Origin of the sequence: Paraburkholderia nodosa DSM 21604 (assembly GCF_000519185.1) — a bacterium.
Taxonomy (GTDB): Bacteria; Pseudomonadota; Gammaproteobacteria; order Burkholderiales; family Burkholderiaceae; genus Paraburkholderia; species Paraburkholderia nodosa.
Genome location: NZ_JAFA01000045.1, coordinates 1 through 57,671, shown reverse-complemented (window position 1 = coordinate 57,671; position 57,671 = coordinate 1). Strand labels below are relative to the sequence as shown.

Genomic DNA, 57,671 nt, shown 5'->3' with positions numbered 1-57,671 from the left:
GCGTCGAACAGCGCTTGCGGGTCGTCGGTCGCGAGAGAGCGGCCGTTGACGAAGATGAACCCGTCTTGCATGAGTTGGCGCTTGATTTCGCCTGACACGAACGCGCGCATGGCGAGCCCGGACGGGAACAGTTCTTTGCCCAACGGTGAATCACAGAAGGCGTCGTCGCCCATGTAAACGTCAGTGATGCGCTTGGAGGTGGTGTTCTCTGCGTCCATGCTTGCTCCCGTATGGTTAACCCAATACCGGCACGGGGTTCCAGCCCGCCCGATGTGGTTATGTTGCGGTCGCGCTTGTGGCACGGCTTTACAGGTGTGAACTATTTTTTGTAACTTTACGCACTCCGCAGCAGTTCTAAATACATGTGGCTACACGTGCGCACAGCTCGCAGCGCGGGGGGTGCAGGTGGGCTCACGCGGTCGAAAAAAAGCCCCGACTACGCGGGGCTTCGTGTGGTGGTGTGCGCTGTCATCCGACATTCGCCATGACGCGGTTGATGGTGGCGCGTTTGCTGTCGATGCAGAGGTGGGCGTAGCGCTTGACCATGCTCATGTCCTTGTGGCCCAGCGTGTCGGCAATGTCGAGCAGGGACGCGCCGTTCTGCGCCAGCATGGACGCGCAGCTATGCCGCAGGTCGTGAAACCGGAAGTTCTCTATGCGGGCGTCAACCAGCGCCGCAGCCCATGCGGAGTTCGTGGTGAAGGGCACATCGGGGCGGCCCACGCGGGCAAAGAGCAGGGCGTCCGGGTGCGCCGGTTTGCCGAGGCTGCGAATCTCGCTCACGACGGCGGGCGTGAGCACGAGCACGCGCGGCTCATCGTTCTTGCTCGTGGCGAGGTAGGCGGTGCCCGCGTCAAGGTCGATGTCGCGGTAACGCAGCCGCATGAGTTCGCCGTGCCGCGCACCGCAGGTGAGGCCCATCAACGCCAGCAAATACAACCGGTCCCACGTGCTCACGCGGCACACCGCCAGCAACCGCTCGCGCTCGGCGTCGGAGAGGAAGCGGGTGCGGGCATTGTCAAAGCTGGGCAGCGCCACGTCGCGCGCCGGGTTGGTCCAGCCCTTGGGCATCATGCGGCGGTCGCGGCCAAACGTCAGCACCGCGCTCACCACCGCCTTCGCCTTCGCAACGGTGGCAGGGGCGGGCACGTCGAGTTCCTTGTACCGGGGCTCCCCGGTTTCCTTGTCGTAGCCCATGAAGCGGCGCACGGGTGTTGATGCCCAGTGGTCCAGCGCATCGGCCACCGCGTCCGCGTCAATCTCGTGCGCAAGCCAACCGTCAAAGTACTGGCACCAGCGGGCGACGCCCTGCCCACGTGACGGATCGCGCCCCGCATAGGTGGCAAGGTAGGCGTCGGCGAGTTCGGAAAATGAAATAGCCCGACGCGCGGCCGTATTTGGCCGGATCGGGCTGACATTGTAGGCGGTCGTTCTGGACAACGACGCCGATTTCGGTGTGCTGGCAGGCATCTCAGGCTCCATGTAAAGCAACGCATTCGTCGCTAGTGCATGGCGGGCTGGAAGCCGTACCGGTATTGGGTTTGGTGCCGGAAAGAGGAATCGAACCCCCGACCTTCGCATTACGAATGCGCTGCTCTACCGTCTGAGCTATTCCGGCGCACATCAGAGAAGCAAGATTATAGGAAGTTGCGGCAAACTATGCAAGCCCCTTCCTCATCTTTTTCATTTTTTGGCTTCATGATGGTAGCGCGTGACGCGCTCGACCTCGTTCTTCGAGCCGAGGAACACGGCGACGCGCTCGTGCAGGCCCTTCGGCTGGATATCGAGAATGCGCTCTTCGCCGTTGGTCGCCATGCCCCCCGCCTGTTCGACGATGAACGACATCGGGTTCGCTTCGTACATCAGGCGCAGCTTGCCCGGCTTCGACGGGTCGCGCTTGTCGGCTGGGTACATGAAGATGCCGCCGCGGTTCAGAATGCGGTGCACGTCCGCGACCATCGAGGCGATCCAGCGCATGTTGAAGTTCTCGCCACGCGCGCCGTCCTTGCCGGCGTTCAGCTCGCCGATGTACTGCTGCACCGGCTCATACCAGTGGCGTGCGTTCGACGCATTGATCGCGTATTCGCGCGTGTCTTCCGGAATGCGCATGTTGCTTTGCGTGAGCACCCATGAGCCCAGTTCGCGATCGAGCGTGAAGCAGTTCACGCCGTGGCCGGTCGTGAGCACGAGCACCGTTTGCGGGCCGTACACGGCGTAGCCTGCCGCGACCTGCTTCGTGCCGGGCTGCAGGAACGATTCCTCGGTTGCCTGCTGGCCGTCCGGGCAGCGCAGCACCGAGAAGATCGTGCCGATCGACACGTTCACGTCGATGTTCGACGAGCCGTCGAGCGGATCGAACACGAGCAGGTATTCGCCCTTCGGATAGTTGGCCGGGATCGGGAAGAACGTTTCCATTTCCTCCGAGGCCATCGCGGCGAGGTTGCCGCCCCATTCGTTGGCGTCGAGCAGGATTTCGTTCGAGAGGATGTCGAGGTTCTTCTGCACTTCGCCCTGGACGTTCTCGCTGCCGGCCGTGCCGAGCGCGTCACCGAGCGCGCCCTTGCTGACGTTGAAGCTGATCGCCTTGCACGCGCGCGCGACGACTTCAATCAGAAGACGCAGGTCGGCAGGCAGGTTGCGGTGCTGGCGCTGCTGCTCGATCAGGTACTTGGTGAGGGTGGTGCGACGTTGCAAAGCCATTGCAGTACTCCGGATACGCTTGGGAATAGCGCAATTCTACCCGCTCGACTGTGACTGCCCGCCGCACAGCCGCGCAAAATAAAGCGCCGGGGCGCGGCCGGGCTTGCTGGAGCGGCTTTTCGCGCGGTGACGGGTCGCTTCGCGCCGCCAAAAATAATCGTGAAAAAAATGCGCAAAAAAACCGGCGCGCAGGCCGGTTCGTGGATCGCCGCGCGGCGCTGCTCAGGCGCCGCGCGCTGTGTGCCGATTCGTGCCGTTTCGTCTGATCAAGCCAGCGCTTTTTCGACGATCTCGCGTACGTCGCGCGATTTGGCTTCAGCCGCGACGCGCTCCAGCGCCGTGCGCATCGCGTCACGCAGCGCGGGCGTGAAGCGGCGCCACAGTTCGAGATTGCGGGCGAGGCGCGCCGCGACCTGCGGATTGAGCGCATCGAGCGCGATCACCTGGTCGGCCCAGAATGCGTAGCCCGAGCCATCGGCGGCGTGGAACTGCGCGGGGTTCGCGGCGCAGAAGCTGAAGATCAGCGAGCGTGCGCGGTTCGGGTTCTTGATGTTGAACGCCGGGTGGACCATGAGCGCGCGCACCGTCTCGATGGTCGGGTGTTGTGCCGTGCCCCGCTGCGTGGCTTGCAGCGCGAACCACTTGTCGATCACGAGCGGCTCCTTCTCGAAGCGAACGTAGAAGTCTTCGAGCGCGCGGCGCGCGACGTCGCCTCCCGTGGCCGCCTGCACGTTCAACAGCGCGGACAGCGCCGCCGAACGGTCGGTCATGTTGTTCGCCGCGTCGTATTGCGCCGTGGCGAGTCGCACTGCTTGCGCGCCATCGTCGAGTTCCGAGAGATACGAGAGCGCGAGGTTCTTCAACCCGCGGTGTCCAGCGGCCTCGGGTGTCGGCTCGTACACGCCCGGCGTGACATTGCGCTCATAGGCCGCGAGCCATTCGCCTTGCAGCGCCGTTGCCAGTTGCTTGCGCACGAACTGGCGCGCGGCATGCACGGCGGCCGGATCGGATTCGGCCATCTGCTCGGCGAGATATGTTTCCGAAGGCAGCATGAGCGCAAGCTCGCGGAACGAAGGCGAGAGCGATTCGTCGGTCAGCACGCGGCGGAATGCATCGACGAGCGCGTCGTTGATTTCGAGCGGGTGGCCCACGGCGGCGCGCCCGGCAAGCGCAAGCAGTTCGCGCGTGGCGAGGCGTTGGCCCGCTTCCCAGCGGTTGAACGCATCGCTGTCGTGCGCGAGCAGGAACGCGAGTTCGTCGTTGCCGTAGTCGTAGTCGACGATGACCGGTGCCGAGAAGTTGCGCAGCAGCGAGGGCAGGGGCTTGGCCATCACATCGGCGAACGTGAAGGTTTGCTGCGTGTCGGTCAGCTCCAGCACGCGCGTCGTGCCGTGCGCGGCGGCTTCGCCCTCGAGGCGCAGCGGCAGGTCCGCGCCGTCAGGGCCGATCAGGCCGATCGCAAACGGAATGTGCAGCGGGCCCTTTTGCGTTTCGCGCGCGGCGGGCGAGCCGTTGGCGTAGCCCTGCGTGAGCGTCACGCTGTAGCAGCGCGTGCCTTCGTCGTAGCTCGTGCTCACGCTCACGCGCGGCGTGCCCGCCTGGCTGTACCAGCGCTCGAACTGCGCGAGGTCGCGGCCATTCGCGTCGGCCATGGCGTGGCGGAAGTCGTCGCAGGTCACGGCCTGGCCGTCGTGGCGCTGGAAGTACAGGTCCATGCCTTTACGGAAGCCGTCGCGTCCGAGCAGCGTTTGATACATCCGCACGACTTCCGCGCCTTTTTCGTAGACGGTCATCGTGTAGAAGTTGTTGATCTCGACGTAGCTCTCGGGGCGCACGGGATGCGCCATCGGGCCTGCGTCTTCGGCGAACTGCATCTGGCGCAGCACGCGCACGTCTTCGATGCGTTTGGTCGCGCGCGCCGCTTCGTTCTCGTCGCCGCCCGACATCGCGGCCGAGAACTCCTGGTCGCGGAACACCGTGAGGCCTTCCTTCAGGCTCAGCTGGAACCAGTCGCGGCAGGTCACGCGGTTGCCGGTCCAGTTGTGGAAGTACTCGTGACCGACCACGGCCTCGATGTTGGCGAAGTCGACATCGGTGGCCGTTTCCGGATTCGCGAGCACGTACTTCGTATTGAAGATGTTGAGCCCCTTATTCTCCATCGCGCCCATGTTGAAGTCGCTCACGGCGACGATCATGAAGCGGTCCAGATCGAGTTCGAGGCCAAAGCGCTGTTCGTCCCAGTGGATCGAGTGGATGAGCGAGTCCATGGCGTGGCGCGTCTTGTCGAGATCGTGCGGCTCGACCCAGACCTGCAGCAGCTTTTCCTTGCCCGAACCGCTCTGGATGCGCTCCTCCAGCGCCACGAGCTTGCCCGCGACGAGCGCGAACAGATAGCTCGGCTTGCGGAACGGGTCTTCCCATTTCGCATAGTGACGGCCATCGGGCAACTCGCCTTCGGCGATCAGATTGCCGTTCGAGAGCAGCACCGGGTAGGCGATCCTGTCTGCGCGCAGCGTGACCGTGAAGGTCGCCATCACGTCGGGTCGGTCGAGGAACCAGGTGATGCGGCGGAAACCTTCGGCCTCGCACTGCGTGAAGAAGTTGCCGCTCGACACGTACAGGCCCGAGAGCGTGGTGTTGGCGGCGGGCGCGCACGCGCCGGTGAGCGTGAGCTCGAAGGCTTCGGGCACGTTCTCGATCGTGAGCCCGTGTTCGTGCGCGCGCACATTCGCGTAAGGCTTGCCGTCGATCGCCGCGCCGATGAATTCGAGCTGCTCGCCCATGAGTTCGAGATGCGCGCTGGGTTGCGCGTCGGGATTGCGACGCACGCGCAAGGTGCTCTTGACGATCGTGCGCTCGGGCACGAGGTCGAATTCGAGGTCGACGGTATCGATCAGAAACGCGGGCGGCGCGTAGTCTTCGCGGCGGATCACGGTGGGCGTGGCGGTATCGGACATGGTCTGGATGGGGGTGTGTCGGATCGGTGTGGATCGCTCGGTGTGGATCGGATTGGCCGGCCGCGGCGGCGGGTGCGCCCGACGGGCGCTGCCTGCCGTCGCGGGAGCGCGGCGGATCGCCCCATTGTACAAAGGCTCGGGCCGCTTTGTCCGTCGGGGCCCGGCCTCCGAACTTTCGCGCTGCGCCACGAGTCAGTATGATCAGGCCCTGCCGCGCGGCTGGCTGAGCGCAAAACAAGACACGACCGGCGTGGAATCCACACGTAACGGACACGGAATAAGCGCGGCGCAAAGATCGTATCGGAGAGAGCGGCCCCCACGACTGCACTTTTCCAACTGAAGCAACACTGCTACGAGAAGACCATGATGCACGACAGATGGACCCGCCGCGCCCTCCTGATGCTGGCGGCGCTCGCCCTCACGCTCTCCGGCTGCACGACTTACGTGACGAGCCAGGTGACCGCCTTCTCCGCATGGGACGGCGGCAGCGACGCCACGCGCACCTTTGCGTTCAAACGCAGCCCCGAGCAAAGCCAGAGCATCGAGCAGAGCACCTACGAGCAGTTCGTGGCCAACGGGCTCGCCATGCATGCGTTCCGTCTCGTGGCCGAGCCGCAGGCGCGCTATCTGGTGGGCCTCGCCTACGGCAGCCGCACCGACACGGTGACGGTCGCGCAGCCCGTGTTCTACAACCCCTGGCCGGGCCCGTACTGGGGGCCGTGGAATCCGTGGGGCGCGTGGGGACCGTATCAGCCCGCCTACGTGAACCAGAGCTATCCGGTGTATTCGCATGCGCTCGGCATTCGCATCACGGAAAAGGCTAGCGGCAAGGAGGTCTATAACGTGCAGGCGCGCACCTCGGGCGACGATCCCTCGCTCGTGCGCGTGATGCCTTTTCTCGTGCAGAGCGCGCTGGGGAATTTCCCGCTGGCCAACGGCACGGTCGCGGAGGTCAAGATCCCGGTCGGCAAGAACGGCGGCGCGCCGAATGAGGCACCTGCGGCCCCGGCGGGCGCGGGGCAGGGCGGTGCGGCCGCGACGGGCAGCGCGCCGGCGAAATAGGCAAGCATCGTCGTACTCGCCCACCATGCGACGCGCCGGGCCTTATGTCCGGCGCGTTTTTTTATGTCGTTTCCGACGTCAAGTCAGAACCCCACGCCCAGAATCGCGAGCACGCCGAGTACGACGAACAGCGCCGCCGCAACGGCATGCACGAGTCTCGTCGGCAGCTTGTGGGCGAAACGGTCGCCGAGCAGGATCGCGGGCACGTTGGCGATCATCATGCCGAGCGTCGTGCCCGCCACCACGCCGAAGAAGTCATGAAAACGCGCGGCGAGCGCCACGGTCGCGATCTGCGTTTTGTCGCCCATTTCCGCGAGAAAGAAGGCCACCACCGTGGCGCCGAACACGCCGAGCTGCGAGCGGTTCACGTTCGCCTCGCCTTCCTCGAGCTTGTCCGGTACGAGGATCCAGAGCCCCATGGCGACGAACGAGGCGGCGAGCGCCCAGCGCATGACGCCCGGCGTGACGAGCGCGCCGAGCCACGTGCCGAGCGCGCCGGCGCCCGAGTGATTGACGAGCGTGGCGACGAGCACGCCGAAGATGATCGGCAGCGGTCTGCGGTAGCGCGCCGCGAGCACGAGCGAGAGCAACTGCGTCTTGTCGCCGATTTCGGCGAGCGCGACCGCGCCGGTCGAGACCAGAAAGGCTTGGTTCACGTTGCGATGAGGCGGTGCGACTCCCCAATGAGGCGCATAGTATGGCGCTTTTCCCCGCAACCCGCGCGGGGCGGGGCTTTCAGCGGCGTGCGCCGTCGCGGCTGTGCACGCGTTTGCCTGCCGCGTAGGTCTCGAACACGGCGCGGTCGTCGCCAAGCAGGGCGAGCGCGAACAGCAACTCCTCCAGCGCTTCGGCGCGCGCCGTGCGCCGCGCGAGCAGCGGCGTGGCCTGCGCATCGAGCACGACGAAGTCCGCTTCGCTGCCGGGCGCGAGCGTACCGATCTTGTCGGCGAGATCGAGCGCCTGCGCCGCGCCCGCTGTCGCGAGCCAGAACATGCGCGTCGCCGTGAGGTGGTGGCCGCCCATGCGCGCGACCTTGTGCGCCTCGTTCATGGTTTGCAGCATGGAGAACGAGGTGCCGCCGCCCACGTCGGTGGCGAGCGTCACGGGCATCGACGATTCGCCCGCCTTGTCGAAGTCGAACAGGCCGCTGCCGAGGAACAGGTTCGAGGTCGGGCAGTGTGCGGCGACGGTGCCCGTATGCGCCATGCGGCGGCGGTCTTCGTCGTCGAGCCAGATGCAGTGGCCGTACACCGCCCGCTTGCGCAGGAGTCCGTAGTGGTCGTACACGTCGAGGTAGCTGCGATGGCCAGGGAACAGTTCCTTGACCCACTTCACCTCGTCCGGGTTCTCGGCCACGTGGCTCTGGATGAAGATGTCGCCATGCGCCTTCGCGAGCGCGCCGCACGCTTCGAGCTGCGCCTCGGTCGAAGTGGGCGCGAAGCGCGGCGTGAGCGCGTACATCTGGCGCCCGCGGTTGTGCCAGCGCCCGATCAGCTCGGCGCTGTCGTCGTAGCCCGTTTGCGGCGTGTCGCGCAGGAACTCGGGGCAATGGCGGTCCATCAGCACCTTGCCCGCGACCATGCGCAGGTTCTTCGCTTCGCTCGCGGTAAAGAGCGCGTCGGCGGACTGCTTGTGCACGGTGCAGTACACGAGCGCCGTGGTCGTGCCGCAGGCGAGCAGCTCGTCGACGAAAAAGCGCGCCGTGTCCTGCGCCACCGCTTCGTTTTCGAAGCCGCGCTCGGTCGGGAAGGTGTACGTGTTCAGCCATGGCAGCAGACCCGGCGCGGGCGAGGCGATCATGTCCGTCTGCGGATAGTGGATGTGCGTGTCGATGAAGCCTGGCACGATCAGCTTGTCGCGCAGATTGTGGACCGTCGCGCTTTCATTGACGCGCGACTTGAGCGCGGACCACGCGCCCGAGGCGACCACGTGGCCGTCTTCGACGATCACGACGCCGTCTTCGTCAAAGACAGCGGCGTCGGACGATTGCGCAGGGTCGCCGGTGAACGTCAACAGTTTTGCGCGGTAAGCCGATTGAGTCATGGGAACTTCGTCTCCGATAATTTCAGGTATTCGTCCGATGCATGCCCCGCATGACGCATGCCGCTCCTGAAAACGCAGCATAAGCGGGCCCACGGTTCGGCGCTCGCGCGCTGGACCGGATTCGTGTGACAGCCCGGGCTGGGGCTTGCTGTGCGGACGAGTCCGCGTTTTAGTTTGCGCCTGAGTCCACGCTTTAAGCCGTGGCGCGACTCCAGTTCGCGTCGAGCTTCGCGATCAGCGCGGCACGCTCTTCGGGCGTCACGAACGAAGCCTCGAAGCCGTTGCGCAGGATCGTGTACACCTCGTCGTCGTCGAGCTTGAGCGCTTCGATGATGGCGCGGTAGTTCTCGTTGACGTAGCCGCCGAAGTAGGCGGGATCGTCGGAATTGACGGTTACGGCGACGCCCTTGTCGAGCAGGGCCTTGAGCGTGTGCTGCGTCATGTCGTCGAACACGCACAGCTTGGTGTTCGAGAGCGGGCACACCGTGAGCGCCACGCGCGTGTCGGCCAGACGCGTGACGAGCGCCGCGTCTTCGATGCTGCGCACGCCGTGATCGACGCGGTCGACCTTGAGCAGGTCGAGCGCCTCGTAGACGTAGGAGGGCGGGCCTTCCTCGCCCGCGTGCGCGACGAGCTTCAGCCCCATCGCCCGCGCTTGCTCGAACACGCGCTCGAATTTCGATGGCGGATGGCCGCGCTCGGACGAGTCGAGGCCCACGCCGATCAGGCGTGCATAGCGCTCGAACAGCGGGCGCGCGGCTTCAAAGGTGGCGAGCGCATCGGCTTCGCTCAGGTGGCGCAGGAAGCACAGGATCAGCTTGCTCGTGAGGCCCCGTTTTTCGGCGTCGGCGAGCGCACGGTCGATGCCCGCGACCACCGTTTCGATCGGGACGCCGCGTTCGGTGTGCGTTTGCGGATCGAAGAAAATTTCGGTGTGCACGACGTTGTCGGCGAGCGCGCGCTCGCAGTACGCCATCGTCATGTCGTAGAAGTCCTGCTCCGAGAGCAGCACGCTCGCGCCCGCGTAATAGATGTCGAGGAACGACTGCAGGTCGGTGAACGCGTAAGCGGCGCGCAGCGCGTCGATCGAGTCGTAGGCGAGCTTCACGTTGTTGCGCTGCGCGAGCGCGAAGATCAGCTCGGGTTCGAGCGAGCCTTCGATATGGATGTGCAGCTCGGCCTTCGGCGCATTGGCGGCCTTGTCGACGAGCGCCTTTGCGTTGGCGGCGGTGTTGGCGGTGGTCGTGATCGTCATGTTCGGTTCGATTCGCTTATGGGTTCTTCAGTGTTTGACATCACGCGGAATGGGTGGCGGGGGCATGCGCCGCACTCGCCAGCTTCGCCGCTTCGATCGCCTGCAGCAATTGCGCGGCGGCCGAGACGGCGATGACTTCGGGCGACTTGTCGACGATACCGTCCACGCCGAGCGGGCAGTTCATGCGCGCGATCTGCAGGGGATCGATGCCGCGCGCGGCGAGCCGGTGCTCGAACTGCTTGCGCTTCGTGTGCGAGCCGATCATGCCGAAGAACACGAAGTCGCCGCGGCGCAGGATGCGCTCGGCGAGATCGAGGTCGCGCGAATGGTCGTGCGTCATCACGATGAAGCTCGTGCCGGGCGGGGCCGTGTCGACGGCCTCGTCGGGCGCGTCGTTGGCGTCGATCGCGACGTTGGGCGCGTTCAGCAGTGCGAACGCCTCGGGCGTCGGAAACGCCGCGTCGCGCTCGTCGACCCACAGCACGCGGCAGGGCAGCGTGCCGAGCACGCGCACGAGCGCCGCGCCCACGTGGCCCGCGCCGAACAGCACGACGGGAAAATCGTTCGGCGCGATGGTTTCGGTGAGGAGCAGCGCGCCGCCCGTTTCCCAAAGCAGGCAGTCGGGCGCTTCCACGCCCGGTTCCGGCTCGGAAAGCATGGCCGGATCGGCTACGGTGCCTTCGCCCTCGGGGCTCCCGTTCCGCGAGGAGCGAAATGATACGCTACGCACGGTCGATGCGCCTGCCGCGAGACGGCGCGCGAGCGTGGCGAGCCAGCCGAGGTCGGCCACGTCGAGGCGCTCGAACGCGAGCACCACGGCGCCGCCGCAGCACTGGCCGAGGCTCGGCCCGAGCGCGAGGCGCTCGAGACGCCGCGCATGCGGCGTGCGCATGCCGTCGCGCAGCACCTGGCGCGCGATTTCGATGGCCTTCCATTCGAGGTGGCCGCCGCCGATGGTGTGGCGGGCCGCTTCGCGCGTGACGATCATCTTCGTGCCGGCCTCGCGCGGCGCCGATCCCTCGACGCGCGCAACGGTGACCAGCACGGCGGCGTCGCCGTGCGCGAGCAGGTGCTGCAGATCGGAAAGCCAGGCTTGCATCTGGCGCTTCTCCCTACGGTGCGGCACGGTGTTGCCTGTGCCGCCGGTTAATCTTCGTGGCCTCGCGCGGGCTGCGCTTCGCGGTTGGAGTGTGCGAGGCGCCGGCCGGTTCGCGCGGTCAGTTCATTTTGCGGCTGTTTGCCTGCAGCGCGTCCAGCGCATCGAGAATCGCTTCAGGCGTCGCGGGCGCGCGCAGCGGCGCGGCCTCGCGCGCCTCGGGCACCGCCGCGCCCACGGCGTCGCGAATCGCGAGAAATACCGAGAACGGCAACAGCAGGGGCGGTTCGCCCACGGCCTTCGAGCGGAACACGGTCGCCTCGACGTTGTCGTTGCCGCCGCTGCGATAGAGCTTCACGTTGAATGCCTCCGGCGTGTCGCTCACCGCCGGAATCTTGTAGGTGGACGGCGCATGCGTCATGAGCCGCCCGTCACGGTTCCACCAAAGCTCCTCGGTGGTGAGCCAGCCCATGCCCTGGATGAAGCCGCCTTCCACCTGGCCCAGATCGATGGCCGGATTGATCGACTGGCCTGCGTCGTGCAGCACGTCCGCGCGCACGAGTTTCCATTCGCCCGTGAGCGTGTCGACGACCACTTCGGACACCGCCGCGCCATAAGCGAAGTAGTAGAACGGATGGCCGGTGAGCGTGCGCGCGTCCCAATGCACTTTGGGTGTGGCGTAGAAGCCATCGGACCACAGTTGCACACGCTTCATGTACGCGAGTTCGACGAATTCGCCAAAGGCAATCGCCTTGCCGTTCGCTCGCACCAGGCCATCGTCGAACGCAACGTCTTCGGCCGTGCCGCCGTATTGTGCAGCCGCGAACGCCGCGAGGCGCGCGCGGATCGTGAGCGCGGCATCCTCGGCGGCCTTGCCGTTGAGGTCGCTGCCGGTAGAGGCCGCCGTGGCCGAAGTATTGGCGACCTTCGAGGTATCGGCGGCGCTCACGCGCACGCGTGCGAGCGGCAAGCCGAGCGTGCCCGCCACGACCTGCGCGACCTTGGTGTTGAGTCCCTGGCCCATTTCGGTGCCGCCGTGATTCACGAGCACCGAGCCATCGCGGTACACATGCACGAGCGCGCCCGCCTGGTTCAGATGCGGCACGTTGAACGAGATGCCGAACTTGACCGGCGTGAGCGCCAGGCCGCGCTTGAGCACGGGGCTCGTGCGGTTGTACGCGGCGATGGCCGCGCGACGCTCGTGATAGCGGCTCGAGGCGAGCAGTTCGTCGGTGAGCGGCGCGAGCACGTTGTCCTCCACGCGCTGGCCGTACGGCGTGATGTCACGTTCGCCCACGCCGTAATAGTTCGCGCGCCGCACATCGAGCGGATCGCGGCCCAGTGCCCTGGCGATTTCGTCGAGCATCACCTCCATCACGAGCGCGCCTTGTGGGCCGCCGAAGCCGCGAAACGCGGTGTTCGACTGTGTGTTCGTCTTGCAGCAGAGCGCGACGATTTCGACATCCGAAAGAAAGTAGGCGTTGTCGAAGTGACATACCGCGCGCGTGGCGACCGCGCCCGAAAGATCGGCGGAATAGCCCGCGCGCAGCGCGATCTCCACGCGCGCGCCGAGGAGCCGTCCTTCGTCGTCGTAGCCCGCTTCGTAGGTGTAGAGCGCATCGTGGCGCTTGCCGGTGATCATGAAGTCGTCGTCGCGATCCGCGCGCAGTTTCACGGGCCGCTGCAGCTTGTGCGCCGCGAGCGCGGCGACGCACGCGAACAGCGCCGACTGCGATTCCTTGCCGCCAAAACCGCCACCCATGCGCCGGCATTCGCAGGCGACGCGATGGGCGGGCCAGCCGAGCAGATGCGCGACGACCTGCTGCATTTCGCTCGGGTGCTGCGTCGAGCTGTAGACGAGCATGCCGGTCTGCTCTTGCGGGAGCGCGTAGGCCACCTGGCCTTCGAGATAGAACTGTTCCTGGCCGCCCACGGCAAACGTGCCTGCGAGGCGATGCGGCGCAGCGGCGAGCGCAGCATCGGGCGCGCCGCGCACGAGACGCAGCGGCGGCAGTACGTAGTGCTGGCGCGTGCGCGCCTCTTCGATGCTGAGAACGGGCTCGAGCGGCTCATAGCGAACGACGTCGTCGCTCGCGGCGAGCGCCGCGGCGCGGCGCGCGAGTTCGTGGCTCGAGGCGATCACCGCGAACACGGGCTGCCCGAGATATTGCACGACGTCGCTCGCGAGCACCGGATCGTCGTGCACGACCGGGCCGCAGTCGTTCTCGCCGGGGATATCGGCGGCCGTCAGCACCGCAAGCACGCCCGGCGACGAGCGCACGCGTTCGAGGTCCAGCGCGACGATGCGCGCGTGCGCATGGCGCGCCAGGCCGAGCGCCGCGTGTACGGTGCCGTGCAGTTCGGGGATGTCGTCGGTGTAGCGCGCCTCGCCGCTCACGTGCGCATCGGCGGATTCGTGCGGCAGCGGCGCGCCGAGCGCGCGCTCGTGGGCGTGCTCATCGCCTGGCTGTGGGCGCATGACGAGCGCTTCGGCTTGATCGTTCATGGCGTGACTCCGGCGGCTGCGTTGTCCCGGCCATCGTCGTCGCCTTCGGCGAAAGCGAACGCGTTGACGTCGCACAGCGCGAGCGGGGCGTCGTCGCGCGTTTCGAGCCAGCAGCGCCACAGCAGATTGCGCGCGACCTTCAGGCGATAGGCGCCGCTCGCGCGCATGTCCGTGAGCGGCTGATAGTCGGTGGCGAGCGCATCCATCGCGCGCTGCGCGCTGGTTTCGTCCCAGCGTGCACCGGTGAGCGCGGCTTCGGCAAGCGCGGCGCGCTGCGGGATCGCGGCCATGCCGCCGTAGGCGATACGCGCGCTCGCGAGGGTGCCGTCCTCGCGCACGTCGAGCGCAAACGCAACGCACACCGCCGAGATATCCTGGTCGTAGCGCTTCGAGACCTTGTAGGTGCGAAAGCGCAATGTCGGCGCGGGGCGGGGCACGCGGACCGCTTCGACGAATTCGCCCGCTTCGAGCGCGTTCTTCTGGTAGCCCGTGTAGAAGGCCGCGAGCGGCAGCGTGCGCACGCGCGCCGCACGACGCAGCACGAGCGTGGCGTCGAGCGCGAGCAGCGCGGGCATCGAGTCGCCTATGGGCGAGCCGTTCGCGACGTTGCCGCCAAGCGTCCCCGCATTGCGAATAGGGAGCGAGGCGAAGCGCGCCCACAGTTCCGCGAGTTCGGGGTAATCGATGGCAAGCGCGGCGTAGGCCTCTTCGAGCGGGACGGCCGCGCCGATCGTGAGCGTCTGGGCGTCGCGCGAAACGCTCGCCAGTTCCGCGACGTTGCCGGTGTAGATGAGGTCGCCAAGGTCGCGGAACTGCTTCGTAACCCACAGGCCGATATCGGTGCTGCCCGCGAGCACGCGCGCGTCAGGATGCGCGGCACGCAGCGCCGCGAAGGCGGCGAGCGTGCGCGGCGCGTAGAACGTGCTTTCGCCGTGCGCGGCGCCTCGCACATCGGGGCCGCGATATTCGAAGGTGCCGGTGCGCTGCAGCGCGCGCAGCTGCGCCTCGACGCGAGCGCGATCGAGCGCCACGCGCGCATGGCAGGTTTCGTCGAACATGCGCAGCGACGCTTCGATGATCGGCCGGTAGCCGGTGCAGCGGCACAGGTTGCCCGAGAGCGCCTCGTTGATTTCCTCGCGGCTCGGCAGACCCGCGCCGGCAGGCTGGTTCTCGTAAAGCGCCCACAAGGACATGACGAAGCCCGGCGTGCAGAAGCCGCACTGCGAGCCATGGCAATCGACCATCGCCTGCTGGACCGGGTGCAGTGCGCCGTCCGGCTGGCGCAGGTCTTCGACGGTATAGAGCGCGCGACCGTCGAGGGTCGGCAGGAACTGGATGCAGGCGTTGACGGCCTTGAGCGCGAGATGGCCTTCGCTGTCGAGTTCGCCCACGACGACCGTGCACGCGCCGCAGTCGCCCTCCGCGCAGCCTTCCTTGGTGCCGCAGGCATGCAGATCCTCGCGCAGATGCTGAAGCACCGTGCGTGTGGGAGGCAGGTCGCGCACTTCGTGCACGGCGCCTCGGTGGAGGAAGCGGATGGTTTGCGTTGTCATGGTGAACCCGGGGACATTGCGGATCAGGCGCGCGTTACGAGAGGGGCGCGCCAACACCGGCCTCGCGCACGTAGATCGCCATCCAGTTCCGAAGATAGCACCGCTTGCCGCAGGAAAGTATTTCCCCCGCAAGATGGGGGTTATGTGACTTGGGTCATGACGACGTCACAGCGCGCGCGGCGTTGCAAAGCCATTGCGTGCGTTGATCGCGCCCGGAAGGAGGGGGTGGTGCGGAAGTCGTGCGCGATTCGATGCTGCCGTGCGAGGCTGACGCTCGAATCGCGCTGGCGTGCGCGCCGCCCGATGGCTAGGCGGCGGAAGCGGTGGGAGAGCCTGCGGAGCTTGAAAAGGCGCGCCGCGCCCTTTTTCCGGTCAGCGGCGGATGCCGGGCCACGACACCTGGCGGCGCCGGTTGCGCCACAGGCTCAGGATCACGGCCAGGAACGCGATGACGAAGGCGAGCAGCGACCACACCGGCATGGTCAGGCCAAGCGTCGGCGGATAGGTGGTTTCGCAAAGGCCTTGCACCTTGAACACGCCGGGCAGCCAGTGCGCGAAGGGCAGGCCATCGACGATGGGCTGCAGCGTGTCGAAACCGCAGCTGTAGTTGGGGAACGCCTGCACCCAGACGAGCTTCGCGGACGCAATCGCGCCGCCTGCCGCCGAAAGCACCACGAGCGCTTCGAGCACGCGCACGCCGCGCCAGCTCGTCATGCGCGCGCCGAGAAAGGCGAAGACCGCGATCAGAATCAGGAAATAGCGCCCCAGGATACACAGCGGGCACGGGTCCTGATGCTCGACATACTGGAAGTACAGGGCGCCGGCCAGGAGCGCGAGGCAGATCAGGCCAAGGAGGACCAGCAGGCCGCGCTCGCGGCGCAACAGCGCGTTATCGTCGTTCATGAGGCTCGTTCGTTCGGGTTATCTGGCGCAGCGCACAGGCGGCTGCGACGGCGTGACGGGATTCTAGCGCGAAGGTTGCGCGCGGCGCGGACGTGTCCTTGCCCGCACGCAGCAGGGGCTCGAGCGATTCCCGCTCAAATCAGCGCAGCGGCGCGAGCACGGCCTCGACGCCGCGTCCAATGGCGAGCAGCGCGTCATCGTTGTCAGGCGCGCCTGCGAGCATCAGCCCGACCGGCGCTGCGCCGTAGTGGTGGCACGGCAGCGAGAGCGCGCAGGCATCGAGGAAGTTGAACGCGCTCGGGTTACGCAGCACGAGCGCGTTGGTGCGCGCGAAGACATCGTCGTCGGCGGCAAGCGGGGCGACGGGCGGCGGCGCGATGGGGACGGTCGGCGCGATCACGGCGTCGAAGCGCGACCAGAGCGTGGCCTGGGCCTCGGCCATGACCGCTGCGCGCGCGGCGATCAGGTCCAGATAGTCGGCGGCCGTAGCGTGCTCGCCCTTCAGGATGCGCACCAGCACGCGCGGGTCGTACTGGTCCCGATGCTTCGCAATCAGCTCGCGATGCCACGCATACGCTTCCATCGGCGAGAAGCCGATGCGGTTGATCCCGGCGAGGCGCTCGAAGGCGGCGAAGCGGACTTCGCTCACGATCGCGCCGGCCGCATCCAGATGCTTGAGCGCCGTATCGATCGTCTCCGCGACTTCGGCGTCCACGTCGTCGGTCACGTAGTTGGTGAGCACGCCGAGGCGCACGCCTTCGAGGTGGCGCGCGGCCGGCACGTGCGGCGCGAGCCCGGCGAGCACGCGGTCCGTGAGCGCGCAGCACGCCACCGTGTTGCCGATCGGGCCAAACGAGTCGAGCGTGGGGGAGAGCGGCACGCCGCCCGTTTTCGGAATCCGCCCGGTGGTGGGCTTGAAGCCCGTGAGGCCGCAGAACGCGGCGGGGATGCGGATCGAGCCGCCGGTGTCGGTGCCGAGCGCGACGGCGGCCATGCCGTCCGCGACCGAGGCCGCGGCGCCCGAGGACGAGCCGCCCGCCACGCGCGCATCGCCTGCCACGCCGCGGCGCCAGGGCGAGAGCGGCGTGCCGTAGTGCGGATTCAGGCCGAGCCCCGAGAACGCGAATTCGCTCATGTTGGTGCGGCCGACCAGCACCGCGCCCGCATGGCGCAGCCGCGCGACGGCGGTGGCGTCCTCTTTGGCGGGCGCCGCGTTCGCGAGCGCCGTGGAGCCCGCGCGCGTGACTTCGCCCGCCACGTCGAACAGATCTTTCACCGAGACGGGGATGCCCGCGAGCGGCGAAAGCACCGTGCCGGACGCGCGCAGGCGGTCGTGCGCGTCGGCGGCGGCGCGCACGCGCTCGGCATCGACGTGCGTGAAGACGGTCGCGCCCTGGCCGGCCGGGTCGGCGATGCGCTCGAGCGCGGCTTCGGCGAGCGCGCGGCTCGTCGTGCGGCCCGCGGCGAGGTCGGCAGCGAGCTGGGCGAGGGGAGGGAACGGGGTAAAAGCGGGCGTGAAAGCGGTGGTCATGGCGGCGGAAGACTCGGTCGATGCGCGGCGGCGCGCTGCGCGAAGTTCAGCGGAGCAGGCGGTCAGGCCGCCGGCGAAGGGCGCCGAGGGCGGGCCGCGCCTGCAAGGGTCGCATCATTGTAGGTCGGCTTTTTTCCTTGCGTGCGATTTGGCTCACGCCGCGCATCGGGTAACATGCACAAAATCGATAGCTATTTGTAAGGAAAGACCTTCATGCACCACGGAATCGGCTTCATTCAGGATCTGGCAGTCGTGATGGCGCTGGCAGGCGTCGTCACCGTGCTGTTTCATCGCCTGAAGCAGCCGGTCGTGCTCGGCTATATCGCGGCGGGCGTGATCATCGGGCCGTACACGCCGCCGTTCCAGCTGATCCACGACGAGCAGACCATCCAGACGCTCGGCGAACTCGGCGTGGTGTTCCTGATGTTCTCGCTCGGCCTCGAATTCAGCCTGCGCAAGCTGTTCCAGGTGGGCGCGACCGCCATCGTCGCGGCGCTCTCGGAAATCGTGCTGATGCTGTGGCTCGGCTACGAGATCGGCCGCGCGTTCGGCTGGGCCACGATGGATGCGCTGTTCCTCGGCGCGATTCTCGCCATCTCTTCGACCACGATCATCGTCAAGGCGCTCTCCGATCTCGGCGTGAAGCGCGAGCCGTTCGCGCAGCTCGTGTTCGGCATCCTGATCGTCGAGGACATTCTCGGCATTGCGATGCTCGTGCTGCTCGGCGGCATCGCGCAGACGGGCGAGCTCTCGCCGGGCATTGCGCTCATCACGCTCGGCAAGCTGCTGCTCTTCATGCTGGTCTCGCTGCTCGCGGGCATCCTGATCGTGCCGCGCGTGCTCGGCTATATCGCGCGCGTGGGCAACGACGAAATGCTGCTCGTCTCGGTGCTGGGCTTTTGCTTCGGCTTTTGCCTGCTCGTCGTGAAGCTCGATTATTCGATCGCGCTCGGTGCGTTCCTGATCGGCGCAGTCATGGCCGAGTCGCGCCATCTGCATCGCATCGAGCATCTCGTCGCGCCGCTGCGCGACGCGTTCTCCGCTATCTTCTTCGTGACGATCGGGCTCATGCTCAACCCGCTCGTGCTGGTCGATTACGCCTGGCCGATCGCCGTGATCTCGCTTGCCGTGGTGCTCGGCAAGCTCGTGTCGTGCGGCCTCGGCACCTTTCTCGCGGGCCACGACGGACGCACCGCCATGCGCGTGGGTATGACCGTCTCGCAGATCGGCGAGTTCTCGTTCATCATCGCCTCGCTCGGTCTCACGCTGAAGGTGACGAGCGGGTTTCTCTATCCGATCGCCGTGACCGTCTCGGCCATCACGACGCTCACCACGCCTTACCTGATCCGCATCGCCGATCCGCTCTCGCAGCGCCTCGCGCGCGCCATGCCGCCTGCCGTCTCGAACGTATTCGGCATGTACAGCCAGTGGCTGCGCTGCCTCGTGCCGCGCTCGGACGGGCCCACGATCTTTTCGCTCACGAAGCGTATCGTCGTGCAGATTGCCGTGAATCTCGCGCTCGTCTCGGCGATCTTCATCGGCGTTTCGTACGGTGCGCGTTACGCGGCGCCGTTGCTTGCGCACTGGATCGGCGACGAGCGCATTCAGCGCGTCGTGCTCTGGAGCGCCGCGCTCGTGCTCGCGATGCCGTTCCTCGTGGCGGTGTGGCGCAAGACGCAGTCGCTCGCGCTGTTGCTCGCCGAAGTGAGCGTGCAGCCGGAGAAGGCCGGGCGCTTTACGCGCGCGATCCGTCATGTGATTGCGGAACTGGTGCCCGTGGTCTCGATGTTCGGCGTGTTCCTGCTCGTGGCGGCGCTCTCGGGCACGATCCTGCCGCCCACGGGCTTCCTCGTCGGCGTGCTGGTGTGCGCGGCGGCGCTCACCATGCTGTTGTGGCGCTGGTGCGTGAAGATCCACGCGTCGATGCAGATTGCGTTGCGCGAGACCTTCGACGAGCGGCCGGATGCCTGATCCAGGCGAGTTCGAGGTGCCGCTGGTGTGACGGGATGTGAGCAATTGTGTGCGGGGGTGGCGGCGGCGTGCCGTGCGACGGATAATCGAAGCCTGTTCATTCGTTCGCGCGCCGCGCGCCTGACCCCACGTCATGAGCGATAACAAATCAGACCACCCCGAGGTCCCTGACGGCGCAAGCCGTCCTGCCGATGCCGGTCCTGCCGGCGCTCCCGCGCCCTCGTCCTCTCCTCCTGCTGGTTCTCCCTCTGCATCGCCTTCCGCTTCGCCCGCCGGGGAAGCCGCGCAACGCGCTTCGACCGATGCGCCCGAAAGCGCTTCGACCGTCACGCCTGGCGCTGGAGGGGCGGCAGCGGCTTCCGCGCCTGGCGAGTTGCCGAAGCAGGCACCGGCGGCCACGACGCCGAGTATTCCGATCAGCGAAACCGCCGAGGCCGGCAAGTCCGCGCCCGCGCCGGCCCCGCATACCGAACCGGCGAGCACGGGCGAGGCGGCAGCCTCTGCTGCGCCGCAACGTCCTGGTGCTGCGCCGGCCGGCTTCGGCCAGGCGCCCGACTTCACTGCACATCACCCGCCGCCGCCCGGCGCCATTCCGCCGGAACCGCCGCGCTATCTGCGCGCGAGCGATTCGGCCTGGGCGGTGTTCGGCCGCATCGTCGTGGCGCGGGCGCGGCAAATGTTCGACCGCGCCGGTCAGCGCATCACGCAGCGCACGTTGCGCATCGGCGTCTCGGCGCGGATCTTCCACCCGGAGCCGGGCGCACTAGGGCTGCGCGGCAAGACGCTGCAATACCTGGAGGAATCGATCGCACATTGGGTGATGTCTCGAGACGTCATCGTGTTCATGATCCCGACGGTTGGGCATCAGGGGATGCTGCACCCGAGCAATATCCGCTTGCGCGATTACGCGAAGCATCTCGACGGCCTGCTGCTCCAGGGTGGCGCCGACGTCTCGCCGCAGACGTATGCGGAAGTGTCGCCGCGCCCCGAGTGGCCGGGCGACCGCGTGCGCGACATGTATGAACTCGAACTGCTGCATGAGTTCGTCGAATCGGGCAAGCCGGTGCTGGGCGTGTGCCGCGGCTGCCAACTCATCAACGTGGCGTTTGGCGGCACGCTTTTTCAGGACATCGCGACCGAAGTGCCGACGGCCGGCGTGCACGTGAGCGAGCATTACGACCAGCATCGCCACGCGGTCACGTTCCCGCAGGGCTCGACGTTCGCGACCATGTTCCCTGGGCGGCGCGAGGCGATCGTCAACTCGATTCACCATCAGGCCGTGAAGAACCTCGGACGCGACCTGACCGTCGAGGCCGTTTCGGCGGGCGACGGGCTCATCGAGGCGGTACGTTACCGGCGCTCGCCGTTCGTCGTGGGCGTGCAGTGGCACCCCGAGTTCCATCGTGCGGGCGGCCCCGAACTGCTCGACTGCACGCCGCTGCTCGACACCTTCTTGCGATCCGCGCGCGAAACCCGCTTCTGATTGCAAACCACGGGGCGATCACTGCGAATCGCAGCAACCCCCTCCTGGCCGCGTGCAACCTGTGCGCGGCTTTTTTATTTCCGTCTCCTTCCCCGGCGTCCTGCATAAGACCCGTCCTAATCTTTCGATTCCACTGCTTATCCAGATTTAAACGTCGTTTTTGAGATTTCCCGGCAGCGATAATGAAGGGTTACTGAGAATCCTGAATGGAATAGACGGGTATGAAGCACTCAATCACGTTGCGGCGTCTGATGCTCAGCGCCGGAGCACTCGTGCTGCTGCAGCAGGGCGCGACGGCATGGGCCGGCATGCCGGTCGACGCTGCAGACCCGGCCGCCATGTCTAACACGGCTGGAGAGCGAGTGCCGCCGGCGGGCAACATGGGCAGCGCGGACGAGCAGGCCAGCGTCGGCGCCGCGCAAGGCGACGTTGCCACGCTCATGCAACTGATTCACGATGCCCAACTCGTCGAACTGCGGACGACCTATAACGCGAGCTTTGGCGCGAGTCTCTTCTTCTATCCACCGGAGATGACGTACTACGTCGTGCTGTTTCAGGACAAGCACTTCTGGCGCGTGATCCGTTCGCAGGACGAAGCACGTTCCGAGGCGATCTATGCAGACTTCGTGCGGCAAACCGAGCAGCTTTCGCAGGTAGAGATACGCCGGACGGAGCTGGAGGCGCAAAAGACCTTCATCGAACGCGTGATCGCGATCTCCGAAGAGCGCGCTCGCCGCCTGCAGGCCGATCTCGCCATCGCTCGTATGCAGCAGGAGCGAGTCGACGACTACCAGCGCCACGCGCGGGGCGACACGGCGGCGCTCAACGCGCAGAAGGCCCAGGCACAGGCGCAATTGCGTGAGCTGCAGAGGCAGGTGGACGCACTGCAGCGCGCAACGGAGTCAGGCCTGCCCGGGGCGGGGCGCTGAGAACGGCAGGCGCTTTTCCCCGCGTGCTACAAAAGAGCCCGGCAGTTGCCGGGCTTTTTTATCGTGCAACGGCGGCTGGGTCCGCGAGTGACTTTGTGAATCGGTCCGGCACCTCGGTGATGCGGCGTTGCGAAACATGATTGACCCATTCCGTACCGTTGACCGGCACGGCCGGCGAATTCGAGGCGCGTGCAGGGACGTACGTTTTCGCATAGGCAAGGATGGACGCGTATTCGTCGGCGGGATTCGCACCGGTGGGCCGGGGCGAATAGCCTTGCGCTTGCGGATAGGCGCCATGCGGGCGATGTGACGTCACCGGACGCGCTTCGCGATTTGGCGCAAACGTGCTGACGTCGCGACGCGGGTTCGCGCCGCGTTCTGCAACACGCTGACTGCCGTTGCGCTCGACCGCACGCTCGTTGCTGGGCGCTTCGCGCTGGACCAGTCTCGCGGCCGATGCGTGCTGTGAGCGCGCATCGGCCAGACGCTGCGAGGTGTCTTGAAGCGTGCTCGCATTTGGGCGCAGGGTCGCGTTGCCGCTTGCGCTTGCTGAATCGTGCGGTGCATGACTCGCGACGATCCATGCGAGCAGTGCGGCGCCGCCAATCGCGACCGCGCCGCCAGCGAGCTTGCGCTGTTCGAACGGCGATGTGTGCTTTGGCGTGCGGTTCGGCGATGCATCAGGCGTGCTCCGCGCGTGTGCGGGGTGCCCGGCGGTTGCGGCAACAGGCGCTGCAACGGGCCTCGGAGGCTGCGAAGCGGGACGGTGATCGTCGCCCCAGCCGACCGCGGCACGAAACGCTTCGGCGCTCAGACACACCGTGTGCATGATGGCGGCATAGAGCGCGCGCAGTTCGGCGCGCAGGCTGAAATGCGGAGGCGTTAGCGCCCATTCCCGGCCAAACGACGCGGGCAAATGGGCAAGCGGGCGAATATGCGGCAACGCGAGCGCACCTTCGACCTGAACGAACTGAAATGTTGACATCGATCTCTCGCAACCCCGGTCTGGCGACGGCGCCGCGTGGCAATGTCATCGGCGGCGCGTGTCGATGGGGCGCCTGCGGCGCATGCAATTAAAGGGATGCCGCCGATCATGACCGTCACCATTTCGCCGTTCCATCGGAAATGGCTTAAAAGCCTGGGTTGTTTGCGCTGAGGCTGGCGGACTTCACTGGCCGCCGAGCCGGTACACGTAACGCAGTGCTGTGATGTCGATGCCGCCCATGCGGTCGGGCTCCGAGCCCGAATAGGTCCAGCCCTGGCGCTCGTAGAACGCAATCGCGGGCGTGTTGCCGTCGAGCACGTACAGATACAGCTGCGTCTCGCCCTGGGCGCGCGCCCAGTCCTGCGCCGCGCGCATGAGCCGCTTGCCGACGCCTGTCCCCTGGTGCGCCGGAAGCGCATGAAGATTGTCTAGCAGCACGCCCCAGGGGGAGCCCGGCTGGCGTTCGACACAGACGAAGCCGACGGCCGCACCCGATGCAAGCTCGGCGATCAGAACGAGCCGCCGTTCGCCGCCTGGCGCTTCCATGCGCGCGCGCCAGTAAGCCGCGCGCTCGGCGTCGACTTCGCGTTCGAGAAACGCAGCGGGCAGCAGCGCGCGATACGTGGCCTGCCAGCTTGCGGCATGCATGGCGGCGAGCAAGGGAGCATCGGCGACGGTGGCCGGGCGCAGCGTGAGGGCTGGGATGTCGGTCATGCGGATGGCGGACGTGTGGGCGTCTGGATCAGGGCGCGCGTCGGGGGCCGCGCGCCAAGCCCTGCTGCAGGATATTTTGCCCCAATCGAGGACGCTCGCGGCGGGCTCGCCCGCAATGAAAGAATAATGAATTTATATCGTAATAAATATGGAAGAATTGGCCTTTGTTGGTGCTTTTTGCTAGCCTCTTTTAAGGAAATGCCCGAATATCTGGGTCCCGGCGCGTACCGCACAATAAAATGCCTGCGCGCGCGACCCTCGCTTTACCGCGAGTGATTGTTTTTCACTGTCCCGCGAGCCGCTCAGGCTTCCCGGACAGTCTCTTCAGAGAGTGTCATGTCTACCGCGTCCCACGCATCCCCAAGCGAATCTAAATTCCGGACCGTTTTCCGCGTCGTCAGCGGCAACTTCCTGGAAATGTACGATTTCATGGTCTACGGCTACTACGCTTCGGCGATCGCCCGGACCTACTTCCCGAGTGACAATGCGTTCGCTTCGCTGATGCTCACGCTGTCCGTGTTCGGCGCGGGCTTCCTCGTGCGTCCGCTCGGCGCCATCATCCTCGGCGCGTACATCGACCATCACGGCCGCCGCAAGGGCCTCATGCTTACGCTCGGCCTGATGGCGTTCGGTACGCTCGCGGTCGCCGTCGTGCCGGGTTACGCGACCATCGGCATACTCGCGCCGGCGCTCGTGCTGCTGGGGCGCCTGCTGCAGGGTTTCTCTGCGGGCGTGGAACTGGGCGGCGTCTCGGTCTATCTCTCCGAAATCGCGACCAAGGGCAACAAAGGCTTCTACGTCTCGTGGCAGTCGGGCAGCCAGCAGGTCGCCGTGGTGTTTGCCGCGCTGCTGGGCGTGCTGCTGCATCGCCTGCTGCCCGTCGAGCAGATGACGAATTGGGGCTGGCGCGTGCCGTTCCTCATCGGCTGCCTGATCGTGCCGTTCCTCTTCATCATTCGCCGCTCGCTCCAGGAAACGGAGGAGTTCGCGAAGAGGAAGCATCGTCCGTCGATGGGCGAAATCATGGCGTCGATGGTGCAGAACTGGGGCGTCGTGATCGCCGGCATGGGCATGGTCATCATGACCACCGTGTCGTTCTACCTCATCACCGCCTACACGCCGACCTTCGGCAAGGAAGTGCTCAGGTTGAACGAGATCGACACGCTGATCGTGACGGTCTGCATCGGCTTGTCGAACCTCTTCTGGCTGCCGGTTTCCGGCGCGGTTTCGGACCGTGTGGGCCGCCGCCCGATGCTGATCACCTTCTCCGTGCTCACGATCCTCACCGCCTATCCCACGGTGCAGTGGCTCGTGGCGGAACCGTCGTTCGGCCGCCTGCTCACGGTCGAGTTGTGGCTGTCGTTCCTCTACGCCTGCTACAACGGCGCGATGGTCGTGGCGCTCACCGAAGTCATGCCCGCCGATGTGCGCACGGCCGGCTTCTCGCTTGCCTACAGCCTCGCGACGACGATTGGCGGTTTCACGCCGGCGATCTCGACCTACCTCATCCACGTGAGCGGCAACAAGGCGGCGCCGGGGGCTTGGATGGGCGTCGCGGGCGTGTGCGGCCTCATCGCGACGCTCGTGCTCTATCGCACGCCGGAAGCGCGCAATCAGTACAAGGCTGCCTGATCGGCGAATTGACCGATTGAGCCGGCACTCTCGCGGCGAAAGCAATGAAAAACGGGGCGCTCAGGCGCCCCGTTTTTCATTGTGCCGCTTACGCGTCGCGCAAATCGCTCGCGACCGTTTCCACGACTTCCGCCCATGCATGTGGGCGCGGCTGCCGGACGAGCCGCGCGTGCGGGTACCAGGGGCTTTCGTCAGTGCCCGCAAACCAGCGCCAGTCCGCGGCGAACGGCAGCATGACCCAGAGTTTCGCGCGCAGCGCGCCCGCGAGGTGGGCGATCGAGGTATCGATCGACACGACGCCGTCCAGACGTTCGATCACGGCCGCGGTATCCGCGAAATCCTGCAGCTTGCCGCCGAGCCGGTGGATCGAGCGCGCCCGTGGATGCGCGTCGAGCGCCGCGTGTTCCGCGGCGCTGAGTTCGGGTTGCAGGACGATCCAGTCGATACCATCGAGCGCGAAGAGCGGTTCGAGCGCGGCGAGCGCAATCGCGCGATTCTCGTGCTTCTGGATGCGTCCGGACCACGCGAGGCCGATCTTGCGCCGCGCCTGGCCGCCCAGCGAGCCGCGCCACTTGCGCCCGTAGGCCGCGCTGGCGTTGAGGTAGGGCGTGCGCGCGGGCAGTGTGTCGATGCTCGTGCCGAGCGCGAGCGGCAGCGAGAGGAGCGGGCAGTGCAGGTCGGCGGCGGGCCGGGGCGCGCCCTGCTCGACGAGCGTGACGCGCCACGCTTCGGCCGCGGGCGCGATGAGCGGCACGAGTGCGCGCTGCACTTCGAGCACGACGCGCGCTCCGGTTTTCTGTGCCGTTGCGACGACTTGCGGCACGAACCGCACGAATTGAAGTGTGTCGCCGAAACCCTGTTCGGCCTCGATCAGCAGCGTGCGGCCGTTCAGGGGCTCGCCGTGCCAGCGTGGCAGCGCGCTTTGTGTCGTGCGCGGCGCAATCGACGCAATCGGTGCGTTCACCTGCGGGGGCAGGGCGTAGCCTGCGCCGCGCGGTGCGTTGGCGTGTGCCTCGTCGCGTGCGGCCGGATCGAGCCGCCATTCGTACTCGGGCAGTCCGCGCCGGAAGTCGCCGAGCGTGAGCCACGTGAGCGCGCGATTCAAATGCGCGGCGGCCAGATCGGGCCGCACGCGCAGCGCTTCGTCGAAGGCGCGCAGCGCGGCCGCATGCCGGCCGAGCGCGTGATGCGCCACGCCGAGCGCGAGCCAGGCGAGGGCAAATTTCGGATCGAAGCCGATCGCACGCTCGTAGGGCCCGATGGCTGCGTCGTGGCGGCCGAGCGCGACAAGCGCATTGCCGAGCCCGAACAGGGCCGGCGCGAAATGCGGCTGCAGCGAAAGCGCCGTTTCGAAGGCAGCCACGGCTTCGCCGTGATGGCCGGTCGCGTCGAGCGTATTCGCAAGATTGAAATGCGCGGCGACGAAGCGCGGCTGCACGCGCAGCGCCTTCTGGAATTGTTCGACCGCGCTCGCGCTGTCGCCAAGCGCGTTGAGCGACATGCCGAGGTTGTTGTGCGCCCCGGCGTGGCCCGGGCGGATCTTGAGCGCGCGGCGAAACGAGTCGGCGGCTTCGGTATGGCGGCCGAGCGCGTGCAGCGCGTTGCCGAGATTGTTGTGCGACGAGGCGTCGCCGGGCTGCAGGCGCACGGCCTGGCCGAACGCGTACATCGCGTCCTCGTGACGGCCGATCACCGCATAGGCGTTGCCGAGGTTGTAATGCGCGAGGGCAAAGGCAGGCGCGAGCGTGAGCGCGTTGCGAAAGCGCTCGATCGCGCCTTCCAGTTCGCCGAGCGCCTTGAGTGCGTTGCCGAGGTTCAGCTGGAGCGCGGCGTCGTCAGGGCGCAAAGCGACCGCGCGACGCACGAGGTCCGCGGCTTCGGCGTGCTGGCCTCGCTGATGCCGTAGCACGCCGAGCAGATGCAGCGCATCGACGTGCACGGGATCGGCGGCGAGCGTCGCGCGGTAGTCGCGCTCGGCGTCGTCCAGCCGGCCGTCGCGATGTGCGGCGTACGCGCGGACAAAAAGCTGTTCCATGACTGAAGAAGCAAAACGTTCGGGACACAAAGGCGGCATTTTCCCACACTCGCGGACCCGTTCCCGAAGTTGGCCGAATGTTGATCGAAAGTTGACTGGCATCCGTTGTTGAACTAACATTTGAACACCTGTTCATATGTATCGTGTGTATTCATGACCCCAGTTTCCGATGACGAGCGCGTCGTTCCGCTCGCCGACCTCTTCCGCCTGCTCGGCGACGCCACGCGCCTGCGCATCGTGCTCGCCTGTGTTCAGGACCGGATCGCCGTGGGGGCGATTGCCGACACGCTCGGTTTGTCGCCGTCGCTGGTGAGTCACCATCTACGGCTTTTGCGCGCCGCGCGCGTCGTGCGTGCTGAGCGCGAGGGCAAGCAGGTGTTCTACGCGGCTGCGGACGCGCATATCAGCGCGATGATCGCCGGCATGCTGGAACACGTGGCCGAGCCCTCGGCGCAATGGCAGGAGGGCGCATGAGCGCAGCGGATCACGAACACGCGCATGACGCCGACGGCGCCAGGAAGCACGAGGGCGAGCACGACCACGATCACGATCACGCCCACGGCCATGCCCACGACGCCCACGCACCACACGGGCACGGTCACGCGCACGGCCACCATCACCATCATCACGCGCCGGTCGCGGGGCACGGCCGCGCGTTCGCCATCGCCGTCGCGCTGAACGTCTTCATCGTCGTCGTGCAGACGGTGTATGGCGTGCTCGCGCATTCCACCGCGCTGCTCGCCGACGCCGGCCACAATCTCTCCGACGTGCTCGGCCTGCTGCTCGCCTGGGGCGCCGCGTGGCTCGCAACACGCCGTCCGTCGGCGCGTTTCACGTTCGGGTTCGGCAGCTCGTCGATCCTCGCCTCGCTCGCCAACGCCGCGCTGCTCCTGCTCGCGTGCGGCGCGATCCTCGCGCAAGCGCTTGGCCGCCTGTTCCATCCCGCGCCGGTCGCGGGCTTCGACGTGTTCGTCGTGGCGACCATCGGCATGGTGGTCAACGGTTTTTCGGCGTGGCTGTTCATGCGCGGGCAAAAGGACGACCTGAACATTCGCGGCGCCTTCCTGCACATGGCCGCCGACGCCGCCGTTTCCGCCGCCGTGGCCGTGAGCGGTCTGTTGATTCTTGCGAGCGGCTGGAGCTGGATCGATCCGCTCATGTCGATCGCGGTCGTGCTCGTGATCGTGTACGGCACCTGGGGGCTGTTGCGCGAGTCGGTGCGGCTTGCCCTTGCGGCCGTGCCCGAGAACGTCGACATCGTGCGCGTGCGCGGCTTCCTCGCGCAGCAGGAGGGCGTGGTCGACGTGCATGACCTTCACGTCTGGGCGCTTTCGACCACGGGCTGCGCGCTGAGCGCGCACCTCGTGATGCCGGCGGGGCACCCCGGCGACGCCGCGCTCGATCATATGGTCGAATCGCTCCAGGTCCGTTTCGGCATGCGGCACGTGACGTTGCAGGTGGATCTCGGCACGAGCGAGCACCGCTGCGCGCTGGAGATGCCGGACGGCGCGCACAGGCGCACGCAGGCGCACGGGCATCCGCACGCACACTGAAGCGCGGCAAGTTGCGCAGCGACTTCCCGCTCGATTCAGAGCGCATTTGATGCGCTGCCGCGCGACCGGTCCCGGCGCGGGCGATACACTACGTATCGTGTCGAGTGCATGGAGGTCTGCATGGCCGTGGCTTCTTCTCTCGCGCCCGTGCTCATCGTGGGCGCGGGACCCACCGGGCTCGCCGCCGCGATGAGTCTTGCGCGCGCGCATATCCCCGTGCGGCTGATCGATCGCGCGCCGCAGCCCGGACGCCACTCGCGGGCGATCGGCATTCAGGCGCGCACGCTCGAACTGTTCGAGCAGCATCGGATCGTCGAGCCGTTTCTCGAACTCGGCCACCGCGCGCATATCGCGAATCTCTATTCGAACGGCCAGCGCCGCGCGCGGCTCGACTTCGATCCGCTCTTCACGCGCTATCCCTATCTGCTCTTCATTGAACAGACGGTTACCGAACGCATCCTCGGCGGGCATCTCGCGACGCTCGGCGTGGAGATCGAGCGCGGCTGCGAACTGCTGGAGTACACCCAGGGCTCGGCCGGCGCGAGCGCGGAAGTGCGCCGCCCCGACGGGCGCGTCGAGTCGCTGCGCTGCGCTTACGTGATTGCCGCCGACGGCGCGCATAGCACCGTGCGCCATCGCCTCGACATGAAGTTCGACGGCGAGACGATGGCGCAATCGTTCCTGCTCGCCGACCTGAGCGCGAGCACGCCCTGGTCCGACGACGAGTTCCACATCTTCGCATCGGGCGACGGTCTCGCCGCGCTCTTTCCGTTCGGCCACGGCCGTTACCGCCTGATCGCCGATCACAAAGCCATGCTGCCCGCCGCGCCCGAAGGCACGATCCCCGTGCCCACGCTGGAAGAATGCCGCGACATCATCCTGCAGCGCGTGCACCATCCGGTGTCCGTCTCGGACATGAGCTGGGCTTCGTACTTCAGCGTGAACAGCCGCATGGTGCGGCAGCTGCGCGTCGACCGCACCTTCTTTGCCGGCGACGCCGCACACGTGCACAGCCCCGCAGGCGCGCAGGGCTTGAACACGGGCATTCAGGAAGCCTTCAATCTGGGCTGGAAGATCGCCCGCGTGCACGCGCGCGGCGCGCCCGAGCGCCTGCTCGACACCTATCACGCGGAGCGTTATCCGATCGAACGGCTCGTGCTGCAGCAGACGAGCTTCATGACGCAACTGGTGGAAGCCGATCACGGCCCGCTCAAGCTGCTGCGCGAGCGCGTGATGCCGGCGCTCGTCGCGCTCGGGCCGCTGCGCGACGCGGCGCGCCAGGCGGTGAGCGAGCTGTCGATCCAGTATCGCCGCAGCCCGCTCACGCTCGAGCGCGTGCTGGACGGCGGCCCCCGCGCGGGCGAGCGCGCCCCGGACGCCTTCGTGCGCGTGGTGGACGGTCCGCTAGGCAAGGCGCCGGGCAAGGGGCGCATCTTCGATCTGCACGATCCGGCGTGTTTTTCGCTGTTCCTGCTGGTGGAGGGCGACGCCGACGCCGCAGCGGCGAAAAACGGCGCAGAAGTGAGCGCCGCGCTCAAGCGATTTGCCGAAGCCGTCGAGCGGCTGTTTCCGCAGGCGCTGCGGATCTGGTGGATCGCCGAACTCGCCAACGGCGAGACGCCGCTGGCGGGCGAGGGCGCGGCCTCGCTAAGCGAAGCGTACGGGCGCACGCGGCCCGCGTATTATCTGGTGCGGCCAGACGGCTATATCGGCGCGCGGGGGCGTCCCGCGTCGGACCTCAATGCGCTGCTGCGCCACTGTGAGACGTGGTACGCAGCTGCGGGCTTTGGACAGGCGCCGCCGGTCTGAACCGCGCGGCGCCGTGCGCCTCATGTGACGGGACGGCTCGCGCGGCTCAAGCCGCCGCGGGCACCAGCGCCTCGCGATACTTCGTGAGCGAGGCGAGCACGATCTCCGTGAAGCCCGCCTGCTCGCCTTCGCCATCGAGCGCGGCGAGCAGTGTGCGGCGCATGCGCGGCTCCCAGAACTTGCGGATGTGCTCCGCGATGCCCGTGAGCGCTTCCTCGCGATCGGGCAGCGAGTCGAAGAACATGCCTATCTGGTTCGCCATTTCGATCAAGTGATCAGCTTTCATCGCCTTATTTCCCTGAGGTTGTAAGCGGTTCGCGCTGGCTCAGCAGCTCGAGCTGGGTCGTATTGAAGCGCGAGTATTCGCGCTGCCACTCCGAGGGCTGCTGCACGTGGCTGACCTGCACGGCCGTCACCTTGTACTCGGGGCAGTTCGTGGCCCAGTCCGAGGCATCCGTGGTGATGACGTTCGCGCCCGACTCGGGGAAGTGGAACGTCGTATAGACCACGCCCGGCTGCATGCGCGTGCTGACTTGCGCGCGCAGCACCGTATGGCCCGCTCGCGATTCGATGCCCACCCAGTCGCCGTCGCGGATGCCGCGGTCTTCGGCGTCCACCGGATGGATCTCGAGGCGGTCCTCCTCGTGCCAGCGCGAATTCTCGGTGCGGCGGGTCTGCGCGCCCACGTTGTACTGCGAGAGGATACGGCCCGTCGTGAGCAGGAGCGGGAAGCGGCGCGTGACCTTCTCCGGCGAGGCGATGAACTTCGTGATGACGAACTTGCCCTTGCCGCGCACGAATTCGTCGATGTGCATGATCGGGGTGCCTTCGGGCGCTTCTTCGTTGCACGGCCACTGGATGCTGCCCATCTCGTCGATCTTCTTGTACGAGACGCCGTGGAACGTGGGCGTGAGGCGCGCGATCTCGTCCATGATCTGCGACGGATGCGTGTAGTCCATCTCGTAGCCGAGCGCACGCGAGAGCAGGATCGTCGCTTCCCAGTCCGAGTAGCCGGCAATCGGCGGCATGACCTTGCGCACGCGCGAGATGCGGCGCTCGGCGTTGGTGAACGTGCCGTCCTTTTCGAGGAACGACGAGCCCGGCAGCAGCACGTGCGCGTACTTCGCCGTTTCGTTCAGGAAGATGTCCTGCACGACGATGCATTCCATCGACGAAAGCGCCGCCGCCACGTGCTGCGTGTTCGGGTCGGACTGAACGATGTCCTCGCCCTGGCAGTAGAGGCCCATGAAGGTGCCGTCGAGCGCCGCTTCGAACATGTTCGGAATGCGCAGGCCCGGCTCGCTTTGCAGCGCGACGTTCCAGGCCGCCTCGAACTCGCCGCGCACGATCGAATCGCCCACGTGGCGATAGCCCGGCAGCTCGTGCGGGAACGAACCCATGTCGCACGAACCCTGCACGTTGTTCTGGCCGCGCAGCGGATTCACGCCCACGCCTTCGCGGCCGATGTTGCCCGTGGCCATCGCGAGGTTGGCGATGCCCATCACCATCGTCGAGCCTTGCGCGTGTTCCGTGACGCCGAGGCCGTAGTAGATCGCCGAATTGCCTTGCTGCGCATAGAGGCGCGCGGCGGCGCGCACCTGCTCGGCGGGCACGCCGGTCACTTCGGCCATCGCTTCGGGCGAGTTTTCCGGCAGCGAGACGAAATCGCGCCATTGCTCGAACGCGCGCGTTTCGCAGCGCTCGGCCACGAACGCTTCATTCACGAGCCCTTCGGTGACGATCACGTGCGCAATCGAGTTGATCATCGCGACGTTGGTGCCCGGGCGCAGCTGCAGGTGATGCTCGGCCTTCACGTGCGCGGTGTCGACGATGTCGATGCGGCGCGGATCGACGACGATCAGCTTCGCGCCCTGACGCACGCGGCGCTTCAGACGCGAGCCGAAGACGGGGTGGCCGTCGGTGGGGTTCGCGCCGACCACCATGATCACGTCCGAGTGATCGACGGAAGCGAAGGTCTGCGTGCCCGCCGATTCGCCGAGCGTCGTCTTGAGACCGTAGCCCGTGGGCGAGTGGCACACGCGCGCGCAGGTATCGACGTTGTTGTTGCCGAACGCGGCGCGCACGAGCTTCTGCACGAGGTAGGTTTCCTCGTTCGTGCAGCGCGACGACGTGATGCCGCCGATCGAATCGCGCCCGTGCTTCGCCTGAATGCGGCGGAACTCGCTCGCGGCGTAGTTGATCGCTTCGTCCCAGCTCACTTCGCGCCACGGATCGGTGATCTTCGCGCGGATCATCGGCTTCTTGATGCGGTCCTTGTGCGTCGCGTAGCCCCACGCGAAGCGGCCCTTCACGCAGGCATGGCCTTCGTTCGCCTGGCCGTTCTTGTGCGGCACCATGCGCACGACTTCGTTGCCCTTCATCTCGGCCTTGAACGAGCAGCCCACGCCGCAATAGGCGCAGGTCGTCACGACCGAGTGCTCGGCCTGGCCCAGCATCACGACGGTCTTTTCCTGCAGCGTGGCGGTCGGGCACGCGGCCACACAGGCGCCGCACGACACGCACTCCGAGTCCATGAACGATTCGCTCGCACCCGCAGCCACGCGCGATTCGAAGCCGCGGCCGGCGATGGTCAGCGCGAACGTGCCTTGCGTCTCTTCACACGCGCGTACGCAACGATTGCAGACGATGCACTTCGACGGGTCGTACGTAAAGTACGGATTCGATTCGTCCTTCTTGTCTTTCAGGTGATTCGCGCCGTCAAAGCCGTAGCGCACTTCGCGCAGGCCCGTCACACCGGCCATGTCCTGCAGCTCGCAGTCGCCGTTGGCGGGGCAGGTGAGGCAGTCGAGCGGGTGATCGGAGATATACAGCTCCATCACGTTGCGGCGCAGCTTCTGCAGCTGGTTGCTTTGCGTGCGCACCTTCATGCCCGCTTCGACGGGCGTCGTGCACGAAGCGGGATAGCCGCGGCGGCCTTCGATTTCCACGAGACACAGACGGCACGAACCGAACGGTTCGAGCGAGTCGGTGGCGCAGAGTTTGGGCACGTTGATGCCGGCCTCGACGGAGGCGCGCATCACCGACGTGCCGGCCGGCACCGTGACGGACTGGCCGTCGATTTCGAGCGTGACGTCCACGTCGGCGTGGACCAGCGGCGTGCCGAAATCGGTATCGTCGAAGGGCGAGCGTTGCTTCTTTGCCTGGGACTTGCAGGCGCAGTTGCCGGAACCGCAACCACCGGCTTGGGACATGAGCGTGTCGGACATGGTGGTTCCTCGTTCAGGCGGCCGCCGGTTGTTGGGCGACGGGTTCGAGACCGAAATCTTCTGGGAAATGGTTGAGCGCGGAGATCACGGGGTAGGGCGTCATGCCGCCCATCGCGCACAGCGAGCCGGATACCATCGTGTCGCACAGGTCGCGCAGCAGCGTGACCTGTTTCTCCGACGTGTCGCCCTTGCGGATCTTCGCGATCACCTCGACGCCGCGCGTCGAGCCGATGCGGCACGGCGTGCACTTGCCGCACGATTCGAGCGTGCAGAACTCCATGGCGTACTGGGCGAGTTCGGCGAGATTCGACGTGTCGTCGTGCACGACGAGGCCGCCGTGACCCACGACCGCGCCAACCGCCGCATACGCTTCGTAGTCCATGGGAATGTCCCACTGGCTTTCCGGCAGATAGGTGCCGAGAGGGCCGCCCACCTGCACGGCGCGTGCCGGACGGCCGCTGGCGGTGCCGCCGCCGTAGTCGACCATCAGCTCGCGCAACGTCACGCCGAACGCAAGCTCCACGAGCCCACCGCGCGCGATGTTGCCCGCGAGCTGGAACGGCAGGGTGCCGCGCGAGCGGCCCATGCCGAAATCCTTGTAGAACGCCGCGCCCTTGGCAAAGATGATCGGCACCGTGGCGAGCGTGATGACGTTGTTGATGACCGTGGGCTTGCCGTAGAGGCCGGCGAGCGCGGGCAGCGGCGGCTTGGCGCGCACGATGCCGCGCTTGCCTTCGAGCGACTCGAGCAGCGCCGTTTCCTCGCCGCACACGTAAGCGCCCGCGCCCTTGGCCACGAACAGCTCGAAGCGCTTGCCGCTGCCGAGCACGTCATCGCCGAGCCAGCCCGCCGCGCGTGCGCGCTGGATGGCTTCCTCGAGCGCAGCGATCGAATGCGGATACTCGCTGCGCACATAGATATGGCCAACGGTCGCGCCCACTGCGATGCCCGCGATCGTCATGCCCTCGATCAGCACGTACGGATCGCTTTCCATGACGAGGCGGTCGGAGAACGTGCCCGAATCGCCTTCGTCGGCATTGCAGACGATGTACTTCTGGTCGGCTTGCGCATTCGCAACCGTGCGCCACTTGATGCCGGCCGGGAACGCCGCGCCGCCGCGGCCACGCAGGCCGGACTCGACCAGTGCTTCGCAGATATCGGCGCCCGTCATCTTCAACGCATTGCGCAGTCCTTCGAGGCCGCCGTGGGCGGCGTAGTCGTCGGTGGAAAGCGGGTCGGTGATGCCGATGCGTGCGAACGTGAGGCGCTGCTGCTTGCGCAGATACGGAATCTGATCGACGAGGCCGACGCTGCGTGCGTGCTGGCCGCCTTGCAGGAAACCGGCGTCGAAGAGTGCGCCCACTTCATCGGGTTCGACGTTCGCATAGCCGACGCGGCCATCGGGCGTTTGAACTTCGACGAGCGGTTCGAGATAGAGCAGGCCGCGCGAGCCGTTGCGCACGAGTTCGATGCTCGCGCCACGTGCGGCGGCTTCGCGTTCGATGGCCTCGGCGATGGCATCCGCGCCGAGCGCGAGGGCCGAGGAGTCACGGGGAACGTAGATGCGTGTCATGCGGCCTCCTCGGTGCGGACGGTCGCGAGCGCGGCAGCGTAGAGCTTGTCGAACTTCTGCGGGGTCACTTTTGCGTGCAACGTGCCGTTAATCATCATGGTGGGCGAGAGCGCGCATTGGCCGAGGCAATAGACGGACTCCAGCGCGACCGGACCTTCCTGCGCGTGCGCGTGTTCGGCGTCGTGGCCATGCTGTCCGAACCGGCAGCCGGTATGGGCCTCGACGTGCTGCGCAAGCGCCTCGCTGCCCATGCTGCGGCAGGCCTCGGCGCGGCACAGCTGGACCGTGACCGGCGCGGGCGGCGCAGTGCGGAAATGGTGATAGTAGGAGATCACGCCGTGGACCTCGGCGCGCGAAAGATTCAGCGCCTTCGAGAGCGGCACGACCGTGGCCGGCGGAACGAAGCCGACTTCGTCCTGGATCGCATGCAGGATCGCAAGCAGCGTGCGGCCTGGTTGCGCGTGACGCAGGACGAGATCGTCCGGCGCGCTAGCAGTTGTCTCTTCCATCATGGGGCTTCTCCTGGGCATATATGCACTTGTTATTCATAAACTGTGCATCTATGCTGCGGTTGTCTTGTTGTCTGACCGAACAATAGGCCCGTGGAAAGGCAGACGCAATAGGAAGGAAAATTTCATAATGATCAAGGTCGAGTGCCATGCGCAGCTAGTCGTGCGCGACGCGGACGGCCGCGAGGCAAGCCTGACGGACGTTGTGCCGTTGCTTGCGCTCGTCGCCGAGGAAGGAAGCATTGCGCAGGCCGCGCAGCGTAAGGGTTTGTCCTATCGCCATGCGTGGGGCGTTTTGCGTGAAGTGGAGGAGCGCCTGGGGGGCGCGTTGATCGCGAAAGCGCGTGGCCGTGGGTCCGTGCTCTCCGAATTGGGCGAGGCTGTGCTGCGCTCGCAGCGCCTGTGCGGGGAGCGGCTGCAGGGTAACCTCGAGGCGCTGGCAAGTGAAGTGGCGAGCGACCTGAACCGCTGGCTCGCGCCCGATGCGCAGGATCTGCGCATCCATGCTTCGCACGGCTACGCGGTGGCGGCGCTTGTGACGGCGCTCGTCGCCGACCAGGTGCCCGTGGAGATCAAGTACCGCGACAGCGTCGATGCGATCACGGCGCTCGCGCGCGGTGAATGCGATCTGGCGGGTTTTCATCTGCCGCGCGGCGATTTTCGGGCCGCCTGTGCCAACGCCTACCGCAGCTGGCTCGACCCACACCGGCACGTGCTCATCCATCTCACACAGCGCAAGCAGGGACTCTTTGTCGGTCGCGGCAACCCGAAGCAGGTCACGGGTCTTGCCGACCTCGCGCGCGGCGATATCCGCTTCGTGAACCGGCAGCCGGGCTCGGGCACGCGCATGCTGATCGATCTGCTGCTCACGCGCATTGGCGTCGATCCCGAGCGCGTGAACGGTTACGCGTCGTCGGAGCTCACGCATTCGGCGATCGCCGCATTCGTGGCGAGCGGAATGGCCGACGTGGGTTTCGGCGTGGAGCCAGCCGCGCACCATTTCGGGCTCGATTTCATCGAAATCGCCGACGAAGACTACTATTTTGCGTGTGATCGCGGTCATCTCGGGCACGAGCCACTGGCGACCGTACTGGGTTTGCTGCGCGGCGCGGGGTTCCGTGCGTCCGTTGCGCAACTGGAGGGATACGATCCGGCGGCGTGTGGCGACGTGGTGGAACTCGAAGCCGCGTGGGGCGGGCCGCGTGAGGGCGAGGCGCGGGCGTTGTAATAGAAGGCAACGGATTGGCCAGACTATGCTGCAGACTGAGGCGCTTTTTGTGATACTTTCAGTTTGTATTCGCTCTCACGTTTCAGATGCGCGCTCGTCGCGCCGATCGACCATGAAATTTGTCCTCAAAGTTGGTGCTGCTGCCGCTACGGCGGCAGCGTTGTTGGCTACATTCAACGTTGCCTTTGCGCAGAACTCGCCGGGCGTGCCTGGTGGCATTCTGAGCGATCAGTTCAAGTTCAACGAGCATCCGCAAATGCAGTTCGCCGCTTCGGCGCCGTCGGCCAAGTATCAGCATGGCAAGCCGACTGCCGCACGCAAGCGTGGCGATCTGGGCGATCAGAACGGCTGTAATCTGCAGTGCCCGCAGGACAATTGATGATCTAGAGGCGCGTGCGAAAGTTGCGCCGCCTGTGGAATAAGGAAAAAACTCGCGAGACCCGAATGGGCTGTCGCGAGTTTTTTTGTGTGCGCTTTGGCGGATTGGCCGGCGTGACGACTGTGGCAAAAGCAAAAAGCCCCGACAGCCTTGCGGCGCCGGGGCTCGAGTCCGTCCGTCGTGGACGACCGGAAATATCTGGTGGAGCCGGCGGGAATCGAACCCGCGTCCAGAAGCAGTCCATAAGCAGTTCTACATGCGTAGTTCTGTCATTTGATTTAACCGGAGCGACGCGGACGAACACGCTGCGCTACGGCGATTCACTAAATTTTCGACCTTGGCGTCGTGACGCCACCAAGGCTTAACTGACGTAAATGACCTCTGGCGGTATTGCTACCGGTCTTGCGACGCTAGCCCGTCAGTGAGCCAGGCAGAGGACGGCGGCCGTTAGGCTGCCAGTGCGAACGTTTCGTCGTTTGCAGTTACGTTTTTCCCATTGATTAACGAGGTGACGGGTCCTCGGCATGCCCTGATTACTTCATAACCCCTGTCGAAACCAGGTCGGCCCCAGAGGAAGGAACAATTATCCCATAGTTCGGCATATGAGGCGAACCGCGCCCGGTTCAAGGGCGCGCGGGGCTGTTCGCGATCAAAAGCCGCTTTTACGTCGCCTCAGACGGCTTGCCGATGCGCTGAAGCAGGGCGAACAGCGTCGCCGTGGTCTCGGCGACATATTGCGCGTTCCACTGCGAGGGCGGTACGTCGTTGCCGCAGTAGCCGTAGGCGGCGGCGATCGTCGCCATGCCCGCCGCGGCGCCCGCCTGCACGTCGCGCAGATCGTCGCCGACATAGACCACGCGCTGCGGCGCAATGCCGAGCGCCTCGGCCGCGTGCAGCAATGGCGCCGGATGCGGCTTGGAATAAGGCGTCGTGTCGCCGCTGACCACGCAGCTCGCGCGCGTGTCCAGGTGCATCAGTTTCACGAGCGGCTCGGTGAGACGGGCGACCTTGTTGGTCACGATGCCCCAGCGCACGCCGCGGGCGTCGAGGTCGTCGAGCACTGCGTCGATGCCCGCGAAGAGCGCCGTCTCGATGCGCAGATTCGCCGCGTAGTTGGCGAGAAACTCCTCACGCATGGCGGCAAATTCGCGATCGTCGGGGCCAATCCCGAACGCGCCGCCAATCAGGCCGCGCGCGCCCGCCGAAGCGAGCGGACGCAGCTTCTCGAGCGGCGCGGGTGCGAGGCCGCGCGCGTGGCGCATCTGGTTGACGGCGGCGGCGAGGTCGGGGGCCGTGTCGGCGAGCGTGCCGTCGAAGTCGAACAGCACGGCGTCACAGGCGGCAAGCGCTGCGGCGCTGTCCGCGGCAAATTGGGCGTTCGTGGGTGAGTTCATGTCTGGAAGCGATGGCGCGGCGCGCCGATGTGCAGGAAATGCCGCCGGAGCAGGGGGAACCGGCGGCGCCGCTCGCGCAAACGCCGTCAGGCGCCGCGCCGGCAAGCGATCATGTAGTTGACGCTGGAATCGTTCGAAAGCGCGAAGTGCCGCGTGAGCGGGTTATACGTGATGCCCTTGATCTCGGCGACGTGCATGCCGGCGTCGCGTACGAACGCGGCAAGCTCCGAGGGGCGGATGAAGCGCGCGTAGTCATGCGTGCCCTTGGGCAGCATCTGCGCAATATATTCCGCGCCGATCACGGCGAGAAGATACGACTTTACGTTGCGATTGAGCGTCGAAAAGAACACCCAGCCGCCTGGCTTCACGAGCGTTGCGCAGGCCTTCACGACTTCGGCGGGCTGCGGCACGTGTTCGAGCATTTCCATGCAGGTCACGACGTCGAACGACGCCGGTTCGCGCTCGGCGATCGCTTCGGCCGCGATCAGCTCGTAGTCCACTGTCACGCCGCTCTCGAGGCTATGCAGGTCGGCCACGCCGAGCGCCTCGCGCGACAGGTCGATGCCTTTCACGGTTGCGCCAAGCCCCGCCATCGATTCGGAGAGAATGCCGCCGCCGCAGCCGATGTCGAGCACACGCTTGGACGGCAGATGCGCATGGCTGTCTATCCAGCTCAGGCGAATGGGGTTGAGTTCGTGCAGCGGCTTGAATTCGGCGTTCGGGTCCCACCAGCGATGAGCGAGATCGCTGAATTTCTGCAGCTCGTGGGGATCGGCATTCGTCATGTCGTGGCAGCCTGAAGCGCGGTGCGGGTCGGAAAGAATAGACCCCGAGTATACAGGCGGGTGCACAGGGCAGCAAAATGCCGCGCCATGCCGTCAAGCTTTCCAGAACGATGAAGCCGCGCGGAGACAGGCGAAATGAAAGAAGGATAAAGCGCGGGATAAAAAAAGCCCCGCCAAAGCGGGGCTTTTGAGACTTGCGGTCGAGAGCTCGCGATTACTGCTTTTGCGTGCCGACGACTTCGACTTCCACGCGACGGTCCGGTGCGAGGCAGGCGATGAGAGCCTTGCGGTTCTTCTGGTTGCAGCCCGTCGTAACCGGGTTGCGCTTGCCCTTGCCTTCCGTGTAGATACGCTCTGCCGGAACGCCCTTGCTGACCAGGTACGACTTGACGGCTTGCGCACGGCGCAGCGACAGACGGTCGTTGTAGGCAGCCGAGCCGATACGGTCGGTGTAGCCCGTCGCGACGACGACTTCGAGGTTCAGAGCCTGGATCTTGCTTGCCAGGTCGTCCAGCTTTTCCTTGCCAGCCGGCTTCAGGATAGCCTTGTCGAAGTCGAACAGGGCGTCAGCCTGGTACGTGATCTTCTGGCTGGTGATGGCCGGCGGCGGCGGAGCGACCGGCGGCTGCGGTGCCTGGGCGACCAGGGCGCCATCGCACTTGGCGTTGGCGGTGGCCGGCGTCCAGAATGCATCGCGCCAGCAAAGCTCGTTCGTGCCGTTCATCCACACGTATTCGCCGGTACCATTCACCCAGTTGTCATTGACGGCTTGTCGCGACGCCGGCACCGATTGTGCCTGAGCGGATGCAGCCACAACTGCGGTAGCTGCAATGAACGCGAGCTTTGAAAGTTTATTCATATTTCTCCTCTCGAATTTGAGATTACCGCAGGTTTACTGCGAGCCATATGACGAAGACAAGTCATACATTGCTCGAAGTATAACATTGGCAAGTTGTGGGGAACGCTTTGCGTTGTGTAGACTTCGAGCAGTGTCTAACTTTGTGCGTTGGCATTTTGCCATATCGTTCCCCTCCGACGATAAAAAAAATCCGTCCCTTTCACTGCGGCTAGTCGAACGTGGTACGCCCGCAACAAAAAAGTTCCCTTAATTTAACCTGGTATTGCGCCTGGGTAGCGGGAGTGTCACACATTGTCATCCAAATCGGTGGCGATGCATTTGATTCCGGTTCGCACTGCGGCGTTTGCGCCACGCTCAAGGCGCTTTTGAGCGCTTCGGCTTCACTCCTCTAATAGGTATACGCAGGCGGCGGGCGAGGGTGTCGTGCATGGTAGAATCGCGTGATGCGCTGCGTCCGCGGCGTCCATGCGACAGCTGGGCGTTCCGCGGTGACTGCGGCGACCTCCGCTCTTCTAATTGGGGCGAGGCGCTAGCACACCGCGTGCCCAAATAAGACATCGATAATGGATCAATTCGCCAAAGAGACTCTGCCAATCTCCCTCGAGGAGGAAATGCGCCGCTCGTATCTCGATTACGCGATGAGCGTGATCGTCGGGCGAGCACTTCCGGATGTTCGTGACGGCCTCAAGCCTGTCCACCGGCGCGTGCTCTACGCAATGCACGAGCTGAATAACGACTGGAACCGCGCTTACAAGAAGTCGGCGCGTATCGTCGGCGACGTCATCGGTAAGTACCACCCCCACGGCGACACGGCTGTCTACGACACGATCGTGCGGATGGCGCAGAACTTCTCCCTGCGCTACATGCTGGTCGACGGTCAGGGTAACTTCGGCTCCATCGACGGCGACAATGCCGCCGCCATGCGATACACCGAAATCCGCATGGCGAAGATCGGCCACGAGCTGCTGGCCGACATCGACAAGGAAACGGTCGACTTCGGGCCGAACTACGACGGCAGCGAGAGCGAGCCGCAGATCCTGCCCGCGCGCATTCCCAACCTGCTCATCAACGGTTCGTCGGGTATCGCGGTCGGCATGGCCACGAACATTCCGCCGCACAATCTCAACGAAGTCGTCGACGCTTGCCAGCATCTGCTGAAGAGCCCGCAGGCAACGATCGACGAGCTGATCGAGATCATTCCCGCGCCCGATTTCCCGACCGCCGGCATTATTTATGGCGTCGCCGGCGTGCGCGACGGCTATCGCACCGGCCGCGGCCGCGTCGTGATGCGCGCGGCCACGCACTTCGAGGAAATCGATCGCGGTCAGCGCATGGCGATCATCGTCGACGAGCTGCCGTATCAGGTGAACAAGCGTTCGTTGCTCGAACGCATCGCCGAGCTCGTCAACGAGAAGAAGCTCGAAGGCATCTCCGATATTCGCGACGAATCCGACAAGAGCGGTATGCGTGTCGTGATCGAGCTCAAGCGCGGCGAAGTGCCCGAGGTCATCCTCAACAATCTGTACAAGGCAACGCAGCTGCAGGACACGTTCGGCATGAACATGGTCGCGCTGGTGGACAACCAGCCGAAGCTGCTGAACCTGAAGGAAATGCTCGAGCATTTCCTCTCGCATCGCCGCGAAGTGCTCACGCGTCGCACGGTGTACGAACTGCGCAAGGCGCGCGAACGCGGCCACGTGCTCGAAGGTCTCGCCGTTGCGCTCGCGAACATCGACGATTTCATCGGGCTCATCAAGGCCGCGCCCACGCCGCCCATCGCGAAGCAGGAGTTGATGAACCGCTCGTGGGATTCGTCGCTCGTGCGCGAGATGCTTGCGCGCGCGGAGCAGGACAATGCGGCGGCGGGCGGGCGCGAAGCCTACCGTCCGGAAGGGCTGAACCCGCAATATGGTATGCAGTCCGACGGCCTTTACCGTCTGTCCGACACGCAGGCGCAGGAAATCCTGCAAATGCGCCTCCAGCGCCTGACCGGCCTGGAGCAGGACAAGATCATCGGCGAGTACCGCGAAGTGATGGCGCAGATCGCCGACCTGCTCGACATCCTTGCGCGCCCCGAGCGCGTAACAACGATGATCTCCGACGAACTCACCTCGATCAAGAGCGAATTCGGCGACGCCCGCCGCTCGAAGATCGAGATGAACGCCACCGAGCTGAACACCGAAGACCTGATCACGCCGCAGGACATGGTCGTGACCATGTCGCATGCCGGTTACGTGAAATCGCAGCCGTTGTCGGAATATCGCGCCCAGAAGCGTGGAGGTCGCGGCAAGCAGGCGACCTCGATGAAGGACGACGACTGGATCGACACGCTCTTCATCGCCAACACGCACGATCACATCCTGTGCTTCTCGAATCGCGGTCGCGTGTATTGGGTGAAGGTATATGAAGTGCCGCAGGGTTCGCGCAACTCGCGCGGCCGTCCGATCGTCAATATGTTCCCGCTGCAGGATGGCGAGAAGATCACGGTCGTGCTGCCGGTGAAGGAATTCTCGGCCGACAAGTTCGTTTTCATGGCCACGGCGCTGGGCACGGTAAAGAAGACCCCGCTCGAAGCCTTTAGCCGCCCGCTGCGCAAGGGTATTATTGCGGTCGGTCTCGACGACGGCGACTACCTGATCGGCGCTGCGATCACCGACGGCGAACACGACGTGATGCTGTTCTCCGATGCCGGCAAGGCGGTGCGCTTCGACGAGAACGACGTGCGCCCGATGGGCCGCGAAGCGCGTGGCGTGCGCGGCATGCAGCTCGAAGACAATCAGCAGGTCATCGCGCTCCTCGTGGCGGGCGACGAGCAGCAGTCGGTGCTCACCGCGACCGAGAACGGCTATGGCAAGCGCACCCCGATCACGGAGTACACGCGCCACGGCCGCGGCACGAAGGGCATGATCGCGATCCAGACTTCGGAGCGCAACGGCAAGGTGGTTGCGGCCACACTCGTCGACTCCGAAGCGCAGATCATGTTGATCACCACCACGGGCGTTTTGATTCGCACCCGCGTGTCGGAAATTCGCGAAATGGGCCGTGCAACGCAAGGTGTTACACTCATCAGCCTTGACGAAGGTACGAAGCTCTCCGGGCTGCAGCAGGTCGCCGAAGCGGACGCAGAAGTGGACGCCGAAGGTGAGGGCGAACCGGGCGAAGTCGAAGAATGATGCGTCATCCAGGCCCGCAGAAGTGTGTCCGATCGATGCGCTTACGCGGGCTTTAAGGTGGGTTTCAGCGAACCTTGATAGTGTCAGCGAAATGAATGGTTTGCCGGGCGAACCGGTGAGCGGGCGCATAACGCAACGCGGCGCCCCGCAGTCCGCACGGCAGCGCAAATCGATTAATTTCTCAAAGGGAGTAATGATGCAAAAACGATTCAAGCAGGTGATGTTGCTGGCCGCTCTCGTGCCGACGTTTGCCATGGCGCAGGCGCTCCAGAACCAGGCGCCCGCCCAGGCACCGGCAGCGGCTGCAGCACCCGTCGATCCGGCCAAGCAAGCCGCGATCAAGGACCTGCTCGACGCGATCGACGCACAGAAGCTCGTCGGCGCAATCGGCAACAGCGCCCAGATGCAAGCCAAGCAGCTCGTCCCGGCCATCCTGTCGGACGCGCTCTCGGAAAACAAGACGATGACGGACAAGCAGAAGCAAGCTGCCGTTCCGTCGCTGCAGAAGAATGCCGTGCCGAAGCTGGTTGACTCGGCAGGTCAGGTCTTCGCGACCGACTCGTTCAAGACCGACGCCATGCAAGCTCAGTACGACGCCTATGCCAAGTACTACAGCACGCAGGAAATCAAGGACCTGACCACGTTCTACCGCAGCCCGACCGGCCGCAAGTTCATTCAGGTGCAGGACCAGGTTGGCCGCGACGTCGTGAACAGCCTGATGCAGAAATACATGCCGCAGTCGATCAAGGCAACGCGCGACCAGGCCGACAAGGAAGTCGCTTCGGTCAAGGTCGGCAAGTAAGCCTGGCAAATAAGCCCTCTGGTCCGCAGCCATTGATGTACGGTGGCGGGGCCGGATCGGCCGCATAGACCGGGAGCCCACCGCCGCGCCGTGCGTGGCGGGTTCCCGGCGACAATGCGATAATGGTCGTTTGCGCGATAAGCGCAAGCGGCCATTTTCTTTTTCTGGCGTGTTTTCCGGTGGTTTTTGCCACAGCGCCTGCCTCGGGGACCCTTTTTACGATGCGCGTCTACAACTTCTCGGCCGGACCGGCAGCGTTGCCAGAAGAGGTCCTGCGTCAGGCCGCCGACGAAATGCTCGACTGGCACGGCAGCGGCATGGGCGTGATGGAAATGAGCCATCGCGGCCCGGAGTTCATGCAGATCCACGCCGAGGCGCTGCTCGATCTGCGCGAACTGATGCAGGTGCCCGCCAGTCACCAGATTCTGTTTCTGCAGGGCGGCGGCATCGGCGAAAACGCGATCGTGCCGCTCAACCTGTTTGGCTCGAAGCCGCGCGCCGACTTCGTCGTCACCGGCTCGTGGTCGCAGAAGTCGCAAAAGGAAGCGCTCAAGTACGGCGCAGCGCACATCGCCGCGACGGGCCGCACCGAGGCCGGCTTCACGCATTCGCCGCCGAAGAGCGAGTGGCAGCTCTCCGACGACCCCGCTTACGTGCACCTGTGCACGAACGAGACGATCGACGGCGTCGAGACCTTCGAGATTCCCGATCTCGGCGACATTCCGCTCGTGGCCGACGCCTCGTCGCACATCCTGTCGCGCCCGATGGACATCGCCAAGTACGGCGTGCTCTACGGCGGCGCGCAGAAGAACATCGGCATGGCGGGCGTGACGGTCGTGATCGTGCGCGAGGACCTGCTCGACCGCTCGATGCCGATCTGCCCATCGGCGTTCGAATGGAAGACTGTGGCCGCGAACAACTCGATGTTCAACACGCCGCCCACCTACGCGATCTATATCGCCGGGCTCGTGTTCAAGTGGTTGAAGCGCCAGGGCGGTCTCGAAGTCATCGAGACGCGCAATGTGGAAAAAGCGCAGCTGCTCTACGACACGATCGACGCGAGCAGCTTCTATATCAACAAGGTGGAGCGCCGCGCGCGCTCGCGGATGAACGTGCCGTTCTTCCTCGCCGACGAAACACGTAACGCAGATTTCCTCGCCGGCGCCAAAGAGCGCGGGCTGTTGCAGCTGAAGGGCCACAAGTCCGTCGGCGGCATGCGGGCATCGATTTACAACGCGGTGCCGCTCGACGCAGTGAAGGCGCTGGTCGAGTACATGAAGGAATTCGAGGCGAAGCACGCGTAAGCGCTCCTCGCTCACCTGGCGAAGCGGCGCCGCGCGCATCCTTTCAGATTGCCGGTTTCACGCATGGACGACGAACTCAACTCCCAACTCAAGCCGCTGCGCGAACGCATCGATGCGATCGACGCGCAACTCATCGCGCTCCTGAACCAGCGCGCCTCGGTCGCGCTCGAAGTAGGCGAGGTCAAGAAGCATTTCAACGCGCCGGTGTTTCGCCCGGAGCGCGAGCTTCAGGTGATCGAGCGCCTGCAGAACATGAGCGACGGCCCGCTCGGCAACGATCACATCAGCGCGATCTGGCGCGAGATCATGGCCGCGAGCCGCTCGCTCGAAAAGACGATTTCGGCTGCGTTCCTCGGCCCGGTCGGCACCTATAGCGAACAGGCGATGTACCAGTACTTCGGTCAGTCGATCGAAGGCCTGCCGTGCCCGTCGATCGACGAGGTGTTCCGGTCGGTCGAGGCGGGCGCCGCCGAGTTCGGCGTCGTGCCGGTCGAGAACTCGACCGAGGGCGCCGTTTCGCGCACCCTCGACCTGTTCCTCGAAACGCAGCTCGTCATTGGCGGCGAAATCGCGTTGCCGATTCAGCACAATCTGATGACGCAAAGCGGCAACCTGAGTGGCGTGAAGCGTGTGTGCGCCCACCCGCAGGCGCTTGCACAGTGCCAGCACTGGTTGACGGCGAACGCGCCGCAGCTCGAGCGTCTGCCCGTGTCGAGCAACGCGGAGGCCGCTCGCCTCGCCGCCGCCGACCCGACGGTCGCTGCGATTGCGGGCGATCGCGCCGCCACGCACTACGGGCTCCTGATCGCGAACGCGCTGATCCAGGACGACCCGCACAACCGCACGCGCTTCGTCATGATCGGCAAGCAGCCGGCGGGCGCGACGGGTCGCGACCAGACCTCGATGATCGTGTCGGTGAAGAACGAGCCGGGCGCGGTGTACAAGCTGCTCGAGCCGCTCGCGCGCCACAGCGTGTCGATGACGCGTTTCGAGTCACGGCCGGCGCGAGTTGGCAGCACGTGGGAGTACTACTTCTACATCGACTTCGAAGGTCACCGCGACGAACCCGCCGTGGCCGCCGCGCTCGACGAACTCAGCAAGAAAGCCGCGTATCTGAAGATCCTCGGCTCGTATCCGCGCGCACGCTGACGCGCGGAAGGCGCGGGCGGCCCGCCGCCAACCGCCCGCCGCATGAGGATGCCGGGCGGCGCGCCTTTCCCGATCCGCCCGGTAGAGACCGTTGTACGCCCGGCGCCTTGAGCCCTGGAGAGACGCATGACCACGCAATTCGGCCCCTCGTATGTGCGCGCAATCGCGCCTTACATCGCCGGCAAACCGATTTCCGAAGTCGCCCGCGAGTTCGGGCTCGACGAAGCGCGCATCGTGAAGCTCGCGTCGAACGAGAATCCGCTCGGTATGCCCGAATCGGCGCAACGCGCGATCGTGCAGGCCGCGAGCGAACTGGGCCGCTATCCCGATTCGAACGCGTTCGAGCTGAAGGCTGCGCTGGCCGCGCGCTACGACGTGCCGCCCGAGTGGATCACGCTTGGCAACGGCAGCAACGACATTCTCGAAATGGCCGCGCATGCGTTCGTCGAGCGCGACCAGTCGATCGTCTATTCGCAGTATTCGTTCGCCGTCTACGCACTCGCGACCCAGGGCCTCGGCGCGCGCCATATCGTGACGCCGGCCGTGCGCTACGGCCACGATCTCGACGCGATGCTGGCGGCGATCGACGAAGACACGCGTCTCGTGTTCGTGGCGAACCCGAACAACCCGACCGGCACGTTCGTCGACGGCGCGCAGCTCGAGGCGTTCATTGCGAAGGTGCCCGCGCATGTCGCGGTCGTGCTCGACGAGGCGTACACGGAATACCTCGCGGCCGGGAAGCGCTATGACTCGATCGCGTGGGTGCGCCGCTATCCGAACCTGCTCGTTTCCCGCACGTTCTCGAAGGCCTACGGACTCGCCGGCCTGCGCATCGGCTTCGCGATTGCGCAGCCGGAACTGACCGATCTGCTCAACCGTCTGCGCCAGCCGTTCAACGTCAACACGCTCGCGCAGGCAGCCGCCATCGCCGCGCTCGGCGATGCGCCGTTCCTCGAGCGCAGCGCGGCGCTCAACGCCGAAGGCTATCGCACGCTCACGGCGGCGTTCGAGCGCCTCGGCCTCGAATACGTGCCGTCGGACGGCAATTTTGTGCTGGTGCGCGTGGCAAAGGACGCAGCGGACAACGGCGCCGGCGAGCGCGTCAATCTCGCGCTGCTCAAGCAAGCCGTGATCGTGCGTCCGGTGGCCAACTATGGCTTGTCGCAGTGGCTGCGTGTGACGATCGGCTTGCCCGAGGAGAACGCGGCATTCGTCGCGGCCCTCGAGCGAGCGCTTGGCGCGCCGTGAGCGCGCAACCCTTACTTTTTTCGGTGACGTCGTGAGTGCGTTTTCGTTTAACAAACTGGTGATTTTCGGCGTGGGTCTGATCGGCGGGTCGCTCGCGCGCGCGTTGCGCGAGCGCGGCTCGCACGGCGGCGAAGGCGCGCAGGTGATCGGCGTGGGCCGCAGCGCAAAGTCGGTATCGCGCGCGCTCGAACTGGGCGTGATCGACGCCGCCGCGACGCTCGACGACGAAGCGGCGCTCGCCGCCGCGCTGGACGGCGCCGATATCGTGCTGATCGCCGCACCCGTTGCGCAAACCCAGGCACTGCTCGAGCGCATCGCGCCGCACCTGGGGCAAGAAACCATCGTCACCGACGCCGGCAGCACCAAGAGCGACGTGATCGCCGCGGCCCGGGGCGCGCTCGGCGCGCGCATCGGGCAGTTCGTGCCGGGGCACCCCATCGCCGGGCGCGAGTCGAGCGGCGTCGACGCCGCGTTGCCCGATCTCTACGTCGGCCGCAATGTCGTGCTGTGCCCGCTCGCGGAAAACGCGCCGGCATCGGTCGATCGCATTGCCGCGATGTGGCGCGCCACGGGCGCCGTGATCGGCGAGATGCCGGCCGCGCAGCACGATCGCGTGTTCGCTTCGGTGAGTCATCTGCCGCATGTGTTGTCGTTTGCGCTCGTCGACCAGATTCTCGCCTCGCCCGACGCCCAGCTGAAATTCTCGTTCGCAGCGGGCGGCTTCCGCGACTTCACGCGCATTGCGGCGTCGAGCCCCGAAATGTGGCGCGACGTGTGCCTTGCGAACCGCGCCGCGCTGCTCGCCGAACTCGACGGCTACACTGACGTGCTGGCGAGGCTGCGCGCGGCCATCGACGCGAGCGACGGCGCAGCGCTCGAAACCGTGTTCGCGCGTTCGCGCGCGGCGCGCGAGGCGTGGCAGGAGCGCGGTGGCAAGGGCGCGGCGGCGCCCATCGATATGCCACCAGGCAAATAAGCAAGCAGGACTCAGCCCGACGGCGCGAGCGCCGCAACCTCAGGCAACACCAGGCATTCTCAGGACACGCATATGGAACACCTCGATCTCGGACCGTTCACCCGTGCGTCCGGCACGATCCGTCTGCCCGGCTCGAAAAGCATCTCGAACCGCGTGCTGCTGCTCGCGGCGCTGGCCGAGGGCGAAACGACCATCACGAACCTGCTCGACTCCGACGACACGCGCGTGATGCTCGACGCGCTGGAAAAGCTCGGCGTGAAAGTGAAGCGCGAGGACGACACCTGCGTCGTGCAGGGCACGCGCGGCGCGTTCCAGGCGGTGCGCGCGGATCTCTTTCTCGGCAACGCAGGCACGGCGGTGCGTCCGCTCACGGCCGCGCTCGCGGTGAACGGCGGCGACTACCGCATTCACGGCGTGCCGCGCATGCACGAGCGGCCCATCGGCGACCTCGTGGACGGCCTGCGTCAGATCGGCGCGAAGATCGATTACGAAGAAAACGAAGGCTATCCGCCGCTGCGCATCCGCCCGGCGCCGATTTCGGTCGAGGCGCCCATCCGTGTGCGCGGCGATGTGTCGAGCCAGTTCCTCACGGCGCTTCTCATGACGCTGCCGCTCGTGCGCGCCAAGGACGGCGTGACGATCGTCGAGGTGGACGGCGAGCTGATCTCCAAGCCCTACATCGAAATCACGATCAAGCTGATGGAGCGCTTCGGCGTGACGGTCGAGCGCCACGGCTGGCATCGCTTCGAGGTCCCCGCAGGCGTGCGCTACCAGTCGCCGGGCAAGATCATGGTGGAAGGCGATGCGTCTTCGGCGTCGTACTTCCTCGCCGCGGGCGCGATTGGCGGCGGCCCGCTGCGCGTGGAAGGCGTGGGACGCTCGAGCATCCAGGGCGACGTTGCGTTCGCCGCGGCGCTCATGCGCATGGGCGCGAACGTCACGGTCGCCGACGACTGGATCGAGGTGCGCGGGATCGGCAACGATCACGGCAAGCTCGACCCCATCGACATGGACTTCAACCTGATCCCCGACGCGGCCATGACGATCGCCGTGGCGGCGTTGTTCGCCGACGGCGCCACCACGCTGCGCAACATCGCGAGCTGGCGCGTGAAGGAAACCGACCGCATCGCCGCGATGGCCACGGAGCTGCGCAAGGTGGGCGCGAACGTGGAAGAGGGCCCCGATTACCTGATTGTGCGTCCGCCCGAGAAACTCACGCCGAACGCCGCGATCGACACCTACGACGATCACCGCATGGCGATGTGCTTCTCGCTCGTGAGCCTCGGCGGTGTGCCGGTGCGCATCAACGACCCGAAGTGCGTCGGCAAGACGTTCCCCGATTACTTCGAGCGCTTCCTGGCGCTCGCGCAACCTTGATTCAATGAAGCCGAGTACCTTTGCCGCATGAAATCGACCCGTCCCTTTTATCCGACGCCCGTCATCACGATCGACGGTCCGACTGCTTCCGGCAAGGGCACGGTGGCCGCGCTAGTCGCCGCGCAGCTCGGCTTTCACCTGCTCGACAGCGGCGCGCTGTACCGGCTGGCGGCGCTCGCGAGCATGCGCTACGCGATTGCGGCCGACGACGCCGAGAACCTTGCGAAGCTGATCGACGATCTCCATATCACGTTCCGCGAGGGGCTTGCGCAGCTCGATGGCGTTGACGTTTCGAACGAAATCCGTGCCGAGGAAGTCGGCAACCGCGCCTCGATGATCGCCGCGCATCCGGCCGTGCGCACCGCGCTCGTGGCGCGCCAGCGGGCGTTTCGCAAGCTTCCCGGGCTCGTCGCGGATGGCCGCGACATGGGCACCGTGATCTTCCCGGACGCCGTTCTGAAGGTGTTTTTGACGGCCAGCGTGGAGGCCCGTGCGGCCCGCCGGCATAAGCAATTGATCCAAAAAGGTTTTTCTGCTAATATGGATGACTTGCTTCGGGATTTGCGTGGACGCGACGCGCGCGACAGTAACCGCGCGGCCGCACCGCTCAAGCCTGCAGCAGATGCGCAGCTTCTCGATACTTCGGCGCTCTCCGTCGACCAGGCGGTCGAACAGGTGGTGCAGTGGTATCAGGAGTCTAGCCAACTGCGGCCCGTCCGGTAATCCGCGAACGGGGCAAAGCGCAGTCAAGAAAGCAGTAAGCAGTAAGCAGTAAGCAGTGCCAGTAGGTGCCCTGGAAAGCAACAGGGCGTGTGTTAAACCCTTTAACCCCGTATGGCTTTTGCATCTGCGCCGCGAGCATCGTGTTCCGGCCTCAACGCCCGGCAGTCAAGACCGACTGGCGAGGTAGCGAAAACCATGCAAATCCAGATTTTTATGTCCGACCTGCAAACCTCCACCCCGAATACCGAATCTTTCGCGGCTCTGTTCGAAGAGTCGCTGACCCGCCAGGACATGCGCGCCGGCGAAGTGATTTCCGCCGAAGTCGTGCGCGTCGACCACAACTTCGTGGTCGTCAATGCTGGTCTCAAGTCCGAAGCCTATATTCCGCTCGAAGAATTCCTGAACGACGCGGGTGAAGTGGAAGTGCAGGCGGGTGATTTCGTTTCCGTCGCGATCGACGCGCTGGAAAACGGCTACGGCGACACCATCCTGTCGCGCGACAAGGCGAAGCGTCTCGCTTCGTGGCTGTCGCTGGAAAAGGCTCTCGACAACAACGAACTCGTGACCGGCACGATCACGGGCAAGGTCAAGGGCGGCATGACCGTCATGGTCAACGGCATCCGCGCGTTCCTGCCGGGTTCGCTCGTCGACACGCGTCCGGTCAAGGACACGACGCCGTACGAAGGCAAGACCCTCGAATTCCGCGTCATCAAGCTCGACCGCAAGCGTAACAACGTCGTGCTGTCGCGCCGCGCAGTGATCGAAGCCACGCAAGGCGAAGAGCGCGCAAAGCTGCTCGAAACGCTGAAGGAAGGCGCGATCGTCAACGGCGTGGTCAAGAACATCACCGACTACGGCGCGTTCGTGGACCTCGGCGGCATCGACGGCCTGCTGCACATCACCGACATCGCATGGCGTCGCGTGCGTCACCCGAGCGAAGTTCTCTCGGTTGGCCAGGAAGTCACCGCGAAGATCCTCAAGTTCGACCAGGAAAAGAACCGCGTTTCGCTCGGTATCAAGCAACTGGGCGACGATCCGTGGGAAGGCATCTCGCGCCGTTACCCGTCGGGCACGCGCCTGTTCGGCAAGGTCACGAACATCACCGACTACGGCGCGTTCGTCGAAGTCGAATCGGGCATCGAAGGCCTGGTTCACGTGTCGGAAATGGACTGGACCAACAAGAATGTTGCTCCGTCGAAGGTTGTCCAGCTGGGCGACGAAGTCGAAGTCATGGTCCTCGAGATCGACGAAGACCGCCGCCGCATCTCGCTCGGCATGAAGCAGTGCAAGCCGAATCCGTGGGATGACTTCAGCCGCAACTTCAAGAAGGGCGACAAGCTGCAAGGCGCGATCAAGTCGATCACCGACTTCGGCGTGTTCATCGGCCTGCCTGGCGGCATCGACGGTCTGGTTCACCTTTCGGACCTGTCGTGGTCGGAAACGGGCGAAGAAGCCGTTCGCAAGTACAAGAAGGGCGACGAAGTCGAAGCCGTGGTTCTGGGCATCGACGTCGAGAAGGAACGCATTTCGCTCGGCATCAAGCAGCTCGAAGGCGACCCGTTCAGCAACTTCGTTGCCATGAACGACAAGGGTTCGATCGTCGACGGCGTGGTCAAGTCGGTTGACGCCAAGGGCGCAGTCGTGACGCTGAACGCCGACGTCGAAGGCTACCTGCGTGCTTCGGAAATCGCGCAAGATCGCGTGGAAGATGCTCGCAACGTGCTGAAGGAAGGCGACAAGGTCAACGCGATGATCATCAACATCGATCGCAAGTCGCGTGGCATCAACCTGTCGATCAAGGCGAAGGACTCGGCTGAGACGCAGGAAGCAATGCGCAGCATGTCGTCGGATACGGGTTCGGCTGCCACCGGCACGACCAACCTCGGCGCGCTGCTGAAGGCCAAGCTCGACGGCCAGAACCAGTAAGCCTCAAACGGGGGCAAGCTGAAGTATGACCAAATCTGAATTGGTCGCGCAGCTGGCTACGCGATTTCCGCAACTTGTTCTCAAGGACGCGGATTTCGCGGTCAAGACGATGCTCGATGCGATGTCCGAGGCGCTTGCCAAGGGCCATCGCATCGAAATTCGTGGCTTTGGCAGCTTCGGCCTGAATCGTCGGCCGTCGCGCGTCGGTCGCAATCCCAAGTCGGGTGAAAAGGTGCTGGTGCCTGAGAAGTTCGTGCCGCACTTCAAGCCGGGCAAGGAACTGCGCGAGCGCGTGGACCGTAATTCAGGCGAGCCGCTGAAGGCGGACGAGCCGGACGACGACCTGTAAGCGTTGGATCGTTTTCGATCAGGCGATTGCGGTCGTCGGCGGTCAATGCCAGATGGCCAGAATGCATGGACCGGTAAAAAGCGCTGGGGTGAACAACCCCGGCGCTTTTTTTTCGTCTGCGCCTTTTCGACGCTGTTTGCGCGGGCGCCCCGGTTTGATCGGGCGCTGCGCTCGCTCACACGTGTCGGCCCGCGAGCCGTTCAATTACAATACGGGACACTTCGGCGTGGCTTGTGCTGCGGCGCAGCATGTCCGCCAAGCCGGCGCCTTTCTCAACTGCCAAGAGAATCCTTCAATGAGATTGATCGCCTGGGTGATCCGTGTGCTGGTGTTCGTACTGCTGCTCGTACTCGCGCTCGCCAACACGCAAACCGCGACGCTGAACTTTCTGGCCGGATATTCGTGGCAGGCCCCGCTGATCCTGATCGGCCTCGCGTTTTTTGTCGTGGGGCTGCTGGCGGGGCTGCTGTCCGCGCTGCCCGGCGTGTTCCGGCTGCGCATGGAAAACGGCCGGCTCAAGCGCGACTTGCGGGTGGCACGTGAAACGCCCACACCGAGCGTCGAGCCGCCGCTGCCGCCGCTCATCTGATTTGTATTGCCGTGCCGCGCGCCTGAACGCGTGCGGCTGATTTTTCGCTCATACCATCGCTCGCATGGATCTCGATTTTTGGTGGCTCCTCGTCATTCCCGTGGCTTTCGCGCTCGGCTGGATGGCCTCGCGCTACGACCTGAAGGCACTGCTTTCCGAAAGCGCCAACCTGCCGCGCTCGTATTTTCGCGGCCTGAATTTCCTGCTCAACGAGCAGCCGGACAAGGCCATCGACGCGTTCATCGAGGTCGCCAAGCTCGACCCCGAAACCGTCGAATTGCACTTCGCGCTCGGCAATCTGTTTCGCCGCCGCGGCGAAACCGACCGCGCGATCCGCGTGCACCAGAATCTGCTTTCGCGTTCCGACCTGCCCGTGAACGAGCGCGACCACGCGCTGTATGAACTCGGCCAGGATTTTCTGAAGGCCGGCATGCTCGACCGCGCGGAAGAGACCTTCAGCAAGCTCAAGTCGGGCGACTTCGCGCTCGGCGCGCAGCGCGCACTGCTCGCGATCTACGAGATCGAGAAGGACTGGAACCGCTGCATCGACACCGCACGTCATCTCGAAACGATGGGCGCGGCGTCGCTCGACCTCGAGATCGCGCAGTTCCACTGCGAACTCGCGCAGGAAGCGCTCCAGCAGAAGAAGCCCGACGAAGCGCGCCGCCAACTGGCGCTCGCGCTGAAGGCCAACTCGCAGAACGTGCGCGCGACGATCCTCGCGGGCGACGTCGATGCGGCCAGCGGCGATTGCGAGACGGCGCTTGGCCACTGGCGCGAAGTCGAGGCGCAAAATCCCGCGTATCTGCCGCTCGTCGCCGAAAAGGTCATGAAGGCCTACGAGACGCTCGGCCGCGCCGAAGAGGGCGCGCAACTGCTCACGACGTGGGTCGACGCGTATCCGTCGAACGATCTGCTCGATGTCGCCTACAAGTATGTCGCCGCGTTGCGCGGCCCCGATGCGGCGCATGCGCTCGCGCGTACGCAGATGCAGAAGTCGCCGAACCTCGCCGGCATGGCGCGTCTGCTCGAAGCGCAGCAGGCCACGGCCGAAGAGCCGCGCCGCGGCGAACTCGAGCTGATGCGCAAGCTGCTCCAGCAGCGCACCAAGAACCTGCCACGCTACACCTGCCAGAACTGCGGCTTCCGGGCGCGCCTCTTCTACTGGCAGTGTCCGGGCTGCAGCGGCTGGGAAACCTATGCGCCGCGCCGCGTCGAGCCGGTTCCTGCGTCGAGTTGAGCCTTAAGGGCGCGCGTGCCCAGCCCGGCACCTAGCCGGCCGCGCCTAGCCGACCGCGCCCACAGTCATTCCAACATCCGTATCTGTCACCGGAGCGCCTATGAAGATCACCATTGTCGGTACCGGCTACGTCGGCCTCGTCACCGGTGCGTGTCTTGCCGAAATCGGCCACGACGTGTTTTGCCTCGATGTCGATCCGCGCAAGATCGAGATCCTGAACGGCGGCGGCGTCCCGATCCACGAGCCGGGCCTGCTCGAACTCATCGCGCGCAACCGCGCGGCCGGGCGCATTACCTTTTCCACCGACATCGCGGCGAGCGTCGAGCACGGCGAGGTGCAGTTCATCGCCGTGGGCACGCCGCCTGACGAAGACGGCTCGGCCGATCTTCAATACGTGCTCGAGGCGGCGCGCAGCATCGGTCGCCACATGAACGGCTTCAAGGTGGTTGTCGACAAGTCGACGGTGCCGGTCGGCACGGCGCAGCGCGTGCACGGCGTGCTGGCCGAGGAGCTGGCGAAGCGCGGCCTCGCGCATAGCGTGGATCACCGCTTCTCGGTCGTCTCGAACCCCGAGTTCCTGAAAGAGGGCGCGGCCGTGGACGACTTCATGCGCCCGGACCGCATCATCATCGGCCTCGACGAGGACGAGAACGGCAACGCCGCGCGCGAGAAGATGAAGCGTCTCTACGCACCGTTCAACCGCAATCACGAACGCACGATCTACATGGACGTGCGCTCCGCCGAATTCACGAAGTATGCGGCCAACGCCATGCTCGCCACGCGCATCTCGTTCATGAACGAAATGGCGAATCTCGCCGACCGCGTGGGCGCCGACATCGAGTCGGTGCGCCGTGGCATCGGCTCTGATCCGCGCATCGGCTATCACTTTCTCTATGCGGGCTGCGGCTATGGCGGCTCGTGCTTCCCGAAGGACGTGCAGGCGCTGATCCGCACGGCCGCGGAGTCGGGCCAGAACCTGCGCGTGCTCGAAGCCGTCGAGGAGGTCAATCACGGCCAGAAGGAAGTGCTCGTGAAGAAGATCGCCAGGGTGTGCGGCGATGACCTTACCGGCAAGCACTTTGCCGTGTGGGGCCTCGCGTTCAAGCCGAACACCGACGACATGCGCGAAGCGCCGAGCCGCCGCCTGATCGCCGACCTGCTCTCGCGCGGCGCCACGGTGGCGGCGTGGGACCCGGTCGCGGCCGAGGAGGCGCAGCGCGTATTCGCGCTCGATCTGGCGCACGCGCCGGAGCAGCACGCGCGCCTGACGTTCGCGTCGAGCCAGGACGACGCGCTCACGGGCGCGGACGCGCTCGTGATCGTCACCGAGTGGACCGCCTTCAAGGCGCCCGATTTCGTGCATTTGAAGAAGGTGCTCAAGGCACCGCGTATCTTCGACGGACGCAACCTCTACGAGCCCGACGCCATGGCGGAGCTCGGTATTGACTATCACTCGATTGGGCGGCCTCATGTCAATCTCGCAAACTCCGCAGCCTGAAGCCGCACCCGTCGCCGCGCTTGCTGCCGCCATCGCGCCCGAAGTGCGCGTCGTGCCGCGCGAAAAGCTCGCGACCTCGCGCGTGCTGGTGGTGGGCGACGTCATGCTCGACCGCTACTGGTTCGGCGACGTCAACCGCATCTCGCCGGAAGCGCCGGTGCCGGTCGTGCATGTGCAGCGCAAGGAAGACCGCCTGGGCGGCGCCGCGAACGTCGCGCGCAACGCGGCGGCGCTCGGCGCCCATGCGGGCCTCCTGTGCGTGGTGGGTCACGACGAACCCGGCGAGCGCATCGTCGAGCTGCTCGACGAAAGCAACGTGAACGCGTATCTCGAGCGCGATCCCGCGTTGCCGACCACCATCAAGCTGCGCGTGCTGTCGCGCCAGCAACAGCTGTTGCGCGTGGACTTCGAAAACACGCCCGCGCACGAGATCCTGCTCGCCAGCCTCGCGCGTTTCGACGCGCTGCTGCCCACGCACGACGTGATTCTGCTCTCCGACTACGCCAAGGGCGGCCTCACGCACGTCACGCAGATGATCGCGAAGGCGCGCGCCGCGGGCAAGGCGGTGCTCGTCGATCCCAAGGGCGACGACTGGGAGCGCTATCGCGGCGCGAGCCTCATCACGCCGAACCGCGCGGAGTTGCGC

The 57,671-nt window shown here is 65.7% G+C and carries 46 protein-coding genes, 1 tRNA gene and 1 other RNA gene (1 of these 48 running past the window's edge); 24 read left to right on the top strand and 24 right to left on the bottom strand.

Annotated features, from left to right (window positions below; all coding sequences use genetic code 11):
• The 5 genes from A3CW_RS0138055 to pepN form a co-directional block, all read right to left on the bottom strand.
• A protein-coding gene (locus A3CW_RS0138055; protein ID WP_028208213.1) for a hypothetical protein crosses the window boundary here: on the bottom strand, positions 1-218 show its 5' portion. Its footprint begins 130 nt before the window's first position; 218 of the gene's 348 nt are visible here — the first part of the coding sequence; the start codon lies at positions 216-218; its stop codon lies off the left edge, out of view.
• Positions 219-468: 250 nt separating this feature from the next.
• Positions 469-1,470 (bottom strand): tyrosine-type recombinase/integrase, encoded by a 1,002-nt coding sequence (locus A3CW_RS48950; protein ID WP_051481990.1) that lies wholly within the window; start codon positions 1,468-1,470, stop codon positions 469-471.
• Between the two features lie 72 nt (positions 1,471-1,542).
• A tRNA-Thr gene (locus tag A3CW_RS0138045) sits at positions 1,543-1,618 on the bottom strand.
• A 65-nt stretch (positions 1,619-1,683) separates the two neighbouring features.
• A complete protein-coding gene (locus A3CW_RS0138040) occupies positions 1,684-2,700 on the bottom strand; it encodes a class 1 fructose-bisphosphatase (protein ID WP_028208212.1) in 1,017 nt (338 codons plus the stop codon).
• A gap of 266 nt (positions 2,701-2,966) precedes the next feature.
• Positions 2,967-5,657 carry an aminopeptidase N gene (gene pepN, locus A3CW_RS0138035; protein ID WP_028208211.1) on the bottom strand — a complete coding sequence of 897 codons (2,691 nt, stop codon included), beginning with the start codon at positions 5,655-5,657 and terminating at the stop codon, positions 2,967-2,969.
• Positions 5,658-6,020: 363 nt separating this feature from the next.
• On the opposite strand from pepN, the gene A3CW_RS0138030 reads away from it, so the two are divergent.
• Positions 6,021-6,719 carry a DUF4136 domain-containing protein gene (locus tag A3CW_RS0138030; RefSeq protein ID WP_028208210.1) on the top strand — a complete coding sequence of 233 codons (699 nt, stop codon included), beginning with the start codon at positions 6,021-6,023 and terminating at the stop codon, positions 6,717-6,719.
• Between the two features lie 83 nt (positions 6,720-6,802).
• On the opposite strand, the gene A3CW_RS0138025 is transcribed toward A3CW_RS0138030, so the two are convergent.
• The 8 genes from A3CW_RS0138025 to A3CW_RS0137990 all read right to left on the bottom strand — a co-directional run bounded on the left by A3CW_RS0138025 (position 6,803) and on the right by A3CW_RS0137990 (position 17,606).
• The gene (locus tag A3CW_RS0138025) at positions 6,803-7,375 is read right to left on the bottom strand and encodes a TMEM165/GDT1 family protein (RefSeq protein ID WP_028208209.1); all 573 of its coding nucleotides are present in this window, start codon (positions 7,373-7,375) and stop codon (positions 6,803-6,805) included.
• A 79-nt stretch (positions 7,376-7,454) separates the two neighbouring features.
• Entirely contained in the window at positions 7,455-8,762 is a 1,308-nt protein-coding gene (guaD, locus tag A3CW_RS0138020; RefSeq protein WP_028208208.1) for a guanine deaminase, read from the bottom strand.
• Between the two features lie 193 nt (positions 8,763-8,955).
• Entirely contained in the window at positions 8,956-10,017 is a 1,062-nt protein-coding gene (locus A3CW_RS0138015; RefSeq protein WP_028208207.1) for an adenosine deaminase, read from the bottom strand.
• A 40-nt stretch (positions 10,018-10,057) separates the two neighbouring features.
• Positions 10,058-11,116 (bottom strand): xanthine dehydrogenase accessory protein XdhC, encoded by a 1,059-nt coding sequence (gene xdhC, locus A3CW_RS0138010; RefSeq protein ID WP_028208206.1) that lies wholly within the window; start codon positions 11,114-11,116, stop codon positions 10,058-10,060.
• A gap of 118 nt (positions 11,117-11,234) precedes the next feature.
• On the bottom strand, positions 11,235-13,619 hold the full coding sequence (gene xdhB, locus A3CW_RS48945) for a xanthine dehydrogenase molybdopterin binding subunit (protein WP_035515151.1): 2,385 nt from the start codon (positions 13,617-13,619) through the stop codon (positions 11,235-11,237).
• Positions 13,616-15,172: a xanthine dehydrogenase small subunit gene (xdhA, locus tag A3CW_RS0138000; RefSeq protein ID WP_028208205.1), complete on the bottom strand. Its 1,557-nt coding sequence runs from the start codon at positions 15,170-15,172 to the stop codon at positions 13,616-13,618. The genes xdhB and xdhA overlap by 4 nt, the downstream gene beginning before the upstream one ends.
• A 372-nt stretch (positions 15,173-15,544) precedes the next feature.
• A complete protein-coding gene (locus tag A3CW_RS0137995; protein WP_028208204.1) occupies positions 15,545-16,075 on the bottom strand; it encodes a disulfide bond formation protein B in 531 nt (176 codons plus the stop codon).
• Positions 16,076-16,214: 139 nt separating this feature from the next.
• Positions 16,215-17,606 (bottom strand): amidase, encoded by a 1,392-nt coding sequence (locus tag A3CW_RS0137990; protein WP_028208203.1) that lies wholly within the window; start codon positions 17,604-17,606, stop codon positions 16,215-16,217.
• 213 nt (positions 17,607-17,819) lie between these two features.
• Here A3CW_RS0137990 and A3CW_RS0137985 point away from each other — a divergent pair, with 213 nt between their 5' ends.
• From A3CW_RS0137985 to A3CW_RS0137975, 3 genes are all read left to right on the top strand, one after another.
• Complete coding sequence (locus A3CW_RS0137985; RefSeq protein WP_028208202.1) at positions 17,820-19,577, top strand: cation:proton antiporter; 1,758 nt, start codon at positions 17,820-17,822, stop codon at positions 19,575-19,577.
• A gap of 133 nt (positions 19,578-19,710) precedes the next feature.
• Complete coding sequence (locus A3CW_RS0137980) at positions 19,711-21,060, top strand: gamma-glutamyl-gamma-aminobutyrate hydrolase family protein (RefSeq protein ID WP_028208201.1); 1,350 nt, start codon at positions 19,711-19,713, stop codon at positions 21,058-21,060.
• Positions 21,061-21,281: 221 nt separating this feature from the next.
• A complete protein-coding gene (locus A3CW_RS0137975; RefSeq protein ID WP_028208200.1) occupies positions 21,282-21,989 on the top strand; it encodes a DUF2968 domain-containing protein in 708 nt (235 codons plus the stop codon).
• A gap of 58 nt (positions 21,990-22,047) precedes the next feature.
• Here the strand turns inward: A3CW_RS0137975 and A3CW_RS50455 are convergent, their stop codons facing one another.
• Together A3CW_RS50455 and A3CW_RS0137965 are read right to left on the bottom strand one after the other, a co-directional pair.
• Complete coding sequence (locus A3CW_RS50455) at positions 22,048-22,974, bottom strand: hypothetical protein (protein WP_028208199.1); 927 nt, start codon at positions 22,972-22,974, stop codon at positions 22,048-22,050.
• 183 nt (positions 22,975-23,157) lie between these two features.
• Positions 23,158-23,688: a GNAT family N-acetyltransferase gene (locus A3CW_RS0137965; RefSeq protein WP_028208198.1), complete on the bottom strand. Its 531-nt coding sequence runs from the start codon at positions 23,686-23,688 to the stop codon at positions 23,158-23,160.
• Between the two features lie 336 nt (positions 23,689-24,024).
• Here A3CW_RS0137965 and tcuC point away from each other — a divergent pair, with 336 nt between their 5' ends.
• Positions 24,025-25,320, top strand: a complete 1,296-nt coding sequence (gene tcuC / locus A3CW_RS0137960) for an MFS transporter (protein WP_028208197.1) — start codon at positions 24,025-24,027, stop codon at positions 25,318-25,320.
• An 88-nt stretch (positions 25,321-25,408) separates the two neighbouring features.
• Here the strand turns inward: tcuC and A3CW_RS0137955 are convergent, their stop codons facing one another.
• Positions 25,409-27,355, bottom strand: coding sequence for a tetratricopeptide repeat protein (locus tag A3CW_RS0137955; protein WP_028208196.1), 1,947 nt, complete (start codon positions 27,353-27,355; stop codon positions 25,409-25,411).
• Positions 27,356-27,508: 153 nt separating this feature from the next.
• Between A3CW_RS0137955 and A3CW_RS0137950 the strand changes: the two genes are divergently transcribed.
• The 3 genes from A3CW_RS0137950 to A3CW_RS0137940 all read left to right on the top strand — a co-directional run bounded on the left by A3CW_RS0137950 (position 27,509) and on the right by A3CW_RS0137940 (position 30,717).
• Positions 27,509-27,829: an ArsR/SmtB family transcription factor gene (locus tag A3CW_RS0137950; protein ID WP_028208195.1), complete on the top strand. Its 321-nt coding sequence runs from the start codon at positions 27,509-27,511 to the stop codon at positions 27,827-27,829.
• Positions 27,811-28,908, top strand: coding sequence for a cation diffusion facilitator family transporter (locus A3CW_RS48935; protein ID WP_081772002.1), 1,098 nt, complete (start codon positions 27,811-27,813; stop codon positions 28,906-28,908). Before A3CW_RS0137950 ends, A3CW_RS48935 begins: the two co-directional genes overlap by 19 nt.
• 120 nt (positions 28,909-29,028) lie before the next feature.
• The gene (locus tag A3CW_RS0137940; RefSeq protein WP_028208194.1) at positions 29,029-30,717 is read left to right on the top strand and encodes an FAD-dependent monooxygenase; all 1,689 of its coding nucleotides are present in this window, start codon (positions 29,029-29,031) and stop codon (positions 30,715-30,717) included.
• Between the two features lie 46 nt (positions 30,718-30,763).
• Here A3CW_RS0137940 and A3CW_RS0137935 read toward each other — a convergent pair whose 3' ends face one another.
• The 4 genes from A3CW_RS0137935 to A3CW_RS0137920 are packed head-to-tail and all read right to left on the bottom strand — an operon-like array spanning position 30,764 to position 36,026.
• Complete coding sequence (locus A3CW_RS0137935) at positions 30,764-31,003, bottom strand: formate dehydrogenase subunit delta (RefSeq protein ID WP_028208193.1); 240 nt, start codon at positions 31,001-31,003, stop codon at positions 30,764-30,766.
• 4 nt (positions 31,004-31,007) lie between these two features.
• The gene (gene fdhF / locus A3CW_RS0137930; protein ID WP_028208192.1) at positions 31,008-33,944 is read right to left on the bottom strand and encodes a formate dehydrogenase subunit alpha; all 2,937 of its coding nucleotides are present in this window, start codon (positions 33,942-33,944) and stop codon (positions 31,008-31,010) included.
• A gap of 13 nt (positions 33,945-33,957) precedes the next feature.
• Positions 33,958-35,517 (bottom strand): formate dehydrogenase beta subunit, encoded by a 1,560-nt coding sequence (locus A3CW_RS0137925; protein ID WP_028208191.1) that lies wholly within the window; start codon positions 35,515-35,517, stop codon positions 33,958-33,960.
• A complete protein-coding gene (locus A3CW_RS0137920; RefSeq protein WP_028208190.1) occupies positions 35,514-36,026 on the bottom strand; it encodes an NAD(P)H-dependent oxidoreductase subunit E in 513 nt (170 codons plus the stop codon). Before A3CW_RS0137920 ends, A3CW_RS0137925 begins: the two co-directional genes overlap by 4 nt.
• A gap of 130 nt (positions 36,027-36,156) precedes the next feature.
• Between A3CW_RS0137920 and A3CW_RS0137915 the strand changes: the two genes are divergently transcribed.
• Entirely contained in the window at positions 36,157-37,254 is a 1,098-nt protein-coding gene (locus A3CW_RS0137915; RefSeq protein ID WP_028208189.1) for a substrate-binding domain-containing protein, read from the top strand.
• 112 nt (positions 37,255-37,366) lie between these two features.
• Positions 37,367-37,633: a hypothetical protein gene (locus A3CW_RS0137910; RefSeq protein WP_028208188.1), complete on the top strand. Its 267-nt coding sequence runs from the start codon at positions 37,367-37,369 to the stop codon at positions 37,631-37,633.
• 199 nt (positions 37,634-37,832) lie between these two features.
• Here A3CW_RS0137910 and ssrA read toward each other — a convergent pair.
• From ssrA to ompA, 4 genes are all read right to left on the bottom strand, one after another.
• Positions 37,833-38,202, bottom strand: a transfer-messenger RNA (tmRNA) gene (gene ssrA, locus A3CW_RS50655).
• A 93-nt stretch (positions 38,203-38,295) separates the two neighbouring features.
• The gene (locus A3CW_RS0137905; RefSeq protein WP_028208187.1) at positions 38,296-39,027 is read right to left on the bottom strand and encodes an HAD-IA family hydrolase; all 732 of its coding nucleotides are present in this window, start codon (positions 39,025-39,027) and stop codon (positions 38,296-38,298) included.
• A gap of 86 nt (positions 39,028-39,113) precedes the next feature.
• The gene (gene ubiG / locus A3CW_RS0137900; protein WP_028208186.1) at positions 39,114-39,812 is read right to left on the bottom strand and encodes a bifunctional 2-polyprenyl-6-hydroxyphenol methylase/3-demethylubiquinol 3-O-methyltransferase UbiG; all 699 of its coding nucleotides are present in this window, start codon (positions 39,810-39,812) and stop codon (positions 39,114-39,116) included.
• A 214-nt stretch (positions 39,813-40,026) separates the two neighbouring features.
• Positions 40,027-40,671, bottom strand: coding sequence for an outer membrane protein OmpA (ompA, locus tag A3CW_RS0137895; protein WP_028208185.1), 645 nt, complete (start codon positions 40,669-40,671; stop codon positions 40,027-40,029).
• A 563-nt stretch (positions 40,672-41,234) separates the two neighbouring features.
• Here ompA and gyrA point away from each other — a divergent pair.
• From gyrA to A3CW_RS0137825, 14 genes are all read left to right on the top strand, one after another.
• A complete protein-coding gene (gene gyrA, locus A3CW_RS0137890) occupies positions 41,235-43,844 on the top strand; it encodes a DNA gyrase subunit A (RefSeq protein ID WP_081772001.1) in 2,610 nt (869 codons plus the stop codon).
• Between the two features lie 196 nt (positions 43,845-44,040).
• Entirely contained in the window at positions 44,041-44,646 is a 606-nt protein-coding gene (locus A3CW_RS0137885; RefSeq protein WP_028208183.1) for a DUF2059 domain-containing protein, read from the top strand.
• A 221-nt stretch (positions 44,647-44,867) separates the two neighbouring features.
• Positions 44,868-45,950, top strand: coding sequence for a 3-phosphoserine/phosphohydroxythreonine transaminase (serC, locus tag A3CW_RS0137880; protein WP_028208182.1), 1,083 nt, complete (start codon positions 44,868-44,870; stop codon positions 45,948-45,950).
• Positions 45,951-46,013: 63 nt separating this feature from the next.
• Positions 46,014-47,099 (top strand): prephenate dehydratase, encoded by a 1,086-nt coding sequence (gene pheA, locus A3CW_RS0137875; RefSeq protein WP_028208181.1) that lies wholly within the window; start codon positions 46,014-46,016, stop codon positions 47,097-47,099.
• Between the two features lie 126 nt (positions 47,100-47,225).
• A complete protein-coding gene (hisC, locus tag A3CW_RS0137870) occupies positions 47,226-48,347 on the top strand; it encodes a histidinol-phosphate transaminase (protein WP_028208180.1) in 1,122 nt (373 codons plus the stop codon).
• A gap of 31 nt (positions 48,348-48,378) precedes the next feature.
• On the top strand, positions 48,379-49,323 hold the full coding sequence (locus tag A3CW_RS54080; RefSeq protein ID WP_028208179.1) for a prephenate dehydrogenase: 945 nt from the start codon (positions 48,379-48,381) through the stop codon (positions 49,321-49,323).
• A 72-nt stretch (positions 49,324-49,395) separates the two neighbouring features.
• Complete coding sequence (gene aroA / locus A3CW_RS54075) at positions 49,396-50,700, top strand: 3-phosphoshikimate 1-carboxyvinyltransferase (protein WP_028208178.1); 1,305 nt, start codon at positions 49,396-49,398, stop codon at positions 50,698-50,700.
• Positions 50,701-50,727: 27 nt separating this feature from the next.
• Positions 50,728-51,423, top strand: a complete 696-nt coding sequence (gene cmk / locus A3CW_RS0137855; protein WP_028208177.1) for a (d)CMP kinase — start codon at positions 50,728-50,730, stop codon at positions 51,421-51,423.
• Positions 51,424-51,618: 195 nt separating this feature from the next.
• Positions 51,619-53,349, top strand: a complete 1,731-nt coding sequence (gene rpsA / locus A3CW_RS0137850; RefSeq protein WP_028208176.1) for a 30S ribosomal protein S1 — start codon at positions 51,619-51,621, stop codon at positions 53,347-53,349.
• Positions 53,350-53,374: 25 nt separating this feature from the next.
• A complete protein-coding gene (locus tag A3CW_RS0137845; protein WP_027817382.1) occupies positions 53,375-53,698 on the top strand; it encodes an integration host factor subunit beta in 324 nt (107 codons plus the stop codon).
• A gap of 295 nt (positions 53,699-53,993) precedes the next feature.
• Entirely contained in the window at positions 53,994-54,287 is a 294-nt protein-coding gene (locus A3CW_RS0137840; protein WP_028208175.1) for a lipopolysaccharide assembly protein LapA domain-containing protein, read from the top strand.
• 64 nt (positions 54,288-54,351) lie between these two features.
• On the top strand, positions 54,352-55,527 hold the full coding sequence (lapB, locus tag A3CW_RS0137835; RefSeq protein ID WP_028208174.1) for a lipopolysaccharide assembly protein LapB: 1,176 nt from the start codon (positions 54,352-54,354) through the stop codon (positions 55,525-55,527).
• A 100-nt stretch (positions 55,528-55,627) separates the two neighbouring features.
• Entirely contained in the window at positions 55,628-57,025 is a 1,398-nt protein-coding gene (locus A3CW_RS0137830) for a UDP-glucose dehydrogenase family protein (protein ID WP_028208173.1), read from the top strand.
• Positions 56,997-57,671: PfkB family carbohydrate kinase (locus tag A3CW_RS0137825; RefSeq protein WP_081772000.1), on the top strand; the 675-nt coding region annotated here is incomplete at its 3' end. The genes A3CW_RS0137830 and A3CW_RS0137825, both read left to right, overlap by 29 nt.

Coding starts and splice junctions, on each gene's coding strand:
- A3CW_RS48950 (WP_051481990.1), bottom strand. CDS start 1,470: ATGCCTGCCAGCACACCGAAATCGGCGTCGTTGTCCAGAACGACCGCC.
- A3CW_RS0138040 (WP_028208212.1), bottom strand. CDS start 2,700: ATGGCTTTGCAACGTCGCACCACCCTCACCAAGTACCTGATCGAGCAG.
- pepN (WP_028208211.1), bottom strand. CDS start 5,657: ATGTCCGATACCGCCACGCCCACCGTGATCCGCCGCGAAGACTACGCG.
- A3CW_RS0138030 (WP_028208210.1), top strand. CDS start 6,021: ATGATGCACGACAGATGGACCCGCCGCGCCCTCCTGATGCTGGCGGCG.
- guaD (WP_028208208.1), bottom strand. CDS start 8,762: ATGACTCAATCGGCTTACCGCGCAAAACTGTTGACGTTCACCGGCGAC.
- A3CW_RS0138015 (WP_028208207.1), bottom strand. CDS start 10,017: ATGACGATCACGACCACCGCCAACACCGCCGCCAACGCAAAGGCGCTC.
- xdhC (WP_028208206.1), bottom strand. CDS start 11,116: ATGCAAGCCTGGCTTTCCGATCTGCAGCACCTGCTCGCGCACGGCGAC.
- xdhB (WP_035515151.1), bottom strand. CDS start 13,619: ATGAACGATCAAGCCGAAGCGCTCGTCATGCGCCCACAGCCAGGCGAT.
- xdhA (WP_028208205.1), bottom strand. CDS start 15,172: ATGACAACGCAAACCATCCGCTTCCTCCACCGAGGCGCCGTGCACGAA.
- A3CW_RS0137995 (WP_028208204.1), bottom strand. CDS start 16,075: ATGAACGACGATAACGCGCTGTTGCGCCGCGAGCGCGGCCTGCTGGTC.
- A3CW_RS0137990 (WP_028208203.1), bottom strand. CDS start 17,606: ATGACCACCGCTTTCACGCCCGCTTTTACCCCGTTCCCTCCCCTCGCC.
- A3CW_RS0137985 (WP_028208202.1), top strand. CDS start 17,820: ATGCACCACGGAATCGGCTTCATTCAGGATCTGGCAGTCGTGATGGCG.
- A3CW_RS0137980 (WP_028208201.1), top strand. CDS start 19,711: ATGAGCGATAACAAATCAGACCACCCCGAGGTCCCTGACGGCGCAAGC.
- A3CW_RS0137975 (WP_028208200.1), top strand. CDS start 21,282: ATGAAGCACTCAATCACGTTGCGGCGTCTGATGCTCAGCGCCGGAGCA.
- A3CW_RS50455 (WP_028208199.1), bottom strand. CDS start 22,974: ATGTCAACATTTCAGTTCGTTCAGGTCGAAGGTGCGCTCGCGTTGCCG.
- A3CW_RS0137965 (WP_028208198.1), bottom strand. CDS start 23,688: ATGACCGACATCCCAGCCCTCACGCTGCGCCCGGCCACCGTCGCCGAT.
- tcuC (WP_028208197.1), top strand. CDS start 24,025: ATGTCTACCGCGTCCCACGCATCCCCAAGCGAATCTAAATTCCGGACC.
- A3CW_RS0137955 (WP_028208196.1), bottom strand. CDS start 27,355: ATGGAACAGCTTTTTGTCCGCGCGTACGCCGCACATCGCGACGGCCGG.
- A3CW_RS0137950 (WP_028208195.1), top strand. CDS start 27,509: ATGACCCCAGTTTCCGATGACGAGCGCGTCGTTCCGCTCGCCGACCTC.
- A3CW_RS48935 (WP_081772002.1), top strand. CDS start 27,811: ATGGCAGGAGGGCGCATGAGCGCAGCGGATCACGAACACGCGCATGAC.
- A3CW_RS0137940 (WP_028208194.1), top strand. CDS start 29,029: ATGGCCGTGGCTTCTTCTCTCGCGCCCGTGCTCATCGTGGGCGCGGGA.
- A3CW_RS0137935 (WP_028208193.1), bottom strand. CDS start 31,003: ATGAAAGCTGATCACTTGATCGAAATGGCGAACCAGATAGGCATGTTC.
- fdhF (WP_028208192.1), bottom strand. CDS start 33,944: ATGTCCGACACGCTCATGTCCCAAGCCGGTGGTTGCGGTTCCGGCAAC.
- A3CW_RS0137925 (WP_028208191.1), bottom strand. CDS start 35,517: ATGACACGCATCTACGTTCCCCGTGACTCCTCGGCCCTCGCGCTCGGC.
- A3CW_RS0137920 (WP_028208190.1), bottom strand. CDS start 36,026: ATGGAAGAGACAACTGCTAGCGCGCCGGACGATCTCGTCCTGCGTCAC.
- A3CW_RS0137915 (WP_028208189.1), top strand. CDS start 36,157: ATGATCAAGGTCGAGTGCCATGCGCAGCTAGTCGTGCGCGACGCGGAC.
- A3CW_RS0137910 (WP_028208188.1), top strand. CDS start 37,367: ATGAAATTTGTCCTCAAAGTTGGTGCTGCTGCCGCTACGGCGGCAGCG.
- A3CW_RS0137905 (WP_028208187.1), bottom strand. CDS start 39,027: ATGAACTCACCCACGAACGCCCAATTTGCCGCGGACAGCGCCGCAGCG.
- ubiG (WP_028208186.1), bottom strand. CDS start 39,812: ATGACGAATGCCGATCCCCACGAGCTGCAGAAATTCAGCGATCTCGCT.
- ompA (WP_028208185.1), bottom strand. CDS start 40,671: ATGAATAAACTTTCAAAGCTCGCGTTCATTGCAGCTACCGCAGTTGTG.
- gyrA (WP_081772001.1), top strand. CDS start 41,235: ATGGATCAATTCGCCAAAGAGACTCTGCCAATCTCCCTCGAGGAGGAA.
- A3CW_RS0137885 (WP_028208183.1), top strand. CDS start 44,041: ATGCAAAAACGATTCAAGCAGGTGATGTTGCTGGCCGCTCTCGTGCCG.
- serC (WP_028208182.1), top strand. CDS start 44,868: ATGCGCGTCTACAACTTCTCGGCCGGACCGGCAGCGTTGCCAGAAGAG.
- pheA (WP_028208181.1), top strand. CDS start 46,014: ATGGACGACGAACTCAACTCCCAACTCAAGCCGCTGCGCGAACGCATC.
- hisC (WP_028208180.1), top strand. CDS start 47,226: ATGACCACGCAATTCGGCCCCTCGTATGTGCGCGCAATCGCGCCTTAC.
- aroA (WP_028208178.1), top strand. CDS start 49,396: ATGGAACACCTCGATCTCGGACCGTTCACCCGTGCGTCCGGCACGATC.
- cmk (WP_028208177.1), top strand. CDS start 50,728: ATGAAATCGACCCGTCCCTTTTATCCGACGCCCGTCATCACGATCGAC.
- rpsA (WP_028208176.1), top strand. CDS start 51,619: ATGCAAATCCAGATTTTTATGTCCGACCTGCAAACCTCCACCCCGAAT.
- A3CW_RS0137845 (WP_027817382.1), top strand. CDS start 53,375: ATGACCAAATCTGAATTGGTCGCGCAGCTGGCTACGCGATTTCCGCAA.
- A3CW_RS0137840 (WP_028208175.1), top strand. CDS start 53,994: ATGAGATTGATCGCCTGGGTGATCCGTGTGCTGGTGTTCGTACTGCTG.
- lapB (WP_028208174.1), top strand. CDS start 54,352: ATGGATCTCGATTTTTGGTGGCTCCTCGTCATTCCCGTGGCTTTCGCG.
- A3CW_RS0137830 (WP_028208173.1), top strand. CDS start 55,628: ATGAAGATCACCATTGTCGGTACCGGCTACGTCGGCCTCGTCACCGGT.